We start from the raw sequence: 55,345 nt of genomic DNA, 5'->3' as shown, positions 1-55,345 counted from the left end.
CAGAGCAGCCACTGGGCCAGGGCCTGGGCGTTGTCCGAGGCGCGGCGCACGCGCAGGGCGAGGGTCTTGAGGCCCCGATGCAGCAGCCAGGCGGCCATGGGATCCAGGGTGGGACCCATGATCTTGGTCAGGTGCCAGCAGGCCACCACGTCTGCGTCCCGCCCGGCGATGACACCCGCCACCACGTCCGAGTGGCCCGCCAGGTACTTGGTGGCCGAGGCCACGCTGAGGTCGATGCCCAGGCGCAGGGGCTTGGTGTGGATGGGGCTGGGGAAGGTGTTGTCGGCCACGGTGCGGATGCCATGCTTGCGGCCCAGGGCCGCCACCCCGGCCAGGTCCGTGAGGGCCAGGGTGGGGTTGGAGGGCGTCTCCACCCAGATCATGCGGGTCTCCGGCCGGACCGCCGCCTCCCATTCATTCAGGTCCAGGGTGTTCTGCACCCAGGTGACCTGGAGGCCCCGCTCGGCCTCCCAGCGGCGGATGAGCTGCTCCGTGCCCAGGTAGATGGCGGCGGGGGCCACCAGGTGGTCGCCGTTCTTCAGGAAGGCTTCGAACACGAGGGCGAAGGCCGCCATACCCGAGGCGGTCACCAGGGCGCGCTCCGCGTCCTCCAGCTCGGCCAGCACGGCCTCGACCTCGCTGGTGTTGGGGTTGCCCCAGCGGGTGTAGAAGGCCGGCGGCTCGATGGCCGCAGCAAACTCGGCGCCCTCGCGGTTCTCCAGGAGCTGGAACACCGAGGTCTGGAAGATGGGCGTGGTCACGGCCCGGGTGGGGTTGAAGCGTCTCCCGGAATGGATGGCGGTGGTGGTGGGTCCCCAGGGCATGGGCATGTGGGCCTCAACAGGAGCGGTGGAGCACCGAGGCTCCCGCCTCCCAGCATAGGCGCGGAACCCGGGCCTGGCCTACCACTTCCAGAAGACGATGGCGAGCGCGACCACGGCGAAGGCGATGACGGCCACCAGCCGCCACACCGTGGGCCGGCCGTCCGGCTGGGCGACGGGCTCCCGGTCCTCCAGGGCCGCCCGGGTCAGCTCCTCCTCCGGGGCCGAGGCCGGGGGGCGGCAGTCGGAGCACCGGAAGGGCTCGCCTGGAACCTCCACGGCGTCCACGATCATCCGCCCGCAGCCCTGGCACACATGGCCCACGCCGGGGAGGTAGGCCGAGAGGGAGGGGGGGATCTCGTTGCTCATGGGCCCAGCATGCGTTGCGGATCAGCCCTTGGCCAGCCCCTCGGCCAACACTTCGTTCACCACCTTGGGGTCGAGCCGGCCGCCGCCGGCCTTCAGGACCTGGCCCACAAGGAAGCCCTGGAGGCCCGTTTTGCCGGACCGGAACTGGGCCACGGGGCCGGGGTTCGCCGCCAGCACCTGGGCCACCAGGGACTCGATGGCCGCCCGGTCGCTGACCTGCGCCAGGCCCCTGGCCGCGACGATGGCCCCGGCGCGGCCTTCGCCCGCCAGGAGGGCGGGGAAGACCTGGTCCTTGGCGGTGCCGAAGCTGATCTCCCGGGCCTCGACAAGCGCCACCAGCTCCCCGAGGACCGTGGGCGTCAAGGGCAGGGCCCCGATGGCCTCCCCCCGCTCGTTGAGGGTGCGGCTCACCTCGCCCAGCATCCAGATGGCGGCCGCTTTGCCGTTCCCGCAGGCCGCGGCCAGCGCCTCGAAGTACCCGGCAAAGGCGGGGTCCTGGAGCAGGGTGGCGGCCTCTTCTTCGCCGAGGCCGAAGGCCGTGCGCCAGCGGCGGCTCCGCGCCTCCGGCAGCTCCGGCAGGGCCGCGCGCACGGCGGCAATCTCGGTTTCGGTCACGGCCAGGGCCGGCAGGTCCGGCTCCGGGAAATAGCGGTAGTCCATGGCCGCTTCCTTGCTCCGCTGGGACCGGGTCTCGCCCTTCTCGGCATCCCAGCCCCGGGTCTCCTGGGCCACGGTGCCGCCCGCCTCCAGGAGGGCGGCCTGCCGCTCGATCTCGAAGGCCAGGGCCTGCTTCACGAAGCGGAAGGAGTTGAGGTTCTTCACCTCCACCCGGGTGCCGAAGGCCGTCTCCCCACTCCCCCTGAGGCTGACATTGGCGTCGCAGCGGAAGCCCCCCTCCTCCAGGTTGCCGTCCCCGATCCCCAGGAAGACCACCAGCCGATGCAGGGCCTTCAGGTAGTCCGAAGCTTCCTGTGGGCTTCTCAAGTCTGGCGTTCCCACCACTTCCAACAGCGGGACCCCGGCCCGGTTCAGGTCCACCAGGGTGGCGTCGGGCCGCTGGTCGTGGCTGCTCTTGCCGGCGTCCTCCTCCAGGTGGGCGCGCTCCAGGCCCACGCGCACGGGCCCGGCCATGCCGCGCACCACCGGATCGCCGGGGATCTCCAGGGTGCCGCCTTCCACCAGGGCCACAGGCCCCTGGGTGATCTGGTACCCCTTGGGCAGATCCGGGTAGAAGTACTGCTTCCGGTAGAAGGTGCTGTGCTCGCGGATCCGGGCCCCCACCGCCAGGCCCAGGGCGATGCCCAGGCGCACGGCCTCGCCGTTGAGGACGGGCAGGGCCCCGGGCAGGCCGAGGCAGACCGGACAGGTCTGGGTGTTCGGGGGGGCCCCGTAGGTGTTTCGGCAGGCGCAGAAGAGCTTGGACCGGGTCCGCAGCTGGACATGGACCTCGAGACCGATGATGGCTTCCAACCCAGGCTTCACGCACCCCCCTCCGGCCAGTCTACTTCGGCGGTCCTATTTCCCGAGACAGAAGCCGCTGAAGAGTTCGTCCAGGGTGCGCTCCGCCCGGTCCTCTCCGGTCAGCCGGGCCAGGAGGCCCCAGGCGCCCTGCAACAGGGAAGCCGGCAGCTCGGGCGGACCGCCCGGCGCCAGGTCGGCCAGGAGATCCAGCTGATGGGCCAGGTCCTCCAGGAGGGCCACCTGCCGGGCCGAGGCCAGGGCCCCCAGACAGGCATCCGGCGCCAGCCCCCCCAGGAGCCGCTCCCGGAGGGCGACCTCCAGGGCGTCCAGGTTCCCCCGGTGGGCGGCGATGGCCACGCCCGGGGCCTCGGCCAGATCCGCGAAGGTGCGGACGTCCAGCACCTTGCCGGGGAAGGGGGCCAGGGCCGCCCGGAGGACCGGGTCCGGGGCCGGATCCGGGGCCGGCCAGAGGTGGAGCACCAGGTCCGCGCCCTCCAGAACCGGGCGCACCCGGGCCACGCCGAGGCGTTCCACGGGATCTTCCGTGTCCCGCAGACCGGCGGTGTCGTACAGGCGGAGGGGCAGGCCCCGCCACTCGCAGCGGACCTCCAGCACGTCCCGGGTGGTGCCGGGGATGTCGGTGACGATGGCGCGGTCCTCCCCCGCGAGGACGTTGAAGAGGGTGCTCTTGCCCGAGTTGGGGCGGCCCACCAGGGCCAGCCGGAGGCCGTCCTGGAGGTGCCGGGCCGCCCGGGCTCGGGACTGTTCCACGTGGAACTGGCGTCGGACGGGGGCGAGATCACCATTCAAGGCCAAGAGATCCAGCAAGATGCCTTCTTCCTCCCCGTAGTCCACCGCCGCCTCGGCCCGGGCCACCCAGGGGGCCAGGGCCTGGCGGGCCTCCTGGAGCCAGGGTGGCAGGGCCCCGGCCCGGGCCTGGGCCAGCCGGAGCTGAGTGTCGGTTTCCGCGCCCACCAGGTCGCGCAGGGCCTCGGCCTCCAGCAGGCCCTGCTTGCCGTTCAGGAGGGCCCGGCGGGTGAACTCACCGGGCTCCGCCAGGCGGATGCCCAGGGAGCCCAGGCATTCCAGCAGGCGCCGCACCAGCAGCGGATTGCCGTGCACCTGGAGCTCGACCAGGTCCTCCCCGGTGTAACTGCTCGGGGCCGGGAAGAACAGCACCAGGGCCCGCTCCCGGAAGCCATCCCAGCGGAGCGTGCGGAGGGAGGCCGTCCGGGGCTCCGGCAGACTCAGCAGGGGCGCGAGGCGGGCCGCCAGGCCGGTTCCCGACACCCGCACCAGGGCCACCGCCGAGGGGACCGGCGGGGTGGCGGGCGCACAGATCGGTTCCGGGATCACCGGGCCAGTCTACTTCCGGAACACCCTGACCGGCTTGAAGGTGCCCACGCCTTCACTCTCGGTGCCCAGGCCCTCCTCGCGGCTCACCACCAGGTGCACCCAGCGGCGCTCGCGGGCGCTCAGGGCACCCAGGGTGTGGCTGCCCAGCTCCCGCGCCTTCTCGGCAGCGAAGCGGCCCATGGCCATGACCTCCTGCATGCGGAAGAGGCGGGCGCCCTTCACATCCAGGTAGGCCAGCTTGTGATCCTCGCGCTCGCCCTGGGCCTCGTGAACCAGGAACTGGAGGGCATCCAGGCCCGCGCCCCGGTCGGCGGCGAGCCAGCCCGCATCGGGGCCCGAGACCGACAGGCGGTTGGGGAAGGCCTCCTCGTCGCCCGAGGGCGCGGGCTTCGCCTCCACAGACAGGCCCAGGTGGGCCGTCCAGCGGGCGATGAGCTCGGGCACGGATTCCAGGCTGGCGCCGCTCTTCCGCATGGCGAAACTCCTACACCTTGATGGGCTGGGGCTGGTAGGACCGCATGATCCACCAGGTCTGGGCGAGGCCGATCATGTTGAACACGAAGTAGTAGATCGTAAGCCCGGCGGGGCTCTGCGCGAAGAAGAAGGTCATCATGGCGGGCATGAGGACCAGCATCATCTTGCGCTGGGCGGGATCCCCCACGGCGGGCGTCATGGCCTGCTGGGCGAACATGGACGCGCCCATGAGCACCGGGAAGATGTAATAGGGATCCTTGGCGGACAGGTCGACGATCCAGCCGAAGAAGGGCGCGTGGCGCAGCTCGAAGACGGCGTTCAGCATGGACCAGAGGGCCAGGAAGATGGGCATCTGGAGCAGCATGGGCAGGCAGCCGCCCATGGGGTTGTGGCCGTTCTTCTTGTAGAGCTCCATGAGCTCCTTCTGCATCTCGGCCTTCTTGGTCATGTCGCCGCCGAACTTCTCGTACTTGGCCTGGAGGGCCTTCTGGTGCGGCTCGAAGTCCTTCATGCGGAGCATGGAGATGGTCTGCTTGGTGTTCAGGTGCCAGGTGGCCAGGCGGATGATCACCGTGAAGAGCACGATGGCCCAGCCCCAGTTGCCCACCACGCGGTAGACCATGCGGAGCACCCAGAAGAGCAGCTGGGCCACGGCGCCGAAGAAGCCGTAGTCGATGACCCGCGTGAAGGGCTTCTCGAAGGCCAGCAGCGGCTCCGCCTGCTTGGGGCCCAGGTAGAGCGCGGCGTCCAGGCGGCCGCCCTCGGGCAGCAGCTGGTAGCCCGAGGTATCGCGACCCGCGGGGCGGGGGAGCTTCCAGAGGGCGGCGAAGTAGTGGTTGCGCTGGCTCTTGGCGTCCTTCTCCACGCCCGCGTCCAGGCCCAGGCGGGCGGCGGAGGGCGGAAGCTCCTTGCGCTTGGCGCCCAGGAAGCTGAAGAAGGGGTCATGCAGCATCTCGGCCCAGGTCACGGCCTCGACGGACTTCTCGGAGAGGGTGAAGACGCGGCCCAGGTGCTTCACGGGCTCGTCGCTGGTGGGGTTGGCGACCAGCTGGAGGGCGGCGTTCCGGGGGGAGAGCCCCTCCACGCGGAGCTCGAAGCCCTTCGGGGGCACGTGGTAGGTCAGGCGATCTCCGGCGGCGTTCTCGAAGATGACGCTGGTGCCCGCCGCCTCCTTCTCTTCGCGCACGGTCTCGAAGCCCGCGCCCTGGAAGGCGCCCAGGCCCGCGAAGGTGTCCGGGAAGAACGGGGTGCCGTCCTGGAGCCAGGTGGCCTGCTTCAGCGCGCCCGTGGCCACCTGCCAGGTCAGGCGGAAGTCCGCCGTGGCCAGGGTATGGGTGGCGGTCGGATCCGCAGCCTTGGTCCCGGGCTGGACCGCGCCCTGGGCGGCGGGGGTCGGGGTGGGAGCCTGAGGCTTGGCGGCCTCGGTGGGGGCCGGCTGCGGCTGCGTTTGCGCCTGGGCGGCCGGAACCGGCTTGGCATAGCGCGAGCTGAGCCAGAACTGGCCGGCGAGCAGGATCACGCTGCCGATGACGAAGTAGACGACATTGCGGTTTTTCATGGCGTGTCCGTGGGGGGGAGACGGCGCAGGGCCAGCCCGAGCTGATCCTCGATGTCCCGGAAGGTGAGCCGGTCAAGGGGGGGGGCGCTCCGGGCGGGGCGCACCCAGACGACCCAGGGCTGGCCGGCGAGGCGCCCGGAAAGCGATAGGAAGGCCATGCGGACCTGGCGGCGGAAGCGGTTGCGGCGCACGGCCGGGCCGGTCTTCCGGGGGGAGGTCACGAGCAGCAGGGGCCCGGAACCGGTGGCCTGCCGCCAGATGCGGATGTCCAGATACGCATCTCGCCCCAGCAGCGGCCGGGGCGGGGGCACGGGCACCGCGTGGTCCCTGTGGCGGACCGTGCGAAAGCGGCCCTTAAAGATCACGGGACGGGCGTCAGACCGCCAGGACGTGGCGGCCCTTCGCGCGGCGGCGCTTGAGCACCAGACGGCCGTTCTTGGTCTTCATCCGGCTCAGGAAGCCGTGGGTCTTCGCGCGGCGGCGATTGTTGGGCTGAAAGGTGCGCTTCATGGTTCCACCTCGGGGGTCCCCTCCCGGGGAGGAGGACGAACCTTCGAGGGTATCAGCGGAGGGCGCGCCGCTCAAGGGCATTTCCATCCTCCCATCCACCGCCCGGGGTGCTAGATTTGGGGTCCTCCCCGCGAGTCTTCCGTGGCCGAGGGCGTGCGAAGCCCGCCCCCGAAGCTGCGCGCCTGCGCGCCGTCCCGCCACGCCTGCCGCTCCACCACCGCACCCGGTGAACCCATGCGCTCCGCCGATCCCACCGCCCTCTGGGACACCATCCGACTTGGATTGTCCAAACAGCTCCCTGAAGCCAGCTTCAAGGAGTGGATCGCCCCCTGCGCGCCCGTGAAGGTCGAGGATGGAACCCTGTGGATCCAGGTTCCCAGCGCCGCCGCCAAGCTCTGGATCGAGCAGCAGCTCCCCGAGGAGTTCAACGATGCCCTGGCCCAGGGCGGGCTCGCGGATCTCCAGCTGGTGTTCCAGGTCTCGGGCGTGTCCCCCGCCGAGCCGAAGGCCGCGCCGCGGAAGGGCGAGTCCGGCAGCCACCCCGCGCTGGAGGCGCCCACCGCGTCGTCCTTCCCCTACCTCTTCAATCGCTACACCCTCGATCGCTTCGTCGTGGGCCCCGGCAGCCAGCTGGCCTTTGCCGCGGCCAAGGCCGTGGTGGACAGCTACGGCAAGGCCGCCACGCCGCTGAGCATGAATCCGCTGTTCATCTACGGCGGCGCGGGCCTGGGCAAGACCCACCTCATGGTGGGCATCGGCAAGGGCCTGCTGGCGCGCAACCCCAGGCTCCGCGTGGCGTACCTCAAGGTGGACAACTTCTTCAACGAGCTCACCGTGGCCATCAAGGCCAAGAACACCGAGCCCATGCGCAAGAAGTACCAGCAGAACGACGTGCTGCTGCTCGACGATGTGCAGACCCTCGGGAAGATGGAGCGGACCCAGGAGGAGATCTTCTACATCCTGGAATACCTGCTTCAGCACGGAAAGCAGATCGTCCTCACCTCAGACAAGCCCCCGCAGCGCCTGGAGGGCTGCCACGAGCGGCTCATCACCCGCTTCAAGTGGGGCCTCACGGCGGACATCCAGCCCCCGGACTTCGAGACCCGGATCGCCATCCTGAAGAAGAAGCTCGAGGACGCGGACTTCAAGAACGTGCCGCCCATCCCCGACGACGTGCTCACCTTCATCGCCCACAAGGCCAAGGGCAGCGTGCGCGACCTGGAGGGCTTCCTCACCCGCGTCATCTTCCAGGCCAGCCTCATCGGCATCCCGCCCACCCTGGAGGTGGCCCATGCGGCCTTCCAAGGCCAGAGCGGCGAAGAGCCCACGGCCGCCATCCCGCCGGAGCGGATCTACCGCATGACGGCGGAGACCTTCAACCTCCCCTTCGCCGACCTCATGAAGAAACGCTCGCGGCAGCAGGCCGTCCTCCTGCCCCGCCAGGTGGCCATGTACCTGGCCCGGGAGATCGCCTCGGCGCCCTTCACGGACATCGGCCGCTCGTTCTCGATGCACCACTCCACCGTCATGAACGCCATCGACTCCGTGCGGGAGCGCATGAAGCGCGATCCCGAATTCCACAGGATGGTCCAGGCTCTCCTCAACAGCATTCATTGATTAAGCTTGGGTTGTCTTGTTTTCCACATCGAGGGATCCGGCGCAATCCACAAGGCCCCCTCCGCAGCTTCCGGGAACCCGCCAGACCGCCCGATTCCGCACCTCCACAGGGCCTCTCCACAGCCTGTCCCATGCAGGGAAACTCCGGTAGAATAGGGCTTTGAGACGTCATTCCACAGGTTGTCCTGGGCTTCAGCATCATCAAGGGTGATTCATGAGTCTTCAGTTACAGGTTTCCAAGGATCGTCTGGATCGCACCCTGGGGATCCTGAAGCACGCCTTGGACCGCCGGGTCACGCTGCCCATCCTCCAGCACATCCTCGTGGACGTGCGGCCCAAGGAGGTTGTGCTGAAGGCCACGGACATGGAGCTGGCCTTCGAGGCCACCGTGCCTGGCGAGGGCCAGGGCGAGTGGACCATGGCCGTGCCCGGCAAGAAGTTCATCGAGACCGTCCGCGTGTTCCCCGAGGGGATCCTGAGCCTGGAGTGCCCCGATGCCGGCGGTCGCCTGTGGCTGCGGGCCAAGGGCATGAACTCCGAGCACAACATCCAGCCCGGCGAAGGCTTCCCGGAGCTGCCCGGGCCAGGCAAGCAGCTTCCCGTCGTGAAGATCCCCGTGCTGCGCTTCAAGCGCGCCATCCAGCTGGGCTCCATCGCCGTCAGCAAGGACGCCACCAAGCCCACGCTATCCGCCGTGCTGGTGCACCTCTCCAAGCACCACGTGCGCGTGGTCTCCACGGACGGCTTCCGGCTCGCCGTGGCCGAGGTCCCCTGCGACACGAAGCTGAAGGACGAGGTCCGGCTCATCGTCCCCAAGCGGGCCCTGGACCTCATTCCCACCCTGCTGGGTGACGAGGGCGAGGTGGAGCTCTGCTGGGACGGGACCACGCTATTCCTGGACCAGCCGGGGCTCAAGTTCAGCACCCGCCTCGTCACGGGCAACTATCCCGCCTATGAGAAGGTGCTGCCCGCCGAGCTGCCCAAGCGCGTGATCATGGACCGCGAGGTCTTCCTCCGCACCCTGCGCTTCGTGGGCCTGAAAAAGGACGACTACAACAAGAACGTGCGCCTGTTCTACGAATTCCCCAACCTCCGCACGGTCTTCCAGCACCCCGACGAGGGCGTGAACCAGGCCACGCTGCCCTTCACGGGCGAGGAACAGCCCTTCGAGCTGGCCTTCAACATCGACTACCTCACAGAGCTGCTGGAGCGGCTCCCGGGCGACGAGGTGGTCTACCAGTTCAAGGACGAGGTGGGCCAGGGGGTGTTCATGTCCCCCAGCCTCGAGGACTTCAGCTTCCGCTACGTCCTCATGCCTGTTCGCTTCGCCACCAGCGCCACCGCCTGAGCGGCGCCCGCAGCACCGTACCGCACACCACCGAACCCAACCAAGTGAGTCTTGATGTCTGAAGAAGTCTCCCGCGCCCGTGTCCACACTCCCCTGGAAACCGACAGCTACACCGCCGACAACATCACGGTCCTGAGAGACCTCGAGGCCGTCCGGAAGCGGCCCGGCATGTACATCGGCGATACCGATGACGGCAGCGGCCTGCACCACATGGTCTACGAGGTGGTGGACAACGCCATCGACGAAGCCCTCGCGGGCTTCTGCACCCGTGTGGACGTCATCCTCCACAACGACGGCAGCTGCAGCGTGGAGGACAATGGCCGCGGCATCCCCGTGGACATCCACAAGGAGGAGGGCCGCAGCGCCGCGGAAGTGATCATGACGGTGCTCCATGCCGGCGGGAAATTCGACAACACCAGCACCGAGGGCAAGAACGCCTACAAGGTGTCGGGCGGTCTCCACGGGGTGGGCGTGTCCTGCGTGAACGCCCTGTCCTCCAAGCTCTTCCTCACCATCTGGAAGGAGGGCCAGGAATACGCCATGACCTTCTCCCAGGGCAAGGCCGACGCCCCCCTGAAGCCCGTCGGGCCCACGGCGCGGCGCGGCACCCGCGTGCGATTCCAGCCCGATCCCGAGGTCTTCAACAACGTCCTGGACTTCAGCTTCGAGACCCTCAGCCAGCGCCTGCGGGAGCTCAGCTACCTGAACCAGGGCGTCCACATCCGCATCACGGACGAGCGCACCGGCGACACCCACGACTTCATGAACGCCGGCGGCATCAGCGCCTTCGTGGAGCACTTGAACCGCAACAAGCCGGTCCTCCACAAGCCCCCGATCTACATCAAGGACGAGAAGCAGGACACCACCGTCGAGGTGGCCCTCCAGTGGAACGACTCCTACCAGGAGACCCTCTACTGCTTCACGAACAACATCCGCAACCGGGATGGCGGCGCGCATCTGGAGGGCTTCCGGGCCGCCATGACCCGCGTCATCAACAGCTATGCCGAGAAGAACAACCTGCTGAAGAGCGCCAAGGTGAGCCTCTCGGGCGAGGACGTTCGGGAGGGCCTGACGGCGGTTCTTAGCGCCAAGGTCCCTGATCCCAAGTTTTCCAGTCAAACCAAGGACCGCCTCGTCTCCAGCGAGGTGAAGGGCATCGTCCAGACCATCGTCTACGAGAAGCTCTCCGCGTTCTTCGAGGAGAACCCCCGGGAGGCCAAGGCCATCCTGGAGAAGGCCATCGAGGCCGCCCGGGCCCGCGAGGCGGCCCGCAAGGCCCGCGAGCTGACCCGCCGCAAGGGGGCCCTGGACGGAGGCGGCCTGCCGGGCAAGCTGGCGGACTGCCAGGAGAAGGATCCGGCCCTCAGCGAGATCTTCCTGGTGGAGGGCGACTCCGCCGGCGGCAGCGCCAAGCAGGGTCGCCACCGGGCCACCCAGGCCATCCTGCCCCTCAAGGGCAAGGTGCTGAACGTGGAGAAGGCCCGCTTCGACAAGATCCTCGGCCACAACGAGCTGCGCGTGCTCATCCAGGCGCTGGGCACGGGCATCGGCAAGGAGGAGTTCAAGGTCGAGAACCTCCGCTACCACAAGATCGTGCTGATGACCGACGCCGACGTGGACGGCTCCCACATCCGCACCCTCCTCCTCACGTTCTTCTACCGGCAGATGCCCGAACTCGTGGCGCGGGGCCACCTCTACATCGCCCAGCCCCCGCTCTACAAGGTGAAGAAGGGCAAGACGGAAAAGTACCTCAAGGACGAAAGGGCCCTGGAGGAGTTCCTCTTCCAGAAGGCCCTGGACGGCTGGACCCTCAGCCTGCCCGATGGCACCGAGCACAAGGGCGCCACCCTGGTGCGCGAGATGAAGAAGTGGGGCGAGGTGCAGCAGCTCTTCGGCAAGCTGGATCGCCGGGGCTATGCCCGGCCCCTGGTGCGCGCCCTCCTGGCCGATGGCCTCCTGGACGCCGATCGGTTCCAGAGCCGCGAGGGCCTGGAGGAGCTGGCGGCCGCCATCACCCGCGAGAAGCTCGGTACCTGTGAGATCGAGACCGTCGAGGCCATGGAACTGCCCGGGGAAGGGGAGGGGGCCGCTCCCGTACTGGTGCCCGCCGCCCACCGCCTGAAGCTGGTGCGGATGCACCTGAGCCGCCCCATCACCCTCTGGATCGACAGCCAGGTGGCCCACTGGGGCGAGTTCCGCCGCCTGGCCACCCTCCAGGTCGAACTTGCAGGCTTCCGTGGGGGCGAGCTGCGACTCCGCCGCCTCAAGGACGTCAAGGACGCCCCCAAGGACAAGGAGGCCGAGGACGAGGCCGAAGAGGGCGCGCCCAAGCTCAACAAGGAGCACGTGTTCACCGACCCGGAAGAGATGCTGGCCATGGTCCTGGAGGAAGGCAAGCGGGGCCTGGGCATCCAGCGCTACAAGGGCCTGGGTGAGATGAACCCCGAGCAGCTCTGGGAGACCACCATGGACCCCGAGCGCCGCACCCTGCTGCAGGTCCGGGTGGACGACGCCGTGGAGGCCGACGAGATCTTCACCGTCCTCATGGGCGATGCCGTGGAACCCCGTCGCCGCTTCATCGAGACCAACGCCCTCCTCGCGGAGAACATCGACATCTAAGTTCTGTTTTTGCAGGATGTCGAGCAGAGTTCCACGTAGAACACCGGGAAACCCATGAGCCTGAACCGTATCGAACCCCTGGAAATCGAAAAGGAAATGCGGAAGTCCTACCTGGACTACGCCATGAGCGTCATCGTGGGCCGGGCCCTGCCCGACGTGCGCGACGGCCTCAAGCCGGTGCATCGCCGGGTGCTGTATGCCATGAAGGAGGCCGGGAACGAGTGGAACCGGGCCTACAAGAAGTCCGCCCGCACCGTGGGTGACGTGATGGGTAAGTACCATCCCCACGGCGACTCGGCCATCTACGACACCTTGGTTCGCATGGCCCAGCCCTTCTCCATGCGGCACGTGCTGGTGGATGGGCAGGGCAACTTCGGCTCCATCGACGGCGATTCCGCCGCGGCCATGCGCTACACCGAGGCCCGCCTGTCCCGGGTCGCCAACGAGATGATGGCCGATATCGACCAGGACACGGTGGATTTCGGACCCAACTACGACGGCAGCATGCAGGAGCCCCTCGTCCTGCCCGCCCGGTTCCCCAACCTTTTGGTGAATGGCTCCCAGGGCATCGCCGTGGGCATGGCCACCAGCATCCCGCCCCACAACCTGCGGGAGTGCTGCCGGGCCCTGATCGACCTCATCGACCACCCGACCATCGCCATGGAAGCCCTGATGGCCCACATCAAGGGCCCCGACTTCCCGGGCGGCGGCATCATGCTGGGCACCGAGGGGGTCGTGGACGCGTACCGGACGGGCCGTGGCCGCTGTGTGGTGCGGGCCAAGTCCCACGTGGAGCAGATCCGGCGGGCGGGCGACCGCGAGCAGCTGGTCTTCACGGAGCTGCCCTACCAGGTGAACAAGTCCACCCTCATCGAGAAGATCGCCGAGCTGGTCCGCGACAAGAAGATCGATGGCATCAGCGACCTGCGGGACGAGAGCGACCGCGAGGGCATCCGCCTGGTGGTGGAGCTGAAGAAGAACGAGCCCAGCGACATCGTGCTCAACCAGCTCTACCAGCAGACCCAGCTCCAGAACAGCTTCCCCATCACCATGCTGGCCATCGTGAACGGCCAGCCCCGCGTCTGCACCCTCCGCGAGATCCTGCAGGAGTTCATCGGCTTCCGCCGCGAGGTGGTGACCCGCCGCACCCTGTTCCAGTTGCGGAAGGCCGAGGAGAGGCACCACGTCCTCATGGGCCTCAAGATCGCCCTGGACCACCTGGACGCGGTCATCAAGCTCATCCGGGCCGCCAAGAGCCCCGAGGAGGCCAAGGCCGGCCTCATGGCCGGGGCCTTCGCCACCGCCGCAGCCATCAAGAAGGACCCCGGCCTCTGCCTGTCCGCCGTGCAGGCCCAGGCCATCCTGGACATGCGGCTTCAGCGCCTCACGGGGCTGGAGCGGGAGAAGATCCTCGACGAGCTGGCCGAGCTCGAGAAGGTCATCGCCAAGCTCAAGGCCATCCTGGCCGACGAGAAGCTGCTCCTGAAAGTCATCAAGGAGGAGCTGCAGCAGGTGGCCGAGCAGTTCGGCAACGACCGCCGCACGGAAATCGTGGGCTACTCCGGCGAGATCCGCATGGAGGATGTGGTGCCGGACGACCCCATGGTCGTCACCATGTCCAAGGCGGGCTACATCAAGCGCACCGACCTCAATGCCTACCGCCGCCAGCGCCGGGGCGGCAAGGGCAAGGTGGGCATGAAGACCAAGGACGAGGATTTCGTCGAGCAGCTCTTCATGACCAAGGCCCACGACACCCTCATGGCCTTCACGGACAAGGGCATCGTCTACGCACTCAAGGTCTACGACCTGCCCGAGGCGGCCGCCTCCACCCGGGGCAAGCACATCCGCAACCTGATCTCCCTGAAGGACGGGGAGAACGTGGTGACCCTGATGGCCCTCCGGGACTTCCCCGAAGGCGAGAACCTGGTCTTCGCCACCAGCGACGGCACCGTGAAGAAGTCCAGCCTGGCCGCCTACGCCAACATCCGGGCCAACGGCCTCATCGCCCTCAACATCGACGATGGCAACAGCCTGGTGGCTGTGCGGCGGTCCACGGGCACCCAGCAGATCGTCCTGGCCACGGCCCAGGGCAAGGCCATCCGCTTCCCCGAGGAGGATGTCCGGGCCACGGGCCGCGCCACCACGGGCGTCCGGGGCATGAAGCTGGCCAAGGGCGACCACATCGTGGACATGGAAGTGGCCGACCCCCTGCCGGACCTGCCGGAAGGCGTGGAGCCCGACGAGAGCACCGAGGACCACGGCATGCTGCTCACGGTCTGCGAGAAGGGCTATGGCAAGCGCAGCCTCCTCCAGGACTACCGGCTCCAGGGCCGGGGCGGCACGGGCGTCATCAACATCCGCGCCGGGGTCCGCAACGGCCAGGTGGTGGGCTTCAAGCTCGTCAAGCCCGGGGAAGGGTGCCTGCTCATCAGCCAGGAGGGCATGGTCATCCGCTTCCTCATCGACGAGGTCCGCAAGACCGGCCGCAACGCCCAGGGCGTCGGCCTCCTCAAGCTGGCCAGCGCCGAGGACCGTGTGGTGGGCCTCGCCAAGATCGACGCCAGCGCCATGGCCCTGGATGAGGAAGACGAACTCCTTGAGGGCGAGGTGGCCCACCCGGGTCCCGACGAGGGCGGCGAGCAGCCGAAGTTGGGGTTGTAGCTCCACCGAGGATCTCGGCATATGCAGAACAGCGCGGGCTTGCCCGCGCTGTTCTGTGTCAGAGGTAGGCCGCCCAGTCGCCGTCGGGCAGCTCCACGGCCTCCCGCTCCAGCCTGGGCAGGCGTTCCACATGGAACACATGGACCCAGGCGCGGTAGCGGTGGCCACTTTCAAGGAGCACGGGGAGGATCTCCCGGCTGAAGAGGCCCTCCTCCACGCCCAGCAGGGCGTCCAGGTCGGCCATGGCCGAGTCGAGGTCGGCCTCGTCGTCATAGCCCACGAAGTCGCCCCGGACCCAACCCCTTCCCGGGGGCGGATCCGGGGGCTCGGGTCCCGGCACCAGGGCGGGGTAGCCGGCCGGCAGGTGGAAGAGCCGCCCCGCCACCCAGGCCCGGGTCAGCCCCTCCGGATGGGTCCGCATCAGCCAGGCGTGGCTCGACCCGCCCTCCCGCAAGGACCCATACACGAACAGCCCGTCAGCGACCACATCCCCCCCTTGAAAAACATACCGCCAAAACGCAGGGCGTTTTGGCGGTAGCCGAGACAGGAGGGACTATTCGGGGATGGGGAACTGATCCGTGAGGTGGAAGACCTCCTGCCGGATGCGGGCGAAGGTGCTCTCATCGCCCCGGTGCCGCAAGGTGACATCGAAGAAGCGGGCGATCTGATCCATCTCCTCCTCCTTCATGCCGCGGGTCGTGAGGGCAGGGCTGCCCAGGCGGACGCCCGAGGGCTTGAGGGGCGGGTTGGGGTCGAAGGGGATGCCGTTCTTGTTGGTGGTCATGCCGGCCCGGTGCAGGCAGGCCTCTGCCTCGTGGCCCAGGAGGTCGTGGTCGCGCAGGTCCACCAGGAACAGGTGGTTGTCCGTGCCGCCACTGACGATGCGCCAGCCACGCTCCTGGAGTCCCTTGGCCAGGGCATGGGCGTTGCGGATCACCTGCCCGCTGTAGGCCTTGAACTCGGGCTGCATGATCTCGTGGTACGCCACGGCCTTGGCGGCGATGACATGCATGAGGGGCCCGCCCTGGACACCCGGGAAGACGGCGCGATCGATGTCCTTGGCATACTGGGACTTGCAGAGAATCATGCCGCCCCGGGGTCCGCGCATCGTCTTGTGCGTGGTCGTGGTGACATAATCCGCGTGGGGCACGGGGCTGGGGTGGTGGCCCGTGGCGACCAGGCCGGCGATGTGGGCCATGTCCACCATGAGCAGGGCGCCCACCTCGTCGCAGATCTCACGGAAGAGGGGGAAGTTCCAGGTGCGGCTGTAGGCCGAGGCTCCCACCACGATCATCTTCGGCTGGTGCTGCCGGGCCAGGTCCCGGACCTCGTCCATGTCCACCCGCTCGTCCTCCTTGCGGACGTGGTAGGGCACGAACTTGTAGAGGATGCCGGAGCTGTTCAGGGGATGGCCGTGGGTGAGGTGGCCGCCGTGGGCCAGGTCCAGGCCCATGACCGTGTCACCGGGCTTGAGGGCCGCAAGGTAGACCGCCATGTTGGCCTGGGCGCCGCTGTGGGGCTGCACGTTGGCATGCTCGGCGCCGAAGATCTGCTTGGCGCGGTCCCGGGCGAGGTTCTCGACGATGTCCACCTGGCTGCAGCCGCCGTAGTAGCGCTTGCCCGGGTAGCCTTCCGCGTACTTGTTGGTGAAGTGGGAGCCCATGCTCTGCATGACGGCCCGGGAGGCGTAGTTCTCCGACGCGATGAGTTCCAGGTGGTGCCGCTGGCGCTGCACCTCCAGCTCCAGGGCCTGGAACACAGCGGGATCGGAAGAGCGGATCACTTCGTACATGGCGGAGGCTCCAGGGTGATGCCCCTATCCTAGCCGCGGTCCGCGGGCGGCATGGAGCCCTCTTCGTGAGCCGGATCACAGGTCGGAGCCTGTGAGACACTGGTGGGCCGGAGTTCCCATGCCCTTCCTTCCGCCCCACGACGGTCCCGAGCTGGAGCGTTTCGAGCATCCCCTGGCCAGCCGCTACGCGAGCCGGTCCATGGTGCGCCTGCTGTCGCCGCTCTACCGCCAGCGGGTCTGGCGCCGGCTCTGGGTCGCCCTGGCGGAGGCCGAATCCGAGCTAGGCCTGCCGGTGACGAAGGCCCAGCTCGCGGAGCTGAAGGCCACCCAGGACCAGGTGGACCTGGACGCCATCGCGAAGCATGAGTCCGCCCTGCGCCATGACGTCATGGCCGCCATCCACGCCTGGGGCGAGCAGGCGCCGGTTGCCCGGCCCATCATCCACCTGGGCGCCACCAGCTGCTTCGTCACGGACAACGGGGACCTGCTCATCGCCCAGGAGGCCCTCCTCCTGCTCCGCCGCCGCCTCCAGGATGTGATCGCAGCGCTGGCCGCCTTTGCCGCGCAGTGGCAGGATCAGGCGACCCTGGGCTTCACCCACTTCCAGCCCGCCCAGCCCACCACCGTGGGCAAGCGCGCCACCCTGTGGATCCAGGATCTGCTGCTGGACCTGGAGGACCTGGACCATCTCATCCGTACCACCCCGGTGCGCGGCGTGAAGGGCACCACAGGCACCCAGGCCAGTTTCCTGGAGTTGTTCGAGGGGGATGGGGACAAGGTGGAGGAGCTGGAGCAGCGCTTCTGCGCCAAGGTGGGCTTCCCGGCCATCCCCGTCAGCGGCCAGACGGCCACCCGCAAGCTTGAGGACCGCATCGGCCAGGTGCTCTGCGGCATCGCAGCCTCGGCGTCCAAGTTCGCCTGCGACCTGCGCCTCCTCCAGCACCTGAAGGAAGTCGAAGAGCCCTTCGAGTCGAAGCAGATCGGCTCCAGCGCCATGCCCTACAAGCGCAACCCCATGCGCTCGGAGCGCATCAACAGCCTCGCCCGCTTCGTGCTGGGGCTCATGCCCTCCAGCTACCAGACCAGCGCCAGCCAGTGGATGGAGCGCACCCTGGACGACAGCGCCCACCGGCGCCTCACCATCAGCCAGGGCCTGCTGGCCGCGGACGCCATCCTGGTGCTCTTCCGCAACGTGGCCTCCGGGCTCGTGGTCTACCCGAAGATGATCGAGGCGCGCCTCGCTCAGGAGCTGCCCTTCATGGCCGCCGAGGTCCTGCTCATGGAGGCTGTGAAGCGGGGGGGCGATCGCCAGGATCTTCACGAGCGCTTCCGGGTCGCGGCCCTGGAGGCGGGTCGCCGCATCAAGGCCGAGGGCCGGCCCAACGAGCTGCTGCAACTCCTGGCCGCTGATCCCGCCTGGGCCATGACGGAACAGGAGCTGACGGCCCTGCTGGATGCGAGCCGCTTCACCGGCCGTGCCGGGGACCAGGTGCGTCGCTTCCTGGCGGGCCCCGTGGCCGCCGCCCTGAACGACCATGCCCCGGCCGACGAGGCCGCCGTCCGCGTTTGACATCGAAAGGTTCGACATGCTGAAGCTCGCCGTCATCGGCGCCCAGACCCTGCTGGGTCGCGAACTCGTGGGGGCCCTGGAGGCCCGGGACGCCTCCGTGCTGCCCCTGTCCATCGGCGCCCTCACCGTGGAGGAGGAGGTGGGGGACCTGGTGGTCTTCGCGCCGAGCCGCCTCCTGCTGGAGGGGCTGGACGCGGTGATCCTGGCGGACACACCCGACCCGGACCTGCTGGAGGGGTTCCCCGGCCGCATCCTGGACCTCCGCTCCGAGCCCGAGGCCAGGATCGATCCCATGCCCCTGGTCGGCCCCTGGCCCCAGGGCGCCAAGTCGCTGCGGGGTCGCCCGGCCCTGGAGCAGGTGCTGGCCCTCCTGCCCTCCCTGGTCGAGGGACTGGGCGAGGTGGGCGGGACCCACCTGCGCTCCGTGGCCTGGATGGGCGACCGGGGGCTGGACGGCCTCGTGGAGCAGACCCTGGCGGTCCTCAACGGCGAAGATCCCGACCTGGCCAAGCTGGGCTATCGCCAGGCCTTCGAAGTGGTGCCCGTGGCGCCCGTCGCGGGCAAGGGCCGCCTCATGGAGATCCGGGTGCCCTCCTTTCACGGTGATCTGCTGATCCTCCAGGTTCGCGCCGCGGAGGGGAAGGCCCTGGCCAAAAAGGCCGCCCCGGCCGGCGTGGCCTGGGTGGCCGCCCCGCCCAGCTCCCGCGACGTGGCGGTGAGCGCGGACCTGCTGGCCCACCTGGACCTCGCCAGCGACGGGAAGGCCGCGGTCCTCACCCTGGGCTTCGACCCCGTGTTGTGGGGCACCCTGCGGCCCACCATGCGGGTGCTGGGATTGATGGATTGAAGCAGCCGTGGCCAAGAAGCTCGAGGAACCCCAGGAACGCGGCGACTTCTTCAAGTCCCTGGGGACCCTCTTCGCCGGCTTCGTGGCGAACCGCGTGGAGGAGGCGGTGACGAGCCTGGGGCCGAAGCTGTTGCGGCCCCCCGGGGCCCTGGACGAGCTGGAGTTCCTCACCAAGTGCACCCGCTGCGACAAGTGCATGCGGGCCTGCCCGGAAAACGCCATCCTCAAGGCCGGGCCCAGCGCCGGCCTGGGCCTGAAGACCCCCTACCTGGACCCGAGGAGCATCCCCTGCTTCCTCTGCACCACGCTGCCCTGCATTGCCGAGTGCGACGACGAGGCCCTCGTGTGGCCCCGACTCGTCCGGGCCGATGGCACCGTGCTCGAAGGGCCGAAGGCCGTGCGCATGGGCACCGCCCGCGTGAAGCCCAGCCTATGCGCCACCTGGGGCGACCTGGACCGGGAACCCCGGGCCTGCCGCGTCTGCGTGGACCGCTGTCCCTATCCCGAAGAAGCCATCCGGATCGCCGAGCCCCGGGAGGGCGAGGCCGTGGGCCATCCCGTGGTGGAGGCGGACGTCTGCACGGGCTGTGGGCTGTGCGTCTTCGCCTGTCCCGCCGAGCCGGCGGCCATCGTCGTGGAGCCGCGGCGGGGCTGAGGGCCGCCGGGATCTGCGAGGGTGGGCCCCACCAGAAGGTGGACTCCCTTCGCGGTTGCGGCCTGGTCCGCCGGGCACCACACTGCCCCATGCCGGCAAGACGGGCGGCATGGCACCTTGAACCGCACTGGTCCACCCCGGGGAGCCCCGATGACCAAGCACCGCGCGTCCGCCATCGGTGTCTTTCTTATGGCCCAGGTGTTTGCGGCCCTTGCCCCGAGTCTCGCCGCTCGTGCGGCCGGGGTCCCACCGGCGCAGACCGGCCCTCCGGCACCCCCAGTGGCGCCCCAGCCCGAAAGCCTCAAGGTCGTCCTGCTCGGCACGGGCGTGGGACCGGTGGTCAACCTGGAGCAGTACGGCGCCAGCATCCTCGTCGAGGCGGGCGGACAGCGCCTCCTCTTCGACTGCGGTCGGGGGGCGACCCTCCGGCTGGCGCAGGCCGGCATTCCGATCGGCTCGATCTCACGGGTATTCCTCACGCACCTGCATTCGGACCACGTGATCCAGCTCCCCGACCTCTTGCTGGTCGGCTGGGCAGCCGGGCGGCGCGCCGTGCCGCTCACGGTGTGGGGGCCGACGGGTACCCGCGACATGATGAACCACCTGCAGCAGGCCTTCGCCTTCGACATCCACGTGCGGCGTGATGTCGATGAGCATTTCCCTGCGGCCGGCATCACGGTGGTGAGCCACGACATCACGGAGGAAGGCGTCGTTTTCAAGGAGAACGGGCTGACGGTGGCGGCTTTTCTCGTCGACCACGGTGTGGTGGGGCCGGCGTTCGGCTACCGCGTCGATTACGGCGGCCATTCGGTCGTGCTCTCTGGCGATACGCGTGTCTCGGAGAACCTCATTCGCCACGCGCGGGGTGTCGACGTACTGATCCACGAGGCCATCGATCCCGAGATGCTCCGCACCCGGCCGGACCGTCCAAGCCCGGCCATCGTCGACGCGATCATCGCGCACCACACGACGCCCGAGCAGGCGGGCACGGTATTCCGCCGTGTGGCGCCCCGCCTGGCGGTCTATTCCCACGCGCCCAATACGGCGCGGGTCCTGGCACAAACCCGGACGACCTACACGGGACCCCTGCAGGGCGCGGAAGACCTGCTGACCATCCACATTGGGAACGAGGTTCGAGTGGAGCACCACCCGCTCCAGGCATCCATGGCCTTGAAGGCTCGCTAACGACCCCCACCGCCTCAGGCAATGCTGATGCCCTCCGTGCCCGAAACCTCGTGGGCATTGAAGCTGGAGCGCACAAGGGGACCAGCGAACAGGGTTTTGACGTCGAAGCCTTGGTCTTGCGATTCGGCTCCGAGAAGGGCTCGAGGGACATGTGGCAGGTCGCGGGCGACGGGTTGCGTGTCTAGTGCGCGGAGACCAACATCCGCCGCGGACCTGATGAATCCGCGATCTAGGGCCCGGCATCAGATAACCTTTAGATCAGAAACCCTGGGGTGCACGCAGCCTCGTATTCCGGGTCTGTCTTCGCGAGGAGTTTTCGTGCACACGTCGCTGTCTTGTCTTCTTGGGTTGGGAATGGCCGTGGCGCTCTGGGCCGATTCGCCCAGCGCCTCCAGCCCGGCTGCCACGTCGCCCGCACAAGCCTCCGCGCTCGCACCGAGCCCCAAGCCCACTCCCCACACAATGGTTTTCAAGCGGTTCGTCGCGAGCCTGAAGACCGGGGATGTGATCGGACAGCAGACCCGCAGCCTGTGGTGCAGTAATCCGACCGACATCGTCTGGAACGAGAACCTCCAGAAGGTGGTGGGGGGCAAGCTCTATGCTCGGATCAAGAAGGAGCTCGCGACCCAACACATCCCCGAACCGAAGGCCAGTGACTCCGTGTTCGAGTCCACCAGCAAGCCCGAGGAAGCCGAGCTCGAACTGGGGGTCCTGCTCAAGAAAATGACCCTGAACCTGTGCACGACCGTGGAATCAAAAGGGGACGTATCCCTGGAGGCCAAGTGGGCCCTGCTCAATCCGAAGACCCAGAAGGTCGTGGGCGAGTTCACCTCCACGGGCTCGTTCGTGATGCCCACCCGGGACATGCATTGGGCGAAGATCGTGGATGCCGGGATTGATTCGCTGGTGTCCAACCTCTTCCTCCAGCCCTCCTTCAAGGAGGCCCTTGTCGCCCCCCTGCCTTCCGGCCCGGCGCAGGCTGAAGCCGCCTTCACCTTCCCCGCGGTCCAGGCCCTCGCCGGCGGTACCGTGAAGAACAGCGCGCTGATCCAGGCGGCCGTGGTGACCGTGGAGACCGGCTCCAGAACCGGGACGGGGTTTTATATCAGCAGGGATGGTCACCTCCTCACGGCGAATCACGTGTTGGGCAACTCCAAGCTGGTGAAGATCAAGACGGCGACCGGCCGGGTGCTGCCGGGTGAAGTGCTGAGCTGCGATCCCAAGCGGGACGTCGCCCTTGTCAAGACCGCAGCCATCCCGTTTGATCCCCTGCCCATCCGCGCCGGCGACCCCGGGACCGGCGAGGAAGTGTTTGCCATCGGTTCCCCCCTGGGTGACACATTCAATGGGTCCGTCACCCGCGGCGTGGTGAGCGGCTTCCGGGACGCTCCGGGCGGTCGTTTCCTTCAGAGCGATGTGTCCATCCTCCCCGGCAACAGCGGCGGCCCCCTGGTGGACGCGGCCGGATACGTGGTGGGCATCGCGGATCTGGCCACAGGCCTCAAGGGGGGCAACATGAACTTCTTCATCCCCGCGGCCGAGGCCCTCACCAAGCTGTCCATCCACCTGGCTCCGAGCGGGTCGGCTCAAACCAGATAATTTTTATTACTCAAACAACCAGTCCCGTGGTTTCGGCGTGGGTGTCCCTCAGGCGATGCTGATGCCTTCCAGGCCCGAAACCTCGTGGGCGTTGAAGCTGGAGCGCACCAGCGGGCCCGCGTAGACGGTCTGGAAGCCGAAGGCCTTGGCCTTGGCGCCCAGCTCCGCGAACGCCTCGGGGGGCACGTAGCGCTTCACGGGCAGCTGGTGGCGGGTGGGGCGCAGGTACTGGCCCAGGGTGAGGATGTCCACGCCATGCGCGGCCAGGGCCTCGAAGGTGGTCATGAGCTCGGCCTCGGTTTCGCCGAGCCCGAGCATGAGGCCGCTCTTGGTGCGGAACCCGGACCCATACAGGGCCGTCCCCAGCGCCTTCGCATGCGCCAGCACCCGAAGGCTCCGCTCAAACCTGCCCGCGGGCCGCACCTCGGGGTAGAGGCTGGGCACGGTCTCCGTGTTGTGGTTGAAGACGGTGGGGCCCGCGGCCACCACCCGGGCCACGGCGTCCAGGTCGCCCAGGAAGTCCGGCACCAGCACCTCCACGCCCACGCCGGGGTTGCGGCGGCGGATGGCCAGGACGGTCTCGGCGAAGTGGGCGGCGCCGCCGTCCGGCAGGTCGTCGCGGTTCACCGAGGTGAGCACGGCGAAGCGGAGGTTCAGGGCCGCCACGCGCTCGGCGGTCTCCTGGGGCTCGTGGGGGTCCAGGAGGCGGGGCTTGCCGCTCTGGATGCTGCAGAAGCCGCAGGCCCGGGTGCAGACCTCGCCCATGAGCAGGAAGGTGGCCGTGCCGTGGGTGAAGCAGTGGGTCCGATTGGGGCAGCGGGCCTCCTCACAGACCGTGTGGAGGTGCGAGTCCCGCAGGTCCTTCTTCATGCCGTGCAGGTCGCCGAGTTTCACCCGCTCCTTGGTGATCCACTCGGGCAGGCGGGGGTGGCCGTCGAGGACTTCGCGGCCCACACGCTTGGAGAAACGGGCCATCGGGCCTCCTGATCTTCCAGTTTCCCGTAACCCCGGGGAATGGCCAAGCCATCCTCCCGGGCGGTGGGAGAGTCGCCTCCACCCAATGGAGGGCGAAAATGCGTGTGGCCTCCGTCAACCCTTGTCCCCACAGCCTGCGGCAACCGCCATAATGGGTTCCCTTGGAGTGTGATGGGTATGGCGTGGTTTGGCTGGGCACTGGCATCGATGGTCCTCATGGGCCTGGGCAACCTGGGCATGAAGGCCGCGGGGCAGCGGGGGCTCAGCCCGGCGGCCGTCCTCCTCTGGGTGGTGATCGGGGAGCTGCCCCTGGCCGTGGCCTATTGGCTGTGGCGGGGCCGCCCCGGCGGGTCCGCCGGGGCCGTGGCCTGGGGTCTGGTGGCCGGCGCCTGCACCGCCACGGCCCTGATCCTGGTGAACGAGAGCTTCACCCGGGGAGCCAAGACCGCCGTGGCCATCGGGGTCATGAACGCCAACTTCGTCCTGGTCGCCCTGCTGGCCTTTCTTCTTTTCCGCGAGCAGCTCCAGCCCTCCAAGCTGGTGGGGCTTGCCGCGACCCTATCCGGCCTCTGGCTGATGGCCCGCTGAACCTGGAGCCCCGAAGATGGCCAATGTCCGACGCTTCCTGCTGGGCCGCCGCCTCGCCAGCGAAGAAAGCCACGAAGCCCGCATCAGCAACCCGGTGGCCCTGGCGGTGTTCAGCTCGGACGCGCTCTCCTCCGTGGCCTATGCCACCGGCGAGATCATGGCCGTGCTCGGCCCCTACATGGCCATGGCGGCCTTCGGACCGGCGGTGCTGTCCTGGTCCTGGCCCGTGGCCGTGGGCATCGTCCTGCTGCTGACGATCCTCACCATCAGCTACCGGCAGACCATCTTCGCCTACCCCAGCGGGGGCGGTGCCTACATCGTGGCCAAGGAGAACCTGGGCGAGGTGCCGGCCCAGGTGGCGGGCGCCTCGCTGCTGGTGGATTACGTGCTGACGGTGGCGGTGAGCGTCTCCGCCGGCGTCACGGCCATCACCAGCGCCTTTCCTGCGGCCGATGCCCATCGGGTGGCCCTGGCGCTGGCCGTGGTGGCCGTCATCGGATTGATCAACCTGCGGGGCGTCAAGGAGAGCGGCGCGGTGTTCTCGGTGCCGACCTACGGGTTCGTGATCTCGATGTTCGCGATCATCGGGCTGGGATTCTGGCGCTACTTCGCGGGCGGCGTGTCCGTCGGCGAGCACCACGCGGTGGCGGCCCCGCCCCTTCCGGGCTGGCTGGCCATCTGGGTGTTCATGAAGGCCTACAGCGCGGGCTGCACGGCCCTGACCGGGGTGGAGGCCATCTCCAATGGCGTGTCTGCCTTCCGGGAGCCCACGGCGCGGAACGCAGGCAAGACCATGGTGGCCATGGTGCTGATGCTCGGCGCCATGTTCCTGGGCATCACCTGGCTGTCCAACCACTTCGGCATCATGTACACCGGCGAAGGCGAGTCCCTGCTGTCCATGCTGGAGCACCGGATTCTCGGGAACGGCCCCGGCCTTCCCCACGTCACCTACCTGGTCATGCAGGCCTTCACGATGCTGATCCTGTGTCTGGCGGCCAACACGGCCTACGCGGACTTCCCCCGCCTGGCGGCCATGATGGCCCGGGACGGCTTCCTCCCCCGGCAGTTCGCGAGCCAGGGCGACCGCCTGGTGTTCTCGAACGGCATCTTCATCCTGTCGTTCCTGTCGGGGGTCCTGCTGTGGATCTTCAACGCCCGTGAGCACCACCTGCTGCCGCTGTACGCCGTGGGCGTGTTCCTGGGGTTCACCCTGTCGCAGACCGGCATGGTCAGGCACTGGCTCAAGCTGCGCGGACAGCGCTGGGCCCTCAAGTCGGTCATCAACGGGGCCGGGGCCCTCACGACGCTGGTTGTGATGGCGGTCATCATCGTGACGAAGTTCACCCACGGCGCCTGGGTGGTGGTGCTGGTGCTGCCGGTCATGGTGATGGGCTTCTTCAACATCCACCGCCACTACATCCGGGTGAAGTCGATCCTGGCGGGCAGCCGCGCCGACTTCATCAGCCCCCGCAAGAACCGGGTGGTGGTGCTGGTCTCGGGCATCCACTCCGGGGTGGTGCAGTCGCTGAACTACGCCAAGGTCATCGCGGACCACGGCGAGGTCGAGGCCCTCACCGTGGACTTCCCCGACGAGAACGGGCGCGACAGCGCCGCCCTGGAGCGCCTGCGCTCGGACTGGCCCCGCTACTGCGAGGGCATCCCCCTCCGCTCCATCCGCAGCCCCTACCGCAAGATCGTGGAGCCCATCGTGGAGGAGCTGGACCGCATGCGCCGCGTGGAGCCGGAGTACACCATCACCGTGATCCTGCCGGAGTTCGTCACGGGCCACTGGTGGGCCAACCTCCTCCACAACCAAACCGCCTGGCGCATCAAGACCACCCTGCTCATGAAGCCCAAGACCGTGGTCATCTCGATCCCCTACCACCTCGAGCCCATACTGGAGTAGCTTTCTGTCCGGGAGACACGGATGCAGAGCTTGAGGCGGATCCTGCTGGGGCGGCGGCTGTCCAGCGAAGAGACCCAGCACACCAAGATCAGCAATCCCATCGCCCTGGCGGTGTTCAGCTCCGACGCGCTGTCCTCGGTGGCCTACGCCACCCAGGAGATCATGGCCTCCCTGTCGGGATCCCTCATCCAGGCGGCGGGCGCCGGGATCCTTGCCGGCGCCGTGGGCCACGCGATCTTCGGCTGGTCCATCCCGGTGGCCCTGGGCATCGTGGGCCTGTTGGCCATCCTGGCGGTCAGCTACCGGCAGACCATCCTCGCCTATCCCGGGGGGGGCGGGGCCTACATCGTCGCCATGGAGAACCTGGGCGACCTGGCGGCCCTGACGGCGGGCGCCTCCCTGCTGCTCGACTACATCCTGACGGTGGCCGTGTCCGTCTCCTCGGGCGTGGCGGCCATCACGGCGGCCCTGCCCGCCCTGGAGGGCCACAACGTCTCCCTGACGCTGGTGGCCATCGGCTTCATCGCCCTGATGAACCTGCGGGGCGTCAAGGAGAGCGGGGCCCTGTTCGCCATCCCCACCTACGGGTTCGTCGTCAGCATCTTCCTGCTGCTGGGCTACGGGACCCTGAAGCTGGTCTTCGCCGGCGGGCCCAGCCCGGTCCAGGTCCAGCAGGCGGCCCAGCACGGCTCCCACCTGGCGGGCCTGACCATGGTGTGGGTGTTCATGCGGGCCTACAGCGCCGGCTGCACGGCCCTGACGGGGGTGGAGGCCATCAGCAACGGCACCACGGCCTTCCGCGACCCCGCCGGTCCCAACGCCGCCAAGACCATGCTCTGGATGGTGGGCCTCCTGGCGGTCATGTTCCTGGGGATCACCCTCCTGGCCCACCGGTTCGGAGTGACCTACCAGCACAGCGCGGATCCCGCGGTGGTCGCGGAGACGCTGCTGTCGAAGCTGAACAAGGCCATCCTCGGGGATGTCAGCCACGGCCTCCCCAAGCTGGTCTACTACGTGGTCCAGGGGTTCACCTTCGCCATCCTGGTGGTGGCCGCGAACACGGCCTTCGCCGACTTCCCCCGCCTGGCGGCCCTCCAGGCCCGGGACGGGTTCCTGCCCCGGCAGTTCGCCAGCCAGGGCGACCGGCTGGTGTTCTCCAACGGCATCCTGATCCTCTTCTTCTTCTCGGGACTCCTGGTCTGGACGTTCCACGCCAACACGGACATCCTGCTGCCCCTCTATGCGGCAGGTGTGTTCATGGGCTTCACCATCAGCCAGACGGGCATGGTGATGCACTGGCGGAAGGTCCGGGGGACGCACTGGCACCTGAAGGCCGCCATCAACGGCCTGGGCGCCATCACCGCCTGCGTGGTGCTGCTGGACATCGCCATCACCAAGTTCATCCACGGCGCCTGGATCGTGATCCTGCTGGTGCCCGTGCTGGTGGTGGTCCACTTCAACATCCGCCGCCACTACGTCGGCGTGAAGTCCAAGCTGGCGGCGAGCCGCACGGACGCCTTCCTCCCCACCAAGCACCACGCCCTGGTGCTGGTGAACGGCATCCACCGGGGGGTGGTGCAGGCCCTGCTCTATGGGCGCCTCATCGCCGGCGACCGGGTGGAGGCCCTGACGGTGGACCTGGGCGCCGACGGCACCCGGGAGAGCCGCGCCATCGAGAAGCTGCGGGCCGACTGGACCATCTACGGCATGGGGGTCCCCCTGCGCTGCGTCCCCAGCCCCTATCGCAAGATCGTGGAGCCGATCCTGGAGGAGGTGGACCGCCTCCGCCTCGCCGAGCCGGAGCTGGCCATCACGGTCATCCTGCCGGAGTTCATCACCCACAAGTGGTGGCAGCAGTTCCTGCACAACCAGAGCGCTCTGCGGATCAAGGCGGCCCTGCTGCTGAAGGAGGACGTGATCGTCACGTCCGTGCCCATGCACCTGCCCGAGTAGGGCTCAGCGCATCCGGCCCGTGGGGCGGGCCAGCAGCTCCTGGCCGCTGAGCAGCTCCCCCAGGGTGCGGTGGCGGGGGCCCAGCACCATGCAGAGGAAGCTGAGGGGGAAGCAGAGCACCGACAGCAGGTGGACCAGCGAGAAGGCCATCCGCCGCTCGGGGGAGTTCTCGGGGAGGGTCACCCCGAAGGCGGCCATGAGGGGCGACTGCCCCGTGAGCGCCAGGGGGGCCATGAAGAGGATCCAGGACACGGCCAGGAGGTAGGGCACCACCAGGGGCCAGGCTCCGGCCAGGAGCCGGGTGGGGGAGACTCCCAGGGCCCAGGCCGGAAGGGTCAGCGCCAGGCCCTGGACCAGGAGGAGCAGGAGGGCTTCGGTGGCCTCCACCTTCACCAGGGGCCAGAAGCTCGAGACCGGTTCCTGGAAGCCCAGGGCCGCCTGGCCGTGGGGTGCGGTTCCAGGCGAGGGGACCGCGGCATCGGGCCGCGCCAGTTCCTCCGGGGCCACCTCCACCGCCACGGCTGCCACGCGACCCAGGGCGGGGGCTGTCAGGGCCCGCGGAGGGGCCTCAAGGGATACCTGGGCCAGGGCGGAGGCCTGGAAGAGCATGGGCCGCCCCTGTTTCGGCGGCGCCAGGGTCAGGCCGCACTCCGGGCATTCCGCCGCGAGGGCAGAAAGGCGGGTCTGGCAGCTGGGGCAGGTGCGCCGGGTGGAGGCGGTCATCATGCACCACTATCGGCCAGGGGCCGCATCGATGGAAGCCCGCCGGAACGCAACGCGCCCCGGCAGGGCCGGGGCGCGTGGGTGGAGGAGGAAGGCTACTTCACGTTCACCGCGAGCCAGGCGGTGTTCACCGTGTTGTATTCCACCGAGCCGGCCCCGTAGAGGTCCGTGGCGGCGTTCAGGGTGGCCACCCGGGCGCCAGCATAGTTGGTGCTGCTGGTCATGTAGACCGTCAGGGCGCGATACCAGATGCGCGTGGCCTTGTCGTTGCCGAGGCCGGCGATGCCGGTGACGCCGTTGGCCATGGGGGACTGGATGCCATCGGAGAAGCTGTCGACCTGGCTGCCGTGGGAGAGCAGGAAGAAGAAGTGGTTGGCCACGCCGGAGCTGTAGTGGACGTCGAGGCGGCCGAGGGTCTTGGTCCAGGCGTCAGGGCTGGAGCCGTCCAGGCTGGGCTTGTGCATGAAGCGCAGGGGCCGGACGTACTTGGCCGTGGCGAGCTGCTCGCCGATGTAGTAGTTGGCGGCGGGCACGGCCTTGGAGGTGGAGGGCGTGGGGGTGGTGGCGCCGGTCCAGTAGACGTTGATGGTGGAGGTGATGTTGGTGTAGTTGGGCACGGTGGTGGTGCCTCCGCCATGGGCCATGAACTCCACCATGGTCCCGAAGATGTCGGAGTTGGCTTCGTTCAGGCCGCCCGACTCACCGCGGTAGGTGAGGTTGGCGGTGCGGGCGCAGACGCCGTGGCTCATCTCGTGGCCGGCCACGTCGATGGACTCGAGGGACTTGAAGGAGGAGCCATCGCCGTAGGTCATGCAGAAGCAGCTGTCGGACCAGAAGGCGTTGTCATAGGCGCTGCTGTAGTGCACGCGGCTGTAGGTGGCGGTGCCGTTGCCGTCGATGCCGTTGCGGCCCAGGATGTTCTTGTAGAAGTCGTAGGTGAGGCCCACGCCGTAGTGGGCGTCCACGGCCGCGGTCTGGCCGTTGGCGTTGCTGGTGCTGCCACCGGCGACGTAGTTGGCGCCATCGCCCCAGGTGTTGTCGGCATCGTTGTAGAGGGTGCCGGTGCCGGTGGTGGCGTGGTTGAGGTTGTAGGTCGCGAAGTTCATGCCGCGGACGGTGTCGCGCAGGTCATAGGTGGCGCCGTTGGCCGTAGTGTTGATGGCGACCGTGCCGGAATACTGGGAGTTGCCGGTGCCGGTGGCGGTGTGGAGGGTGCTCCACTGCTCCAGGATGGCGCCGCTGTGGGCGTCCACGAGGAAGTCGGTGTGGCTGGTCTCCTCGGCGCCGTTCTCCAGCTCGGTGTGGACGTGGTAGGCCAGGGTGGGCCGGCCGACGGTGGCGACCACCAGCTCGGAGGTGGGGGTGCTGGCGTAGGCGCCCTTAGGGGCCAGGAACTGGTGGGCCGCGGCCATGGCTTCCGAGGCACCGAGGGTGGGGGTGACGTTCAGGTTGAGGCCCCGGACCAGCGCATCCGTGCGGCCGAGGACGGCGCCGCCCTTCATGTGCACGATGGCCTCGCCCTCGAAGACGCGGACGCCCTTGTAGAACTGGTTCATGCGGACATGGGCTTCGCCGGTGGCCTCTTCGAACACGTTCTTGGTGGCGAAGCCGGCGTTCCGGTCCAGGCCCAGCTGGAAGACGCGGGCGTCCAGGTGGCGGCGGGCCTCGTCGGCGACTGCGCTGTCCACGGGACGGGCGGCGAAGGCGGGTACCACCAGCAGGGCGGCGGCCGCGAGGCGAAGGGCGAGACGGGACGGCATGATGACCTCCAGGGAGCTTGAGCTCCGGATGGGTGGATGGGGATGACAAGGACTGAGGTGCGTGGATGAATCCTAGGTGCCAGAAGGCAAAACAGCCTTGTTAAGTGTTATGAATTTTTATGAGAATCAATTCTATTTAGAGGTTCAAAGCCGGCCCTGTCACCATCGGGGTTTTGGGGCCGTGGAGGTCCCGCCCCAGATTCCTGGTGACCCCCGGCCGATAAAGGACCCCACGATGACGACCGCGATCCCCGGCGCCTTTCACCCGAGCACCCGGCTCTACCGGTTCACCATCCTGATCTTCATCAGCCTGCTGGTGGTGGGCAGCTACTTCGCGTACGACAGCATCGGCGCCCTGGCCACGACGCTGATCAAGGAGCTGCACATCGACCGCGCCACCATCGGAAAGCTCTATGCGGCTTATTCGGTGGCCGCCATCGCCATTGTGTTCTTCGGGGGCATGCTCTACGACAAGCTGGGGCCCCGCAAGGCCAGCCTCCTGTTCAGCTGTCTTGTCTTCCTTGGCGCGGTCGTCGTGGCTGCGGCCAAGACCAAGTGGATGCTGTTCACGGGTCGGCTCATCTTCGGGGCCGGTTCGGAATCCCTCATCGTGGTCCAGAGCGCCATCATCGCCCGCTGGTTCAAGGGCAAGGAGATGGCCATGGCCTTCGGCATCGCCCTCGCCATCAGCCGCCTGGGAACCCTGTTTGCCTTCAACACCGAGGAACTCATCGCGGACCACTTCCACAGCTTCCGGACGGCGCTCTGGGCCGCGGCCCTGCTCTGTCTGTTCTCGGTGCTCTGCAATCTGGTCTTTGTTGTCATGGATCGGCATGGCGAGAAGGTGCTCTCCCTGCCTACTGCCGGGGCCGGGGACAAGATCGTCTTCTCGGACATCAAGAAGTTCACTTCGTCCTACTGGTTCGTGGTGCTGCTCTGCGTGACCTTCTACAGCGCCATCTTCCCGTTTACGGATCTGGCCGCGGACATGTTCCACGATAAGTGGGGCCTGCCCTCCGTGAACGCCGTGGCAGGTGGTTTCCTGACCAAGGTGTTCTACAACTTCACCCACATGTTCACCACGGCGCCCGGGGTCACCAGCATCGTGATCGCCGCCTCGATGATCTTCGCGCCCTTCGCCGGGGGCCTTGTGGACCGAGTCGGAAGGCGCGCCTCCCTCATGGTGCTGGGCTCCCTCCTGCTCATACCTGCCCACTTGCTGCTGGGAATCACGCACTGGAACCCCATTCCCATGATGGTGGTCCTGGGAGCGGCCTTTGTGCTGGTGCCCGCGGCCATGTGGCCCTCGGTTCCCCTCGTGGTGGAGGAATCCCGGGTGGGCACGGCCTTCGGTCTCATGACGGCCATTCAGAATCTCGGCCTGGGCCTGTTCCCCCTGCTCAACGGCTGGTTGCGAGATAAGACGGGCACCTACACCTCCACGCAGATCATGTTCGCGGGGCTGGGACTGCTTGGGCTGATCTTCGCCTTCTTGCTGCTGCGGGCGGATAAGCGGCACGGTGGCGTGCTTGAGGCGGGATCCTCCTTACGAGGGTGATTCCGGCGAGAGTAGACTTGGGACCGGTTTTTGGAGGCCAAATGACGCTTTGGCGGAGGACCCTCGCGCACCTGGCTGGTGGCCTGGTCGCCCTGGCCGCCCTGCTGGCGCCGGTGGCCTGCGGACCGGAGGCGGCCCCCCCGGTCCAGCCCCAAACCCAGGCCCAGGTCCAGGCGGTCCCGAAGGATGCAATCCCGGTCCATGCCCGCGAGACCCTGGCCTACATCCGCCAGCACGGCTACGCCCCACCAGGCTACGTGGGCGGGCGCATCTTCGGAAACTATGAAGGCGTGCTGCCCCGCTACGACACCCGCCGCAAGCGCATCGAGTACCGGGAGTGGGATGTGCATCCCAAAGCCGAGGGGCGCAACCGCGGTGTCGAGCGCCTGGTCACGGGCAGTGATGGGCGGGTGTGGTACACCGCGGACCACTACCGCACCTTCATCGAGGTGAAGTGATGGCCCGAGACGTGGACTGGTCTTTCCTCGCCTCGACCCAGCGCCCTCGCGTGCACGTGTGGTCCGGTACCCCCTCCGCCCTGGTGGACGCCGCGCCGGCCGGGCCGGGCCGCCCGCTCCGCTGGCTGCGGGGAAGCCGCATGCGGACCCGCGCGGGGCTCATGGATGAATGGGCCGCCGCAGCCCAATTCCCGCCGCACTTCGGCGGCACCTGGGACAGCCTGCGGGACAGCCTCTCGGACCTGCCCGAGGGCGGCGCCTTCCTGATCCTGGAAGCGGATCAACTGCTCCAAGACGCGCCTCCGGATGATGGCGTGACCCTGATGGCCGTCCTGGCGGACGCCGCCGAGGACCTGGCGCCCCAGCCCTTCCACCTGGTGCTCCAGGTGGAGCCCACCCGCCGCAGCGACCTGGTGGAGGGTCTCCGCGCCCTCAGGGTGGCGTTCCGCGATCTCTAGAACTGGGCCTTGAAGGCCTCGAAGGCCGCTCTCAGCTCCGCGAGCTCCCCGCGGAGGGTTGATACCTCGGCTTCGAGTTGGTCCAACCGGCCGGAAGCGGGGCGCGCGGCGGGTCCAGGGGCTGCCACCCCCGTCGGCACGGGGCCCGATAGCAGGTGCGCCACCCTCGCTTCCCGGGCGCCCGGGGCCCGGGCCAGGCGCAGGGCCAGGGGCGGCTCAGCCTCCATCAGGGCGGCGAGGCAGCTCTCCAGTTCGGCAAGGTCGGGGAAGACGTACATGCGGCGGGTGTTCGTGCGCAGCTCACCGGGCGTTTGCGGGCCTCGGAGCAGCAGCTCCGCCAGCAGGGCCGCTTCCTGGATTGAAAGGTTCCACGTGGGCTTGGCGGTGTGGGCCACCTTCAGCACGCGGCCCGGCCAGTGCTCCGCGAGGCCGCGCGCGATAAGGGCATCCACCGCCGCCTGCACCTCGGCTTCTGTCATCGCCAGGACGGGTTCGCGGTTGCTGGATTGGTTACAGGCGTTCACCAGGGCGTTCAAGGACAGAGGATAGATATCCGGCGTGCTGAGCTGCTTCTCCAGCAGGCAGCCGAGGACGCGGCATTCGAAGGGGGCGAGATCGAGATCGGGCACGGGTGCGCCTATCGCCCCACCACGCCCGCCACGGGGCTGCTGGCGCTGGCGTAGAGGCGCTTGGGCATGCGTCCGCTCTCGAAGGCGAGGCGGCCCGCGATCACGGCGTGGTCCATGGCCTGGGCCATCTTGGTGGGTTCGCCGGCCTCGGCCACCGCGGTGTTGAGCAGCACGCCGTCGGCCCCCAGCTCCATGGCGAGCGCGGCATCGGAGGCCGTGCCCACGCCGGCGTCCACGATCATGGGCAGCTGGTAGGTCTCCACGACCTCTTTGATCAGGAGCAGCGTCATGGGGTTCTGCACACCCAGGCCCGAGCCGATGGCGCTGCCCAGCGGCATGACGGCGGCGCAGCCGGCGTCGCAGAGCTTCTTGGCGAGGATGGGATCGGCGTTCACGTAGGGCAGCACCGTGAAGCCCTCCTTCACGAGGATCTTCGCGGCCTCCAGGGTCTCCTCGTTGTCGGGATAGAGCGACTTCTGGTCGCCGATGACCTCCAGCTTCACCCAGTTCGTGTCGAGCGCCTCACGGGCCAGGCGGGCCACGCGCAGGGCCTCCTCGCGGGTGTAGCAGCCGGCGGTGTTGGGCAGCAGGGCGATGTCCTTGGGGATCCAGTTGAGGATGTTGTCCTCGCCCTGGGCGGCCAGGTCGAAGCGGCGCACGGCCAGGGTCACCATCTCCACCCGCGCGGCCCGGTAGCAGGCCTGCATGGTGGCGAAATCCTTGTACTTGCCCGTGCCGAGGACGAGGCGGTTGCTGAAGGTCTTGCCGGCGATGACGAGGGACATGGGGCGCTCCGGAGCTCCAGTCTAGCCCCGGCCGGGGCCCTCAGAGCGGCCGCGCGCCCGGACCGATCAGGGGCAGCCTCCGCTCGCCGCCAGGCCCCCGGTAGACCAGCTGCAGAGGGAGGGGGGCGTAGGGATCCGGAGAGCGGAGGAACACGAGTCCCCGCCGGGTCTGGTTCGCACCCAGGGTCCCCGGGGACCAGGCCTGCTCGCGGAAGAAGGCCTCCAGGTGCCGGTTGCTCCGCGTGGCGATGATGGCGTTCGGAACCCCGATGCATGCCCCGAGGATGGCGAACCCCTGCAACAGGGCCCGGTCCGAGGGCCCGAAGCCACCGCGGTCACTGGCCCCCAGGGCGGCCAGGCCCGGGAGCACGGGGTAGAGGAGGTAGGCCAGGCTCGGCTGCTTCACGAGCTTCACCGCAGCCTCAGGCCGCAGGGCGGCCGTCGCCTCCGGGAGCTCCAGCCGCAGGATCTCCAGGTCGGTGGCGGTGCTGTTCTCCACGGTCAGGACCAGCACCCGGAGGTTCGCCTGGAGGGCCTTCCGCTCGTACCTCGAGTTGTCCCCCCAGGGCTGGAGGACCAGCTGCCCTGAGAGGTCCGCTCCCTGGAGGGTGGCGGGTGGCGGGGCGAGGGTCACGGGCCGGTAGATCCGGGCGCAGCCCAGGCCTCCGAGGATCACGAGAAGGGTGCAGAGCAGGGGTCTCACCGGGCCTCAGCCAGGCGTCAGCGCCGGGTGGGATCGTAGGCGGAGCTGCCCAGGGGGTTCCCCTCCTTGTCCACCAGCTGCACATCCCTGCGGGCGCCCTTGATCAGGTCCTGCTTGAAGGCGGCCACGCCCTGGTCGAGGGAGGTGGAGAGCTGGGTCATGGCGAGGGCGAGGCTCTCCCGGCTCTGCTGGCGGAACGCCTCCTCCCGCCGGGACCAGGTGGAGCTGCCCTTGGCGGTGCCCACGCCTCCGGCCCGGAAGAGGAAGGTGCGCGAAGGCACGTGATAGACGGCCGCGTCCACCATGGAGGTGGTGTCGTTCTTGTCGCCCTTCACCATGTAGGCGCCCACCAGCGTCCAGTAGGTCCAGGCGTACCAGCGGGGGCTGCTGAACTGGACCTGGTCCACGGAGACGAGGGCCACCACGTCCACGCCGAAGCTGCGGGCCACGCGCTCCAGGTCGTCGAAGCCGCCGCCCTTGGTGAGGTAGAGGGAGGGGATCACCTTGAAGCTCTGGGCCCAGGGCTTCTGCTCGAAGACCCGGACCACCTGCTGGTGCAGCTCCTGCTCCTGGCCCGGGGCCAGGGCCCCCACCGGACTGGCCAGGGCGGCCTCGCCCTTGACCTGGGTGGGGTCCGCTGGCACGAAGGCGATGCCCAGCCGCAGGGGGAGCTGGAGGCGGGCCGGGGGGGCGCCCGGGTCCGCCGGCGGCTGGGCCTTGGTCCCCATGTAGGCGGAGAGGCTGCTGCGGCGCTGGACGGTCTCGGGGACGCCGCAGCCCACGGCCAGCAGCGCGAGCGCCGCGAGAAGGGAGAGGATGGACGGTCGCATGGGGCCTCCCGGATCATGGGACTCAATACGCATGCGTATGGATGCCATACGGTATGGTATGGTAAGCTGGTCCGGTTACCTGTCAAGGCCGCCATGCCCGCCCCCAGCAAAAAGCCCCGTCGCCCCACCACGCCCCTGTCTCCCGAGGTCTGGGTCAAGGCGGCCCAGGCCCTCATCATCCGGGAGGGCGTCTCGGCGGTGGCGGTGGAGCCCCTGGCCCAGGTCCTGGGTGTCACGAAGGGGAGCTTCTACTGGCACTTCGACAGCCGGGATGCCCTCATCCGGGCCGCCCTGGTGGACTGGGAGCAGGACCAGAGCGCGGACGTAGTGACCCGCTACGGGGGCATCACCGATCCCCGGCGGCGCCTGCGGGTGCTGCTCTTCGCGGCCTTCGAGGACGTGGAGAACGGCCTCTTCTTCGCCGCTCTGGCGGTCTCCGGCGAGGATCCCCGCGTGGCGCCCTTCCTCCGGCGGGCCACGGAGCGCCGGCTGGCCTTCGGCGCCGAGGCCTTCCTGGCCCTGGGGCTGACCGAAACCGAGGCCCGTCAGCGGGCCCTGCTGGCCTACGCCGCCTACGCCGGGTATTTCCAGCTCCTGCGGACCACCCCCAAGGCCGTGAAGGCCGTGACCGATCTCAGCGGCTACGTGCGCCAGCTGGCGGATGCCCTGGTGCCGCCGGGGCCCTCAGGGAAGGCTTGAACTCCGGCCCTTGGGGGCGTTCCATGGAGCCATCCCCCGGTGCTCCATGGCCTCCATCCTGATCGTCCCCGGCTACCAGAACTCGGGCCCCGGCCACTGGCAGAGCCTGTGGGAGGCCAGCCTGGGGGATGCCGCCCGAGTGGAGATGCCCAACTGGGACTTCCCCCGCAAGGTGGACTGGGTGGAGGCTCTGGATGAAGCCATCGCCGCTTGCACGGAGCCACCCATCCTCGTGGGCCACTCGCTGGGGTGCCTGGCCATCGTCCACTGGGCCGGGAGCCACGACCGGGAGATCCGGGGGGCGCTCCTGGCGGCGCCCGCGGACGTGGAGCGGCCCGACGGCCTGGAGCTCCTGCGGCCGTTCGGACCGATTCCGCGGTACCGGCTGCCCTTCGAGACCATCCTGGCCGCCTCCTCCGACGACCCGTTCCTGGCCCCCGCCAGGGCCCGGGCCCTGGCCGCGGACTGGGGGGCCCGCTTCGTGGACCTGGGGCCCTGCGGGCACCTGAACCAGGCCTCCGGCCACGGGCCCTGGCCCCGGGGCGAGGCCCTCCTCGCCGAATTCAGGTAGCCGGTTGCGGAGGAAGCCCCCGGCATGGGAAGGTGGAGATTCCGATGGAGGAGCGGTCCCCATCAGTACCGGCGGCGAGGGCGATGAACCCGATGACCCGACGGGAAAGGGGAGGATCGCCGAAGGGTTCGCGAATCATCGGCGCGGCCCCTGGACGTTGAGGCGAAAGCCCGGCGGCTGTCGCGCTGGTCACCCGGCGTGGAGGGCCTGAGGCGCGGCGGCGGGAGCCTTCCCACCGCGTTCCAGATGGCACCGTCGGCACGCCGAGGTTTCCATGAACGCCACCCCCGCTGATCTCCGAAGCTGGCTTGCGAACAGTCTCCAGCCTCTGTGCGCCTGCGAGACGACCTCGGGCCGGGAGGACGGGGGGCTGGCCCCGCTGAGGGCACTGCTCTCGGGCCTGGGGGCCGTGATCCACGAACAGCGGGTGGCCGAGGGCCGCACCAACGTGCTGGCCACCTGGGGCCGACCGCGGGTGCTCTTCTCCACCCACCTCGACACGGTGCCGCCCTACCTGCCGCCGCGCCTGGAGGGCGATGTGTTCCATGGCCGCGGGGCCTGCGACGCCAAGGGCCAGATCGTGGCCCAGCTGGGGGCCGTGAAGGCCCTGCTGGCCGAAGGCCGCGAGGGTCTCGCCTGGCTGGGGGTGGTGGGGGAGGAGACGGACAGCGCCGGAGCCACCGCGGCCCTGGGTCTGGCCGATCGTCTCGGGGATCTCAAGGTCCTGATCAACGGCGAGCCCACGGATCTGAAGCTGGCCACGGGGCAGCGCGGCGCCCAGCACCTCTGCCTCCACTGCACCGGCCGGGCCGTCCACAGCGGCAGTCCCGAGCTGGGCCTCAACGCCACCTGGCCCCTGCTGGACTGGCTGCAGCGGCTGCGGGAGCAGCCCCGGCCCGTGGACCCGGCCCTGGGGCCGGAGGTCTGGAACCTGGGCATCCTCCGCGCGGGTGAGGCCCTCAACTCCATCCCCGCCTCGGCGGAGGCGAAGCTCATGGCCCGCACGCTGCCCGGCAGCACCTTCGTGGACGAGGCCCGCCGCCTGGCCCCACCTGAGGGCTCGGTGGCCCTCACCCTGGACGAGCCGCCGGATCGCTACCCCGAGGTTCCCGGTTTCGACCACGCGGCCATGCCCTTCGGCTCCGACGCGCCCACCCTGCGGGCCCTGGTGCCGGACCGCACCGTGGTGCTGGCGGGGCCGGGCAGCATCCGCGTGGCGCACACGCTGGAGGAGCACCTCACCCTCGCCGAGCTGGAGGCGGGCGTGGAGCTCAACCACCGATTGGCCTTGCACTTCCTGGGAGACTGAACCATGTCCACGAAAATCCCCGTCACCGTCCTGGGCGCCACCGGCGTCGTGGGCCAGCGCTTCGTGCGCCGGCTGGCCAACCACCCCCTCTTCCGCGTCGAGCACCTGGCGGCCAGCGAGCGTAGCGCCGGCAAGCGCTACCGCGATGCCTGCGCCTGGCGCCTCGATGGCGAGCCCTATGGTGGCCTGGGCGACCAGGTCATGGCCGAGGGCACGCCGGAGTTCGCCTTGTCACCCGTGATCTTCAGCGCCCTGGACACGGGCCCGGCCAAGGAGCTGGAGCCGGCCTTCGCGCGGGCCGGGGCCATGGTGTTCTCCAACGCGGCGGCCTTCCGCATGTCGCCGGAGGTGCCGCTCCTGGTGCCCGAGGTGAACGCGGACCACCTGGGCCTGCTGGAGGTCCAGCGCCACCACCACGGCTGGACCGGCGGCATCGTCACCAACGCCAACTGCACGGCCACGGTGCTGGTGATGGCGCTGGCGCCCCTGCACCAGGCCTTCGGCATCGAGGCCGTGATGATGACTTCCATGCAGGCCATCAGCGGCGCAGGCTACCCGGGCGTGGCGAGCCTCGACATCCTCGGCAACGTGATCCCCTTCATCCGCAACGAGGAGCCCAAGGTGGAGGAGGAGACCCCCAAGATGCTGGGTCGCTTCACGGGCAAGGACGTGGAGTTGGCGCCCATGCTCGTGAGCGCCCTCTGCCACCGCGTCCCCGTCATCGAGGGCCACACGGAGGCCGTGAGCGTGAAGCTGAAGGGCAACCCCTCGCTCGATGCCGTGCGCGACGCCTGGCTGGCCTGGAGGCCCGAGCCCCAGCGGCTCAAGCTCTTCTCCGCGCCGCCCGTGCCCATCCATGTCCACACCCTGGAGGACCGGCCCCAGGTGAGGCGCGATGTGGAGACGGACGAAGGCATGAGCGTCCATGTGGGCCGTTTGCGGCCCTGCCCCATCCTCGGGGTGAAGTTCGCGCTGTTGGGCCACAACACGGAACGGGGCGCGGCCGGAGGCAGCATCCTGAATGCCGAGCTGGCCCATGCGAAGGGGTACCTCCGATGATCGTCCTCAAGTTCGGCGGCAGCAGCGTGGCCGATGCGGCCTGCATGCGGCAGGTGGCGGGCCTGGTGAAGGCGGCCCTGCCCCAGTCGCCCCTGGTGGTGCTGTCCGCCATGGGCAAGACCACCAACGGCCTCTTCGGTGCCGCCAAGGCGGCGGAGGCCGGGGACCTGGGCGGGGCCATGGAGCGGCAGCGGCTGATCATGGCCGCCCACCGCAAGGCGGCGGAGGAGCTCTTCGCCGGCGCCGTGCCCGAGGACCTGGACGCGGCCCTGACAGACCTCTTCGGGGAGCTGGAGCTCCTGCTCCGGGGCGTGGCCATGCTGCGGGAGCTGAGCCCCCGCAGCATGGATGCCATCGCCTCCCTTGGCGAGCGCCTGTCCACGCGGATCTTCGCCGCCTTCGCGGGGGGCGCCTGGGTCGATGCCCGCACCGTGCTTCGCACGGACGCCGTGTTCGGCGAGGCCACCCCCCAACCCGAGGCGATCAAGGCCCTCGCGCGGGAACACCTGAAACCCCTGCTGGGGCCGGGCCAGGCTGTGGTCACCCAGGGCTACATCGGCGCCACAGAGGATGGTCTCACCACCACCCTGGGCCGGGGCGGCAGCGACTTCTCGGCGGCCCTCTTCGGCGCGGCGATGGGTGCGGCGGAAGTGCAGATCTGGACGGATGTGGAGGGGGTGCTCACCTGCGATCCCCGGATCGTGCCGGAAGCGCTGCCCATCCCGGAGCTGAGTTTCGCGGAGGCCGCTGAGCTGGCGGCCTTCGGCGCCAAGGTGCTGCACCCGGCCACCATCCAGCCCGCCGTGGAAGCCCGCATCCCCGTCACCGTGCGACATACGCAGAAGCCGGAGGGCCGCTTCACCACCATCTCCGCCGAAGTCCGGACCGGTCGTCCCATCACGGCCCTGGCCAGCCGTGGCCCAGTGACGGTGCTCACGGTGAGCAGCTCGCGCATGCTGGCCCAGAGCGGCTTCCTGGCACGCCTCTTCGAGGTGTTCGGCCGGCGCGGGGTGAGCGTGGACCTGGTGGCCACCGCCGAGGTGAGCGTCTCGCTCACTGTGGAGGCCAACCTGCCCCTGCGGGCCCTGATCGAGGACCTCTCGGCCTTCGCCACAGTGGAGGTGCATGAGGGCCGCGCCATCATCGCCGCCGTGGGTGAGCGCCTGAAGTCCACCTCGGGCCTGGGCGCCCGGCTGCTCTCCTCGCTGGGGGACATCAACGTGGAGATGATCAGCATGGGCGCCAATGAGATCAACCTGAGCCTCGTGGTGCGGCAGGAGCAGGGCGACGAGGCCCTGCGGCGCCTCCACAAGGTGCTGGTGGGAGGAACTCCGTGACGCTCCGCATCGGGCTGTTCGGAAGGGGCCGCCTGGGTTCCGCCATCGCCGCCGAGGCGGCGGAGTCCCTGGCCTGGCAGGTGGGTCGCGGCGACACGCCGGAAGCCGGGGCCGACGTAGCCGATGTAGCCATCGATGCCAGCGTGGCCGAGGCCGTGGAGGCGCACCTCGACTGGGCGCTGAGCACCGGCACGGACCTGGTGATCGGCACCACGGGCTGGTCCCTGCCAGGTCTCGAGGCTCGTGTGGCCGGGCGCATCGGTGTGCTCTCCGCCTCGAACTTCTCCCTGTCCGTGGCCCTCATGGCCCGGTTCGCCACGGTGCTGGGGCGCTTCGCCGCCCTGGAGCCCGCCCGGGATCCCTACCTGGTGGAGCACCACCATCGGCTCAAGGTGGACGCCCCCTCGGGCACGGCCAAGACCCTGGCGGCGGCCCTGATGGCGGGCTGCCCCCGCAAGACGGAATGGACCCTCGGCACGCCGGCGCCCCACCAGCTGAGCCTGGGCGTGATCCGGGCCGGCGCCGAGTTCGGAACCCACACCGTGGGCCTGGACGCACCCGCCGAGGTGCTGGAGCTCACCCACCGGGCCCGCTCCCGCGCCCCCTTCGCCCAGGGCGCCCTGGCGGCGGCCCGCTGGCTCCACGGCCGCAAGGGGGTCTTCACCATGGACGACCTGGCCGCCGATCTGCTCGACCCGCTCTTTGTGTTTGGAGGAAGACCATGACCCTCGATCTGTCCGGCCTGGCCGTCGCCCTGGCCACGCCCTTCACGCCTTCGGGCGAGGTGGACCTCCCCGCCTTCCGGAAGCTGGCGCGGCACGTGGTGGCCGGCGGCGCGGACTTCCTGGTACCCCTGGGCTCCACCGGCGAGGCCGCCACCATCGTCGACGCCGAGCGCGACGCGATCATCTCGGCCTGCCTTGAGGAGGCGGGCGGTCGTCCCGTCGTGGTGGGCACGGGCCACAACGCCACGCGCCAGGCCGCCGCGATGACGAAGCGGGCCCAGGCCCTCGGGGCCCAGGGTGCCCTGGTGGTGACGCCCTACTACAACAAGCCCACGCCGGACGGCCTGGTGGCCCACTACGCCGCCGTGGCCGAGGCCGCGCCGGGGCTTCCGATCGTCGCCTACAACGTGCCGGGCCGCACGGGGCTGAACGTGACTCCGCCGGTCCTGGCGCGGCTCTGGGAGAACCCCCAGGTGGTGGCCGTGAAGGAGAGCAGCGGCAACCTCGCGCAGATCGCGGAGATCGTCCGCCTGCTGCCGAGGGGGAAGGTCCTCCTGTCCGGTGACGACAACCTGGCCGTGGCCTCCATCGCCGTGGGGGCCTCGGGCCTGATCTCGGTGCTGGGCAACGCCCTGCCCCGGGAGACTGCCGCCATGGTCGCCGCCGCCCGCCGGGGCGACCGGGCCGGGGCCCTGCGCCTCCATCAGCAGCTGCTGCCCCTCATGGACGCCCTGTTCCTCGAGAGCAATCCCATCCCGCTGAAGGCCGCCCTCCGCATGCTGGGCCTCTGCGGAGAAGGCCTGCGCCTGCCCCTGGTCCCCGCCGTCGCCGCCACGCGCACCCGCCTGGCCGAAGCCCTCTGCCTCTCCACCGAGGGCACCTTCCCGGGAGTGATCTGATGGTCGTCGACCCGGATACCATCCACCGCTTCTTCAGCCGCTCCCCCGAGGATCTGGCGAATGATCCCCAAGCGCCGGCCATGCACCAGGTGCTCCTGTCCGCCCTGGAGAGCGGGATCGTGCGGGCCGCCGAACAACGGCCGGACGGCAGCTGGCAGGCCAATCCCTGGGTGAAGCAGGCGATCCTCTGCGGCTTCCGGCGCACGAACATCGTGGAGATGCCGGGCGCGGGCTTTCCCATGTTCGACAAGACCGCCTACCCGGCCCGCCACTTCGGGTTGGAGGACGGCGTGCGCCTCGTGCCCGGCGGCTCCTCCGTGCGCCGCGGCGCCCACATCGCCCGGGGCGTGGTGATCATGCCGCCGGCCTACGTGAACGTGGGCGCCTTCGTGGACGAGGGCACCATGGTGGACAGCCACGCCCTGGTGGGCAGCTGCGCCCAGATCGGCAAGCGGGTGCACCTCTCCGCCGCCGCCCAGATCGGCGGCGTGCTGGAGCCCGCGGGCGCCCGGCCGGTGGTGGTGGAGGATGACGCCTTCGTGGGCGGCCTCGTGGGCCTCTTCGAGGGCATCGTCGTCCGGAAGCGGGCTGTGCTGGCCTCGGGCGTGGTCATCACCGGCAGCACCGTGATCTACGATCTGGTGCACGGTCGGGAGCTGCGCCAGGAGGTGCCCGAGGGCGCCGTGGTGGTGCCGGGGTCGCGCCCGGCCTCGGGCGACTATGCCAAGGCTCACGGACTCCAGGTGTCGGCCCCCTGTATCGTGAAGTACCGCGACGACAGGACCGACGCGGCCACCGCCCTGGAGCAAGCCCTGAGATGAACGTCGCATCCCGCCTGTCCCTGCTGAAGCCCTCGCCCATCCGCGCCATCACAGATGGCACGCCGCCTGGGGCCATCCCCCTGGGCCTGGGCGAGCCCACCTGGGACCTGCCGGAAGTGGGCCGGAAGGCCCTGCTGCGGAACCCGGGCCCCTGCGCCTACGTGCCCCACGTCGGGCTGCTGGAGCTGCGGAGGGCCGTGGCCGCCTTCCACGGCGCCCACGTGGACGAAGTGCTCATCACCACCGGCTCCCAGGGCGCGCTCTTCTCGCTGTTCCAGGCCTGGGTGGAGCCTGGCACCAAGGTCCTCATGCCCGACCCCGGCTTCGTGGCCTATCCGGCCCTGGCGCGCATGGCGGGTGCGGAGCCCGTGGCCTATCCCCTGTCGAAGGACCGCTTCCGCCTGGATGCGGACGCGCTGGTCCGCACCCTGGACGCCGCGCCGGACGTGTCCGCGGTGGTTCTCAACCTGCCCTCGAACCCCACGGGCGGCGGCGGGAGCCTGGAGGCGCTCAAGCGCGTGGCCGACGCCTGCACGGCCCGGGGCGTGCTGCTCATCTCCGACGAGGTCTACCGGGACCTGCACTTCGGCACCCGCTGCCCCAGCCTGCGGGACGTGACGGACCGCGGCGTGGTGACCAGCTCCGTGAGCAAGGGCTGGGGTGCGCCGGGCCTGCGCGTGGGCTGGGCCGTGGGGGATCCCGCCTGGCTGGTGCCCGCCCGCACGGTGCACGGCTACGCGGTGACGGGCACGGCCACGCCCGCGCAATGGGCCGCCCTGGCGTTGATCGAACACTCGGAGGCGATCCTGGCCGAGGCCCGCGCCGCCGTGGGGGAGCGCTGGCAGGCCCTGGCCGGGGCCCTGCGCGAGGAGCTGGGCCATGCGGTGACGGCCCCCGACGGCACCTTCTACCACTTCATGCCCCTGCCTGAAGCCGCCCACGCGGACCCCGTGGCCTTCGCCTTGAAGCTGCGCGACGAGGCCAAGGTGGTGCTCATCCCCGGCCTCGCCTTCGGCGAAGGTGGCCGCGGCCACGCGCGCCTCAGCTTCGCCGCCACCCCTGAGCAGCTGCGGGAGGGCGTGCGGCGGCTGGCGCCCTACTGGAAGGGTTGATTCCCTTCTTCTCTATGTCCTCAGCCTCATCCGTCAAGGTCACCATGCCCCGTTCCCTGCATCACCTGATCGAATCTCTGGACAGCCAGAGGGGGGCGCTGCTGGACGGGCTGGAGGCGCTCGACCTCACGGCACTCCAGGCCAAGCCGCGGCCCGGGGCCTGGTCGATCCTGGAGATTCTGGAGCATGTGGTGGTGGCCGAGTCGGTCATCCTGCTGGGGCTCCCCTCAAGGGCGGAACTGGTGGTGCAGCCGCGCGGCCTGGAGCACCGCCTCAAATACTTCCTGGTCCTGCTGGTCCTGAAGTTGCGGATCCCCGTGCGGGTGCCCTCCCGGCGGATGCTGCCGACGGGCCAGCGGTCCCTGGCCGAGCTGCGGGCTACCTGGGACGGGCATGTGCGCTGGCTGCGCGCGTTTGCGGAAGAGGCCAAGGAGGACTCCCACGGCCAGGCCTTCTTCACCCATCCCGTGGCGGGGCCCATCACCTTGGCGCAGGCGCTGCGGATGGACCTGCTCCACCTCGGGATCCACCGCAGGCAGATTGCAAACCTCCGTCCGCAGCTCCTGCGTCCGAAGGCCTGACCCACCCTCGACCTCTCTTCCCATGGGCGCCCCATGACCGCTCTCTTCGCCTTCGACGACGCCACCTGCCAGCGACTGGCGGAGGCCCACGGCACGCCCTGCTTCGCCTATTCAGGGGCGGTGGCGACGGCGGGGTTCAGGGCGCTCCGGGCGGTGCTGCCTTCGCGGGTGCGGATCGCCTACGCCGTGAAGGCCAACCCGCACGCAGACCTGTTGCGGTGCTTCGCCGGTCTGGGCGCCAGCTTCGACTGCGCCTCCATCGGGGAGCTGGAGCGGGTGGAGGCCCTGGGCCTGCCGGCGGGCCGCACCTTCTTTGCCGGGCCCGGCAAGCGGGCCTCCGAGCTGCAGAAGGCCCTGTCCATGGGCGTCCGCGTGCAGGCGGAGGGCTTCGAGGACCTGGCCCGCCTCGACGCTCTGGCCACCCGGGAAACTGCCGTGAACCTGCGGGTGCACCCCGCCTTCGACATCGACGAGGGCAACCGCATCATCGGCGGCAGCGGGCCCTCGGCCTTCGGCGTGGACGAGGAGGCGGTGCCGGCCCTGCTGGAGAAGGCCGCGAGGCTGGCGCACGTGCGCATCAAGGGCCTGCACGTCTTCGCTGCCAGCAACCAGCGCGATGCCGCCAAGCTGCGGGCCATCCACGGCGCTGTGCTGGATCTGGCGAAGCGCCTGCACGAGGCCCATGGCCTCGCCTTCGAGCAGATCGACCTGGGCGGTGGCCTGGGCGTGCCTTACGCCCCGGATGAAGCGCCTCTGGACCTGGCGGCCTTTGGACAGAACTTGTCGGACCTGCTGGCGCGGCACGCCTGGTTCGAGGGCGAGCTGATCCTGGAGCCGGGCCGCTTCCTCGCGGGCCCGTGCGGGGTCTACCTGGCCCGGGTGGTGCGCCTCAAGGAGAGCCGCGGCACCCGCTTCGCCATCCTGGAAGGCGGCATCAACCACCTCATCCGCCCCCTCCTCACGGGCGAGCCCTTCCCGGCGAAGGCCGTGGGCAGGGCCGGTGAGGCGGTCCCCCACACGCTCGCCGGGCCCCTCTGCACGAGCCTGGATCGCCTGGGCGAGGTGCGCCTGCCGGCGCTGACCGCGGGCGACCTGCTCGCCTTCGGCACCACGGGCGCCTACGGCCTGAACGAGGGGATGACCCACTTCCTGAGCCACCCCGTGCCGCCCGAGGTGTGGGTGGACTGAGGTCTCTATCCGAGGAGGGGAAGCCAGGCCGCCTGCTGGGACTTGGGCAGGGTCTTCAGGCGCTCGAGGAGGTGGAGGCGGGCCTGCCAGGACTTGTCGCTGGGGAAGAGGGCCCGGCCCCGGCGCAGATCCTCGGCGGCCTCATCCCACTTGGCCAGGGCCGCGTGGGCCCCGCAGGTGGCGAGGTACAGGCGGGCGGCCCGGGCCCGGAGGTCGGCGTCCTCGGGCTGGGCCCGCAGGAGCGCATCCATGACCTTGGCAGCCGCGTCCAGATCGCCATTCTGGAGGTGCTTCTGGAACTCCGCGAGGCTCGCTCCGGTGGCTCCCCCGGGCAGGGCGGCGCGGGCCTTCTCCAGGAGCTGGGCGGCGGCGGCATCGCCGGGGTTCTGGGCCAGGACCGCCTGGGCCCGGTAGTAGGCGCGCAGCGGCTCCGTCTCCAGGGCGGCCTCGCCTTCGCGGAGGATGGCGGCCGGGGTCTCGGCGAGATCCGGCGCCTGGGCCTGCTGGAGGACCGGGGTCACGGCCGCCAGGCGGGCGGCCTTGACGGCCTCCTTCAGCTCCTGGTCCTGCCGGTAGGTGTGCAGGGCGTAGAGACCCGCGGCCAGGACCAGGACGCCACCGCCGGCCATGGCCCAGACCTTGGGCTCCTGCAGCCAGGGCAGGCCGGACGAGGCCTCCCGGAGCCGGCCCGGGAGGCTGAGACCCTCCCGCGGGGTGCCGGCGGTCCGCGTCACGGAGGCGGGGGGCTCCACCTGGCCGGGATCCGGGATGATGAGGGTGGGCTCCTCCTCGACCATGGCGATGCGGCTCTGGGCGTCTAGGGCGGGGCTCTGGGGGTGCAGGCAGCGCTCAAGGCCCGCCAGGGCTTCGGGATGGCCCGGGGCCAGCTGGAGGGCCTGCCGGTAAGTGAAGGCGGCCTCGTCATGGCGCTGGAGGGTCAGCAGGTGATCCGCCTGCCGCAGCTTCAGGGCCAGGGCCTGCGCGTCGGGATGCACGGCCTGGATGGGCGCGGGGGTGGGGGCCGGTGCAGGCGCCGGTGCGGGCGCTGGTGGGGGAGCCGGGGCCGCCGGCTGGGTCCCCGGGAGGGTCAACTCATGGCGGGCCTGGCGCAGGTAGCCCCGGATCTCCTCCCGCTGGGGTTCCAGGGTCAGGACGTGCTCCCACTTGGAGATGGCCTCCTCCGTGAGGCCCATGTCGTAGAGCTGGACGGCCTCCCGCAGGAGCTTGTCCACATCCTCGTCGACCACGCGGGCGGGTTCCTCCACGGGCGCGGCGGGGGCGGAACCCTGGAGGGGGGGGAGCCCCAGCTCGCGGCGGGCCGCGTTGGCATAGCCCAGGGCCAGGCTGTGCGTGGGATCGATGGCCAGCACCTGCTCCCATTTCTGGAGGGCGTCGGGCACCTGGCCCATGTCGTAGAGCGTGCAACCCTGGATCACCAGGCGGTCGGGCTCCTCGGAGGAGACCACGGGGGTGGCCGGGGGAAGGGGCTCGGGCACCGGGGCGGGAGCTGGTTCGGGTTCCGGGGCAGGTTGCGGGGCAGGTTCCGGGGCGGGAGGCGGAAGCGCCGCCTCAGCCTGGGCCTCCCGCTCGGCCAGGAGGCGCTCGCGCAGGGCCACCAGGCGCTCCCGGGCTTCGGTGTGGGTGGGCTGCTGCTTGAGGATCGCCTGCCAGATCTGGCCCGCCTTGACAATCTCGCCCCGGGCGAAAAGCTCGTCCGCCTGGCGGAGGTAGGGCGCGTAGGGGTCTGGCGTCATGGTGTCGCTCGGCTCGGATCTGTGGGAGCAGGGGTTCAGTGCAGCGGGTACTCGTTGGTGTTGCGGATCAGCAGCATGAAGGTGCTGTTCCCGCAGGTGAATTCCTGCTGGCTGAGAAGCTGGACCGTGCCGGTGATGCGCTCGCCGTTGACCTGGGTGCCGTTGGTGGAGTCCTGATCGGTGATCCATACGGTTCCATCCCCCCGGATTTCCAGCACCGCGTGGCGGCGGGAAGTCTCGGGATCCTGGGTGATGACGTCACCCTCCTCCCGACCGAGGACGATGACGGGCCGGTCCAGCACCTGCACCGTGGAGGCCTGGGGGCCGGTGAGGAAGGCCAGGCTGAACTTGAACCCCGCCGGCAGGCCCGCCTGCTGGATGCCGGCGGCCACCAGGATGGAGTCGCGGTCTCGGCGGGCGGTGGTGAAGGCCGAGGCCAGCGTGGCCTCGTTGGGGGGTTCCTGCTCGGGGATGGGCATCGTGAGGGGCGGGGGCGGGAGGGGCTCCTCCTGGACCGGCGGCAGACTCATCGTCGTCGCCGGATTGGCCACCTCGAAGAGGTGGGCGCACTTCGGGCACTTGAACCGCTTGGCTCGGGCTTGGCCGAACCGGCTGTCGTCGTACTGGAAGCGGGCCTGGCAGGCCGGGCACACCACAATCATCGGGCCCCCGTGTGATCTCCAGTGCAGTCTACCGCTACTTCTTCCGGGTGGCGAAGAAGCTGAACTCGTTCCGGAGGGGAATGCCCTCCGGGAGCTTGAACCCGGTCACCGCGGCGGGCAGGGCCTGGTTGGTCTTCAGCGGGCCCAGCTCCACCAGCCAGGAGTCCCCGCTGCGCTCGACCCACTGGACCTGCCGGGGCAGCCACGTCTCCTTGTCCACCCAGAGGTTCAGGGCCTGCATCCGCTTGCGCATGGAGAGGGTGCGGGGGGCCATGGCCAGGAGCCAGGTGCCGGGCAGATCCTTGGCCTCGCCCAGCTGGATCTGGAAGTACTCGGACAGGTAGCTGAGCTTCTGGCCGAGGCCCAGGAACTTCCGGTTGGCGTTCTTGATGAGGCCGATCTTCATGAGCTCGCCGGCCTTGGCCTCGGGGCTGTAGGAGATGAGGGCCTTGGGGGTGAGGTGGAGGATCAGGTCCTCGGGCGGCTGGAAGGCGAAGTGGGCGAACTCGGAGCCCTGGAGGTAGAGGGTTCCCTTCGTCACCGAGGGCGTCTTCAGCAGGGCCCGGCGCAGGGTCAGCGTGAAGGGGCACTGCAGCGTCTGCACCTGGGCCTGGGCGGCGTCGAAACGCTCCACGGCCTCCCGCAGCGAGGGCGGCGCGGTCTGGGCCCCCAGGGGGAGCGCCAGCAGAAGGCGGAAGAGGGCGCGGCGGATCATCGGGCTCCTTCAGGCGACCGGGGGGAGGGCGAGGGGCTCCCGCTGATGGGCCACGTGCAGCGCCGCCGGGGTGCCCCGGAGGATCTCCTCGGCGGCGAACCGGGCCAGGCCGGGATCGTTGTTGGACTCGCTCAGGTGCGCCAGCACCACCTGCTTCAGCCGCGGGGAGGTCACCCGGCCCAGCAGCTCGGCCATGGCGGCATTGCTCAGGTGGCCCACGCGGCTGAGGATGCGGGCCTTGAGTTGGGGGGGGTAGCTCCCCTCGCGAAGCATGTCCACGTCGTGATTGGCCTCCAGCACCAGCAGATCCAGGTCCTGGAGGTGGTCCGCCACCAGGGCCGTGGGGTGGCCCAGGTCGGTCACGACGGCCGCGGCGATGCCCCCGGCCTCGACCCGGTAGGCCACCGGATCCTCCGCGTCGTGGGGGAGGGCGAAGGGCAGCAGGCGCCAGCCTTCCCAGTCGGTGGGCCGGCCGGCCTCCACCTCGATCCAGCGCGCGGCGGGGATCTCGATGCCCTGGATCCGCTGTACGGCCGAGCGGGTGGCGGCGGTGGCGAGGATGGCCCAGTCCGTGCGCCGGACGATGACCCCCACCGCCCCGATGTGGTCCGAGTGCTCGTGGGTGAGGGCCAGGGCCCGCACGGACCCGGGCTCCAGGCCCAGGACCTCCAGGCGGCGGCGGATCTGGAGCAGGGAGATGCCCGCATCGATGAGCAGGGTCCGGCCGCCCCCGGAAAGGGCGTGGCAGTTCCCCTTGGAACCGGAGGCCAGGGCCGCGTAGTGCATGGCCCAGGATAGCGCCTACACTGACCGCATGAAGCTCTCTCTCCGCCCCTCCTCGACCCTGGATCTGGAGATCCACGTGGCCCATCGCGTGGCCCTGTTCCGCGACATGGAGATGGGCTCCGAGGACGGGCTCCGCCGCATGGCCGACACCTTCCGCGTCCAGCTGCGGAACTGGCTGGTGACGGGCCAGTGCCGGGGTTTCCTCCTGGAGGATGAGGGCCGCCCCGTGGCCGGCGTGCTGATGCTGATGCGGGAGACGCTCCCCACGCCGGTGACGCCGCTCTCGGTGCGGGGCTACCTCTTCAACATCTACACGGAGCCCACGCACCGCCGCCAGGGCCTGGCCGCCCGCCTCACGGATGCGGCCCTGGATCTGGCCCGCGACCTGGGCCTGGAGATCATGGAGCTGCACGCGAGCCTCGAGGCCGAGGGCCTCTACCAGCGCATGGGTTTCGTGCCCACCAGCGAGATGCGCCTGGTCATGGGGGCGGGGATCAAGACTCCGAAACTGTGGAAGAACCGCCACTGACTCCGCACCACAGGCCCTACATCACGCTCTGGGTCTCGGCGAAGGCGCGGCTGATCTCCAGGAAGACCTTCTCCTCGTCGGGCTTCAGGGCCACGGCGCGGGCGAACCAGGCCGCGGCCCTCTTCCGCTGCCCGGCCACCAGGAAGGCCCGGCCGAACCTCAGGAAGCGCTCCCAGTCATCCTTCTCCAGGGCCGCCAGGGCGAGCATGTAGCGCTCGGCCTCGGCCACGAGGCCCACCTCCGCCAGGTCCACGCCGGTCTGGGCGAGGGCCTCCTTGTTTTTGGGATCGCGGGTGAGGATCTTCTCGTAGCCCTCCAGGGCCTCCGTCTTGTAGCCGTGCTTCAGCCAGGCCTGGGCTATGAGGTGGAGCACCTGGCCGTCCTTGGGCTCGCGCTGCTCGGCCTCCCTGAAGGCGGCCTCCGCCCGGGGTTTGTCGAGGGCCGCCAGGTAGGCCCGGCCGAACTCGGCCAGGTATTTGGCGTCCCGGGGCTTGATGGCCCGCGCCCGATCGGCGCAACCCCCGAGGATGATCCGGCGGTCACCGTTGAAGAAGGTCTCGTCGAAGACCGGGGTGGCTTTCGGGGCCTGGGCCGCGAGGCTCAGGGCGCTGAGGGCGAGGAGGGGAAGGGGGCGCATGGTGGGCCACTCCGGAAAGCGGGGCTCAGGGGGTCTCGGGGTAGGTCTCCGTGGCGCGCATGTCCCACTCCACTTCGAACTGCACCTGGAGCGCGGGCCCGGCCTTCGGATTTCCGCCCGCCCGCCAGACCGTGAGCGTGTTGGTCCCGCGCCACCGGCCGGGCGTCCCGGGGTCCGGGTGCAGGTCCCACACTTGGTCCTGGCGGCCCGAATCGCCGCCCTCGCCCTGGACTTCGCGGTATCCCACGAGGTAGAGCCGGGTGGCGTCGAGGAAGCCGGACACCGGCGGCTGGGCGCTGCCCTCGACCCAGTGGGCCGCGGCACCCACCTGCAGGAGGCCCGTGGTCGCGTCGGGCTTGGCCACCCAATCCCGGGGCCAGGACTCGGACTCCTTCAGGAGGGCCTTGTCGCCCCCGGAGATGCGCTGGATCTTCACCCGCTGCCTGAAGACGCGGTGGCTCCGGACCGCCAGGGGACCTGCGGCCGGGCCCGGTCGGCCGGCATCGACGGCCTTGAGCAGCGACTCGTAGTCGAACATCGTCAGGGTGGCCTCGGCCGCCCCGTGGAGGCCCTCCAGCTTCCCGCCCTGGGCCGTGAGGGCCTGGGCGTGCTTCTTCATGGCGGCCAAGTCGCCGAGGTGGGCGGAGACGAAGAAGCAGTGGACGAGCTCGCGGACATTCAGGTCGGAGCGGCCGGAGACGGCGGCATAGGCCGTCCTCATCCGGCCCAGGTCCAGGAGCCGCCAGGCCAGTTCCAGCCGCAGGCCATCCCGGGAGCGGGCGAGCTCCCCCCCCACGCCCTCCAGCAGCGACCAGGCCTTCAGGAGATCGGCCTGCCCGCGGGCCGCCTGCAGGTAGGTCTGGTCCTTGCCGTGGTGGAACCCCCGGATCAGGTTGGTGGCCCAGAGCCACGTGGCGGCGGCGTAGCGGTCCTTCTCATTCGCCTTGGCGGGATCCATGGCCAGGGCGCCGGCGCGGAGGGGGCTGCCGTCCTCAAGATCCTTCTTCCCGGCGGGATCCTGCCGTTCGAGGCGGGCCATGGATTCCAGGAAGGCGCGCTCGTCCTGCGCGGCAAGGGTGAGCGTGGCGAGGACGAGGAGGACGGCACGCATGGATGCTCCTAGAGAGGGATGTTCCCGTGCTTCTTGGGGGGCATGGTGTCGCGCTTGGTCTCCAGGAAGGCCAGGGCCTTGACCAGCTTCTGGCGGGTCTCGCGGGGGAGGATGACCTCGTCCACGAAGCCGTGCTCGGCGGCGATGTAGGGGTTGGCGAACTTCTCGTTGTACTCGGCCACCAGCTCGGCCTTCTTGGCGGCGGGATCGGGCGCGATGGCGATGGACTTGCCGTGCAGCACGTTCATGGCGCCCTCGGCCCCCATGACGGCGATCTCGGCCGTGGGGTAGGCGAAGTTGAAGTCCGTACGGATGTGCTTGCTGGCCATCACACAGTAGGCGCCGCCGTAGGCCTTGCGGGTGATGACGGTGATCTTGGGCACCGTGGCCTCGCAGAAGGCGAAGAGCAGCTTGGCGCCGTGGCGGATGATGCCGCCGTGCTCCTGGGTGACGCCCGGCAGGAAGCCCGGCACGTCCTCGAAGGTGATGAGCGGGATGTTGAAGGCGTCGCAGAACCGCACGAAGCGCGCGCCCTTCTCGCTGGAGGCGATGTCGAGGACGCCGGCGTAGAAGGCCGGCTGGTTGGCCACGATACCTACGCTGCGGCCGTCGATGCGGGCGAAGCCCACGACGAGGTTGGGCGCGAAGGCCTCGTGCACCTCGAAGAAGTGGGCGTCGTCCACCACGCCGCGGATGATGTCGCGGATGTCGTAGGGCTTCGAGGGATCGTCCGGCACCACCTTGTCCAGGTCCGGGTTCTCCAGGGGCATCTGGGTCTTCGGGGCCTTGCGGGGGGCCTCGCCCAGGTTGTTGCTGGGCAGGAAGGAGAGCAGCTCCCGGGTGTGGGCCAGAGCCGCCAGGTCGCTCGGGGTGACGAAGTGGGCCACGCCGGACTTGGCCGCGTGGGTGCTGGCGCCGCCCAGCTCCTCCTTGGTGACCTCCTCGTGGGTGACAGCCTTGATGACGTCGGGGCCCGTCACGAACATGTAGCTCGAGCCCTTCACCATGGTGATGAAGTCCGTGATGGCGGGGCTGTACACGGCGCCACCGGCGCAGGGGCCCATGATGAGGCTGATCTGGGGGATGACGCCGGAGGCCAGGGTGTTGCGCAGGAAGATGTCGGCGTAGCCGCCCAGGCTCACCACGCCCTCCTGGATGCGGGCGCCGCCGCTGTCGTTGAGGCCCACGACGGGGCAGCCCACCTTCATGGCCAGGTCCATGATCTTGCAGATCTTCTTGGCATAGGCCTCGCTGAGCGAGCCGCCGAACACCGTGAAGTCCTGGGCGAAGATGGCCACAGGGCGCCCGTCCACGCGACCGAAGCCCGTCACCACACCGTCGCCGGGGATCTTTTCCACCCCCCAGGCCCGGTGGACCATGAGGGCATCCATCTCCTCGAAGGAGCCCTCGTCCAGGAAGGCGGCGACGCGCTCCCGGGCCGTGAGCTTGCCGCCCTCGTGCTGCTTCTGGACCCGCGCCTCGCCGCCGCCGGCCAGGGCCTGGGCATGCTTGGCTTTCAGCGTCTCGATCTTCTTCTCGAGGGACATGGGGACTCCCGGGCACGGAAAACGGGCAGCGGATCGTTGGGGGATCAGCTGTCAGTTTAACCGCGCCGGGCTCCGGAAGCCCTAGCGGATGGGCCGGGGCTGGGTCATGGCCTCGAGGCTGAAGGCCTCGTCCAGCTCCGCGGGGGTGAGGTAGCCCTTGCGGAGGATGAGCTCCCGGACCGGCACGCCGGTCTCCAGGGCCTCCTTGGCCACCTCGGTGGCACGTTTGTAGCCGATGGCGGGCATGACGGCGGTGACGATGCCGATGCTGTGCTCCACCAGGTCGCGGCAGCGGTCGCGGTTGGCGGTGATGCCCACGATGCACTTGGTGGTGAGCACGTTCACGGCCGCTGTCAGGGTGCGCAGGCTGGTGGCGAGGCTGTAGGCCAGGATGGGTTCCATCACGTTCAGTTGGAGCTGGCCGGCCTCGGCGGCCAGGGTGATGGTGAGGTCGTTGCCGATGACCGAGAAGGCCACCTGGTTCACCACCTCGGGGATCACGGGGTTCACCTTGCCGGGCATGATGCTGCTGCCGGGCTGCATGGGGGGCAGGTTGAGCTCGCCGAAGCCGCAGCGGGGGCCGCTGCTGAGCAGGCGCAGGTCGTTGCAGAGCTTGCTGAGCTTCACCGCGGCCCGCTTCACCACGCCCGAGAACATGACGAAGGCGCCGGTGTCCGGCGTGGCCTCCACGAGGTTCTCCGCCAGCAGGATTTCCAGCCCCGTCACCTTCCGGAGCTCCTCCACCACCACCTGGGGGTAGTTGGGATCGGCGCAGATGCCCGTGCCGATGGCCGTGCCGCCCATGTTCACCTCCAGGAAGAGGCGGGCGGTCTCCTGCAGGCGCTGGATGTCCTCGCCGGTGGTGACCGCGTAGGCCTCGAACTCCTGGCCGAGCGTCATGGGCACGGCGTCCTGCAGCTGGGTGCGGCCCATCTTGATGACATCGGAGAACTCGCGGCCCTTGGCGTGGAGGGCGGCCTTCAGGCGTTCCATGGCGTCCAGCAGGTTCTTCAGCATGAAGATGGTGCTGAGGCGCAGAGCGGTGGGGTAGACGTCGTTGGTGCTCTGGCCCAGGTTCACGTGATCGTTGGGGTGGCAATGTCCGTAGTCGCCCCGCTTGTGGCCCAGCAGCTCCAGGGCGCGGTTGGCGATGACCTCGTTGGCGTTCATGTTCGTGGAGGTGCCCGCGCCGCCCTGCACCATGTCCGTGGGGAAGTGGCCGTGCCAGTGCCCGTCGATGATCTCCTGCGAGGCGCGGTCGATGGCATCGGCGATGGCCGGGTCCAGCAGGCCCAGGCGGGCGTTGGCTCGGGCCGCGGCCTGCTTCACCATGGCCAGGGCGCGGATCATGGCCGGAAAGTGGCTGGTGGGCGTGCCCGTGATGGGGAAGTTGTGCACGGCGCGCAGGGTCTGCACGCCGAAGAGGGCGTCCTCGGGCACGTCCAGGGGGCCGATGAGGTCGGATTCGCGGCGGGTGCGGCCGCTGGCGTAGGCCTGCTCCCGGCCGGTGCGGGGCGTGGCCGAGTAGAGGATGC

At 69.5% G+C, this 55,345-nt stretch carries 52 protein-coding genes and 1 riboswitch (2 of these 53 cut by a window edge); of the genes, 27 read left to right on the top strand and 25 right to left on the bottom strand.

Annotation, left to right across the window (positions count from 1 at the left end; all coding sequences use genetic code 11):
- The 8 genes from QSJ30_RS10355 to rpmH form a co-directional block, all read right to left on the bottom strand.
- Positions 1–830: the 5' portion of a trans-sulfuration enzyme family protein gene (locus QSJ30_RS10355; RefSeq protein WP_285608926.1), read on the bottom strand. The gene continues 367 nt to the left of window position 1, outside the view; 830 of the gene's 1,197 nt are visible here — the first part of the coding sequence; its start codon is at positions 828–830; its stop codon lies off the left edge, out of view.
- A gap of 72 nt (positions 831–902) precedes the next feature.
- The gene (locus QSJ30_RS10350) at positions 903–1,190 is read right to left on the bottom strand and encodes a hypothetical protein (protein ID WP_285608925.1); all 288 of its coding nucleotides are present in this window, start codon (positions 1,188–1,190) and stop codon (positions 903–905) included.
- A gap of 21 nt (positions 1,191–1,211) precedes the next feature.
- Complete coding sequence (gene gatB, locus QSJ30_RS10345) at positions 1,212–2,672, bottom strand: Asp-tRNA(Asn)/Glu-tRNA(Gln) amidotransferase subunit GatB (RefSeq protein WP_285608924.1); 1,461 nt, start codon at positions 2,670–2,672, stop codon at positions 1,212–1,214.
- 33 nt (positions 2,673–2,705) lie between these two features.
- The gene (locus QSJ30_RS10340) at positions 2,706–4,007 is read right to left on the bottom strand and encodes a tRNA modification GTPase (RefSeq protein ID WP_285608923.1); all 1,302 of its coding nucleotides are present in this window, start codon (positions 4,005–4,007) and stop codon (positions 2,706–2,708) included.
- Between the two features lie 9 nt (positions 4,008–4,016).
- A complete protein-coding gene (locus tag QSJ30_RS10335; protein ID WP_285608922.1) occupies positions 4,017–4,481 on the bottom strand; it encodes a hypothetical protein in 465 nt (154 codons plus the stop codon).
- A gap of 10 nt (positions 4,482–4,491) precedes the next feature.
- Complete coding sequence (gene yidC, locus QSJ30_RS10330; RefSeq protein WP_285608921.1) at positions 4,492–6,039, bottom strand: membrane protein insertase YidC; 1,548 nt, start codon at positions 6,037–6,039, stop codon at positions 4,492–4,494.
- Complete coding sequence (locus QSJ30_RS10325; RefSeq protein WP_285608920.1) at positions 6,036–6,356, bottom strand: ribonuclease P protein component; 321 nt, start codon at positions 6,354–6,356, stop codon at positions 6,036–6,038. Before QSJ30_RS10325 ends, yidC begins: the two co-directional genes overlap by 4 nt.
- A gap of 58 nt (positions 6,357–6,414) precedes the next feature.
- Positions 6,415–6,549: a 50S ribosomal protein L34 gene (gene rpmH / locus QSJ30_RS10320; protein ID WP_026852422.1), complete on the bottom strand. Its 135-nt coding sequence runs from the start codon at positions 6,547–6,549 to the stop codon at positions 6,415–6,417.
- 141 nt (positions 6,550–6,690) lie between these two features.
- On the opposite strand from rpmH, the gene dnaA reads away from it, so the two are divergent.
- The 4 genes from dnaA to gyrA all read left to right on the top strand — a co-directional run bounded on the left by dnaA (position 6,691) and on the right by gyrA (position 14,794).
- Positions 6,691–8,166 (top strand): chromosomal replication initiator protein DnaA, encoded by a 1,476-nt coding sequence (gene dnaA / locus QSJ30_RS10315; RefSeq protein WP_285608916.1) that lies wholly within the window; start codon positions 6,691–6,693, stop codon positions 8,164–8,166.
- A gap of 214 nt (positions 8,167–8,380) precedes the next feature.
- Complete coding sequence (gene dnaN / locus QSJ30_RS10310; RefSeq protein WP_285608914.1) at positions 8,381–9,514, top strand: DNA polymerase III subunit beta; 1,134 nt, start codon at positions 8,381–8,383, stop codon at positions 9,512–9,514.
- A 54-nt stretch (positions 9,515–9,568) separates the two neighbouring features.
- Complete coding sequence (gene gyrB / locus QSJ30_RS10305) at positions 9,569–12,133, top strand: DNA topoisomerase (ATP-hydrolyzing) subunit B (protein ID WP_285608913.1); 2,565 nt, start codon at positions 9,569–9,571, stop codon at positions 12,131–12,133.
- Positions 12,134–12,187: 54 nt separating this feature from the next.
- Positions 12,188–14,794 (top strand): DNA gyrase subunit A, encoded by a 2,607-nt coding sequence (gene gyrA, locus QSJ30_RS10300; protein ID WP_285608911.1) that lies wholly within the window; start codon positions 12,188–12,190, stop codon positions 14,792–14,794.
- Positions 14,795–14,852: 58 nt separating this feature from the next.
- Here gyrA and QSJ30_RS10295 read toward each other — a convergent pair whose 3' ends face one another.
- Both QSJ30_RS10295 and QSJ30_RS10290 read right to left on the bottom strand, forming a co-directional pair.
- Positions 14,853–15,281 (bottom strand): gamma-glutamylcyclotransferase family protein, encoded by a 429-nt coding sequence (locus tag QSJ30_RS10295; RefSeq protein ID WP_285608910.1) that lies wholly within the window; start codon positions 15,279–15,281, stop codon positions 14,853–14,855.
- A gap of 66 nt (positions 15,282–15,347) precedes the next feature.
- Positions 15,348–16,586 (bottom strand): serine hydroxymethyltransferase, encoded by a 1,239-nt coding sequence (locus QSJ30_RS10290; RefSeq protein WP_285608909.1) that lies wholly within the window; start codon positions 16,584–16,586, stop codon positions 15,348–15,350.
- 118 nt (positions 16,587–16,704) lie between these two features.
- Between QSJ30_RS10290 and purB the strand changes: the two genes are divergently transcribed.
- From purB to QSJ30_RS10265, 5 genes are all read left to right on the top strand, one after another.
- The gene (gene purB / locus QSJ30_RS10285; RefSeq protein ID WP_285608908.1) at positions 16,705–18,156 is read left to right on the top strand and encodes an adenylosuccinate lyase; all 1,452 of its coding nucleotides are present in this window, start codon (positions 16,705–16,707) and stop codon (positions 18,154–18,156) included.
- A 16-nt stretch (positions 18,157–18,172) separates the two neighbouring features.
- Complete coding sequence (locus QSJ30_RS10280; RefSeq protein WP_285608907.1) at positions 18,173–19,003, top strand: hypothetical protein; 831 nt, start codon at positions 18,173–18,175, stop codon at positions 19,001–19,003.
- A 7-nt stretch (positions 19,004–19,010) separates the two neighbouring features.
- Positions 19,011–19,658 (top strand): 4Fe-4S dicluster domain-containing protein, encoded by a 648-nt coding sequence (locus tag QSJ30_RS10275; RefSeq protein ID WP_285608906.1) that lies wholly within the window; start codon positions 19,011–19,013, stop codon positions 19,656–19,658.
- A 150-nt stretch (positions 19,659–19,808) separates the two neighbouring features.
- A complete protein-coding gene (locus QSJ30_RS10270) occupies positions 19,809–20,843 on the top strand; it encodes an MBL fold metallo-hydrolase (protein WP_285608905.1) in 1,035 nt (344 codons plus the stop codon).
- 504 nt (positions 20,844–21,347) lie between these two features.
- Positions 21,348–22,442: a S1C family serine protease gene (locus QSJ30_RS10265; RefSeq protein ID WP_285608903.1), complete on the top strand. Its 1,095-nt coding sequence runs from the start codon at positions 21,348–21,350 to the stop codon at positions 22,440–22,442.
- A gap of 48 nt (positions 22,443–22,490) precedes the next feature.
- On the opposite strand, the gene lipA is transcribed toward QSJ30_RS10265, so the two are convergent.
- Positions 22,491–23,417, bottom strand: coding sequence for a lipoyl synthase (gene lipA / locus QSJ30_RS10260; RefSeq protein ID WP_285608901.1), 927 nt, complete (start codon positions 23,415–23,417; stop codon positions 22,491–22,493).
- A gap of 177 nt (positions 23,418–23,594) precedes the next feature.
- Between lipA and QSJ30_RS10255 the strand changes: the two genes are divergently transcribed.
- From QSJ30_RS10255 to QSJ30_RS10245, 3 genes are read left to right on the top strand one after another with little or no spacing between them, the layout of a single operon-like run.
- Positions 23,595–24,005: an EamA family transporter gene (locus QSJ30_RS10255; protein WP_285608899.1), complete on the top strand. Its 411-nt coding sequence runs from the start codon at positions 23,595–23,597 to the stop codon at positions 24,003–24,005.
- 16 nt (positions 24,006–24,021) lie between these two features.
- Positions 24,022–25,911, top strand: a complete 1,890-nt coding sequence (locus QSJ30_RS10250; protein WP_285608897.1) for an APC family permease — start codon at positions 24,022–24,024, stop codon at positions 25,909–25,911.
- Between the two features lie 21 nt (positions 25,912–25,932).
- Positions 25,933–27,864, top strand: coding sequence for an APC family permease (locus QSJ30_RS10245; RefSeq protein ID WP_285608895.1), 1,932 nt, complete (start codon positions 25,933–25,935; stop codon positions 27,862–27,864).
- Positions 27,865–27,867: 3 nt separating this feature from the next.
- Here QSJ30_RS10245 and QSJ30_RS10240 read toward each other — a convergent pair whose 3' ends face one another.
- Together QSJ30_RS10240 and QSJ30_RS10235 are read right to left on the bottom strand one after the other, a co-directional pair.
- Complete coding sequence (locus tag QSJ30_RS10240; protein WP_285608893.1) at positions 27,868–28,590, bottom strand: hypothetical protein; 723 nt, start codon at positions 28,588–28,590, stop codon at positions 27,868–27,870.
- A gap of 92 nt (positions 28,591–28,682) precedes the next feature.
- Positions 28,683–30,347, bottom strand: a complete 1,665-nt coding sequence (locus QSJ30_RS10235; RefSeq protein WP_285608891.1) for a M4 family metallopeptidase — start codon at positions 30,345–30,347, stop codon at positions 28,683–28,685.
- A gap of 235 nt (positions 30,348–30,582) precedes the next feature.
- Between QSJ30_RS10235 and QSJ30_RS10230 the strand changes: the two genes are divergently transcribed.
- The 3 genes from QSJ30_RS10230 to QSJ30_RS10220 are packed head-to-tail and all read left to right on the top strand — an operon-like array spanning position 30,583 to position 32,821.
- A complete protein-coding gene (locus QSJ30_RS10230; protein ID WP_285608889.1) occupies positions 30,583–31,905 on the top strand; it encodes an MFS transporter in 1,323 nt (440 codons plus the stop codon).
- A 41-nt stretch (positions 31,906–31,946) separates the two neighbouring features.
- Positions 31,947–32,363 (top strand): guanyl-specific ribonuclease, encoded by a 417-nt coding sequence (locus QSJ30_RS10225; RefSeq protein WP_285608887.1) that lies wholly within the window; start codon positions 31,947–31,949, stop codon positions 32,361–32,363.
- Entirely contained in the window at positions 32,363–32,821 is a 459-nt protein-coding gene (locus tag QSJ30_RS10220; RefSeq protein ID WP_285608886.1) for a barstar family protein, read from the top strand. Before QSJ30_RS10225 ends, QSJ30_RS10220 begins: the two co-directional genes overlap by 1 nt.
- On the opposite strand, the gene QSJ30_RS10215 is transcribed toward QSJ30_RS10220, so the two are convergent.
- The 4 genes from QSJ30_RS10215 to rhlP are packed head-to-tail and all read right to left on the bottom strand — an operon-like array spanning position 32,818 to position 35,768.
- Positions 32,818–33,450 carry a YceH family protein gene (locus tag QSJ30_RS10215; RefSeq protein WP_285608883.1) on the bottom strand — a complete coding sequence of 211 codons (633 nt, stop codon included), beginning with the start codon at positions 33,448–33,450 and terminating at the stop codon, positions 32,818–32,820. The two genes, QSJ30_RS10220 and QSJ30_RS10215, sit on opposite strands and share 4 nt — an antisense overlap.
- Before the next feature lie 8 nt (positions 33,451–33,458).
- Entirely contained in the window at positions 33,459–34,235 is a 777-nt protein-coding gene (locus tag QSJ30_RS10210; protein WP_285608880.1) for a thiazole synthase, read from the bottom strand.
- A gap of 40 nt (positions 34,236–34,275) precedes the next feature.
- Positions 34,276–34,938, bottom strand: a complete 663-nt coding sequence (locus tag QSJ30_RS10205; protein ID WP_285608878.1) for a hypothetical protein — start codon at positions 34,936–34,938, stop codon at positions 34,276–34,278.
- Positions 34,939–34,955: 17 nt separating this feature from the next.
- Positions 34,956–35,768, bottom strand: a complete 813-nt coding sequence (gene rhlP / locus QSJ30_RS10200; protein ID WP_285608876.1) for a rhombotarget lipoprotein — start codon at positions 35,766–35,768, stop codon at positions 34,956–34,958.
- A gap of 93 nt (positions 35,769–35,861) precedes the next feature.
- Here rhlP and QSJ30_RS10195 point away from each other — a divergent pair, with 93 nt between their 5' ends.
- The 11 genes from QSJ30_RS10195 (at position 35,862) to QSJ30_RS10145 (ending at position 46,069) form a co-directional block, all read left to right on the top strand.
- Positions 35,862–36,467 (top strand): TetR/AcrR family transcriptional regulator, encoded by a 606-nt coding sequence (locus tag QSJ30_RS10195; protein ID WP_285608874.1) that lies wholly within the window; start codon positions 35,862–35,864, stop codon positions 36,465–36,467.
- A 46-nt stretch (positions 36,468–36,513) separates the two neighbouring features.
- The gene (locus tag QSJ30_RS10190) at positions 36,514–37,038 is read left to right on the top strand and encodes an RBBP9/YdeN family alpha/beta hydrolase (RefSeq protein WP_285608873.1); all 525 of its coding nucleotides are present in this window, start codon (positions 36,514–36,516) and stop codon (positions 37,036–37,038) included.
- Positions 37,039–37,075: 37 nt separating this feature from the next.
- Positions 37,076–37,255, top strand: a riboswitch (Lysine riboswitch).
- A gap of 57 nt (positions 37,256–37,312) precedes the next feature.
- Positions 37,313–38,347 carry a M20 family metallopeptidase gene (locus QSJ30_RS10185; protein ID WP_285608870.1) on the top strand — a complete coding sequence of 345 codons (1,035 nt, stop codon included), beginning with the start codon at positions 37,313–37,315 and terminating at the stop codon, positions 38,345–38,347.
- 3 nt (positions 38,348–38,350) lie between these two features.
- The gene (gene asd, locus QSJ30_RS10180) at positions 38,351–39,406 is read left to right on the top strand and encodes an aspartate-semialdehyde dehydrogenase (RefSeq protein WP_285608868.1); all 1,056 of its coding nucleotides are present in this window, start codon (positions 38,351–38,353) and stop codon (positions 39,404–39,406) included.
- Positions 39,403–40,743: a lysine-sensitive aspartokinase 3 gene (lysC, locus tag QSJ30_RS10175; RefSeq protein WP_285608866.1), complete on the top strand. Its 1,341-nt coding sequence runs from the start codon at positions 39,403–39,405 to the stop codon at positions 40,741–40,743. Before asd ends, lysC begins: the two co-directional genes overlap by 4 nt.
- Positions 40,740–41,468 carry a 4-hydroxy-tetrahydrodipicolinate reductase gene (locus tag QSJ30_RS10170; protein WP_285608864.1) on the top strand — a complete coding sequence of 243 codons (729 nt, stop codon included), beginning with the start codon at positions 40,740–40,742 and terminating at the stop codon, positions 41,466–41,468. The genes lysC and QSJ30_RS10170 overlap by 4 nt, the downstream gene beginning before the upstream one ends.
- On the top strand, positions 41,465–42,367 hold the full coding sequence (gene dapA / locus QSJ30_RS10165; RefSeq protein ID WP_285608862.1) for a 4-hydroxy-tetrahydrodipicolinate synthase: 903 nt from the start codon (positions 41,465–41,467) through the stop codon (positions 42,365–42,367). Before QSJ30_RS10170 ends, dapA begins: the two co-directional genes overlap by 4 nt.
- A complete protein-coding gene (locus tag QSJ30_RS10160; RefSeq protein ID WP_285608861.1) occupies positions 42,367–43,188 on the top strand; it encodes a 2,3,4,5-tetrahydropyridine-2,6-dicarboxylate N-succinyltransferase in 822 nt (273 codons plus the stop codon). Before dapA ends, QSJ30_RS10160 begins: the two co-directional genes overlap by 1 nt.
- Positions 43,185–44,300, top strand: coding sequence for a pyridoxal phosphate-dependent aminotransferase (locus QSJ30_RS10155; protein ID WP_285608860.1), 1,116 nt, complete (start codon positions 43,185–43,187; stop codon positions 44,298–44,300). Before QSJ30_RS10160 ends, QSJ30_RS10155 begins: the two co-directional genes overlap by 4 nt.
- A 44-nt stretch (positions 44,301–44,344) precedes the next feature.
- The gene (locus QSJ30_RS10150) at positions 44,345–44,881 is read left to right on the top strand and encodes a DinB family protein (protein WP_285608859.1); all 537 of its coding nucleotides are present in this window, start codon (positions 44,345–44,347) and stop codon (positions 44,879–44,881) included.
- A 33-nt stretch (positions 44,882–44,914) separates the two neighbouring features.
- Complete coding sequence (locus QSJ30_RS10145; protein WP_285608858.1) at positions 44,915–46,069, top strand: diaminopimelate decarboxylase family protein; 1,155 nt, start codon at positions 44,915–44,917, stop codon at positions 46,067–46,069.
- A 5-nt stretch (positions 46,070–46,074) separates the two neighbouring features.
- Here QSJ30_RS10145 and QSJ30_RS10140 read toward each other — a convergent pair whose 3' ends face one another.
- The 4 genes from QSJ30_RS10140 to QSJ30_RS10125 are packed head-to-tail and all read right to left on the bottom strand — an operon-like array spanning position 46,075 to position 49,986.
- The gene (locus QSJ30_RS10140; protein ID WP_285608857.1) at positions 46,075–47,823 is read right to left on the bottom strand and encodes a hypothetical protein; all 1,749 of its coding nucleotides are present in this window, start codon (positions 47,821–47,823) and stop codon (positions 46,075–46,077) included.
- A gap of 35 nt (positions 47,824–47,858) precedes the next feature.
- On the bottom strand, positions 47,859–48,485 hold the full coding sequence (locus tag QSJ30_RS10135) for an FHA domain-containing protein (protein ID WP_285608856.1): 627 nt from the start codon (positions 48,483–48,485) through the stop codon (positions 47,859–47,861).
- 34 nt (positions 48,486–48,519) lie between these two features.
- Positions 48,520–49,200, bottom strand: a complete 681-nt coding sequence (locus QSJ30_RS10130) for a LolA family protein (protein WP_285608855.1) — start codon at positions 49,198–49,200, stop codon at positions 48,520–48,522.
- Between the two features lie 9 nt (positions 49,201–49,209).
- The gene (locus QSJ30_RS10125; RefSeq protein ID WP_285608854.1) at positions 49,210–49,986 is read right to left on the bottom strand and encodes an MBL fold metallo-hydrolase; all 777 of its coding nucleotides are present in this window, start codon (positions 49,984–49,986) and stop codon (positions 49,210–49,212) included.
- Between QSJ30_RS10125 and QSJ30_RS10120 the strand changes: the two genes are divergently transcribed.
- Positions 49,985–50,515: a GNAT family N-acetyltransferase gene (locus tag QSJ30_RS10120; protein WP_285608853.1), complete on the top strand. Its 531-nt coding sequence runs from the start codon at positions 49,985–49,987 to the stop codon at positions 50,513–50,515. The two genes, QSJ30_RS10125 and QSJ30_RS10120, sit on opposite strands and share 2 nt — an antisense overlap.
- A 16-nt stretch (positions 50,516–50,531) precedes the next feature.
- Here QSJ30_RS10120 and QSJ30_RS10115 read toward each other — a convergent pair whose 3' ends face one another.
- From QSJ30_RS10115 to QSJ30_RS10100, 4 genes are all read right to left on the bottom strand, one after another.
- Complete coding sequence (locus tag QSJ30_RS10115; protein ID WP_285608852.1) at positions 50,532–51,152, bottom strand: tetratricopeptide repeat protein; 621 nt, start codon at positions 51,150–51,152, stop codon at positions 50,532–50,534.
- 25 nt (positions 51,153–51,177) lie between these two features.
- Positions 51,178–52,263 (bottom strand): hypothetical protein, encoded by a 1,086-nt coding sequence (locus QSJ30_RS10110; protein ID WP_285608851.1) that lies wholly within the window; start codon positions 52,261–52,263, stop codon positions 51,178–51,180.
- Positions 52,264–52,271: 8 nt separating this feature from the next.
- On the bottom strand, positions 52,272–53,810 hold the full coding sequence (locus QSJ30_RS10105) for an acyl-CoA carboxylase subunit beta (protein ID WP_285608850.1): 1,539 nt from the start codon (positions 53,808–53,810) through the stop codon (positions 52,272–52,274).
- 81 nt (positions 53,811–53,891) lie between these two features.
- Positions 53,892–55,345: the 3' portion of an aspartate ammonia-lyase gene (locus tag QSJ30_RS10100; RefSeq protein ID WP_285608848.1), read on the bottom strand. 406 nt of this gene lie beyond the right edge of the window; 1,454 of the gene's 1,860 nt are visible here — the last part of the coding sequence; its start codon lies beyond the right edge, outside the window; it ends in the stop codon at positions 53,892–53,894.

It is taken from the genome of Geothrix edaphica (assembly GCF_030268045.1).
Classification (GTDB): domain Bacteria; phylum Acidobacteriota; class Holophagae; order Holophagales; family Holophagaceae; genus Geothrix; species Geothrix edaphica.
This window is presented reverse-complemented; position numbering and strand designations above follow the sequence as displayed.

Excerpts from the sequence above, each read along its gene's own strand:
- dnaN (WP_285608914.1), top strand. The coding sequence starts at position 8,381 with ATGAGTCTTCAGTTACAGGTTTCCAAGGATCGTCTGGATCGCACCCTG.
- QSJ30_RS10145 (WP_285608858.1), top strand. The coding sequence starts at position 44,915 with ATGACCGCTCTCTTCGCCTTCGACGACGCCACCTGCCAGCGACTGGCG.
- dapA (WP_285608862.1), top strand. The coding sequence starts at position 41,465 with ATGACCCTCGATCTGTCCGGCCTGGCCGTCGCCCTGGCCACGCCCTTC.
- QSJ30_RS10110 (WP_285608851.1), bottom strand. The coding sequence starts at position 52,263 with ATGCGTGCCGTCCTCCTCGTCCTCGCCACGCTCACCCTTGCCGCGCAG.
- QSJ30_RS10225 (WP_285608887.1), top strand. The coding sequence starts at position 31,947 with ATGACGCTTTGGCGGAGGACCCTCGCGCACCTGGCTGGTGGCCTGGTC.
- QSJ30_RS10120 (WP_285608853.1), top strand. The coding sequence starts at position 49,985 with ATGGCCCAGGATAGCGCCTACACTGACCGCATGAAGCTCTCTCTCCGC.
- QSJ30_RS10255 (WP_285608899.1), top strand. The coding sequence starts at position 23,595 with ATGGCGTGGTTTGGCTGGGCACTGGCATCGATGGTCCTCATGGGCCTG.
- gyrB (WP_285608913.1), top strand. The coding sequence starts at position 9,569 with ATGTCTGAAGAAGTCTCCCGCGCCCGTGTCCACACTCCCCTGGAAACC.
- QSJ30_RS10350 (WP_285608925.1), bottom strand. The coding sequence starts at position 1,190 with ATGAGCAACGAGATCCCCCCCTCCCTCTCGGCCTACCTCCCCGGCGTG.
- QSJ30_RS10240 (WP_285608893.1), bottom strand. The coding sequence starts at position 28,590 with ATGATGACCGCCTCCACCCGGCGCACCTGCCCCAGCTGCCAGACCCGC.
- rpmH (WP_026852422.1), bottom strand. The coding sequence starts at position 6,549 with ATGAAGCGCACCTTTCAGCCCAACAATCGCCGCCGCGCGAAGACCCAC.
- QSJ30_RS10270 (WP_285608905.1), top strand. The coding sequence starts at position 19,809 with ATGACCAAGCACCGCGCGTCCGCCATCGGTGTCTTTCTTATGGCCCAG.
- QSJ30_RS10290 (WP_285608909.1), bottom strand. The coding sequence starts at position 16,586 with ATGTACGAAGTGATCCGCTCTTCCGATCCCGCTGTGTTCCAGGCCCTG.
- QSJ30_RS10250 (WP_285608897.1), top strand. The coding sequence starts at position 24,022 with ATGGCCAATGTCCGACGCTTCCTGCTGGGCCGCCGCCTCGCCAGCGAA.
- QSJ30_RS10150 (WP_285608859.1), top strand. The coding sequence starts at position 44,345 with ATGCCCCGTTCCCTGCATCACCTGATCGAATCTCTGGACAGCCAGAGG.
- QSJ30_RS10135 (WP_285608856.1), bottom strand. The coding sequence starts at position 48,485 with ATGATTGTGGTGTGCCCGGCCTGCCAGGCCCGCTTCCAGTACGACGAC.
- QSJ30_RS10105 (WP_285608850.1), bottom strand. The coding sequence starts at position 53,810 with ATGTCCCTCGAGAAGAAGATCGAGACGCTGAAAGCCAAGCATGCCCAG.
- QSJ30_RS10190 (WP_285608873.1), top strand. The coding sequence starts at position 36,514 with ATGGCCTCCATCCTGATCGTCCCCGGCTACCAGAACTCGGGCCCCGGC.
- QSJ30_RS10185 (WP_285608870.1), top strand. The coding sequence starts at position 37,313 with ATGAACGCCACCCCCGCTGATCTCCGAAGCTGGCTTGCGAACAGTCTC.
- QSJ30_RS10195 (WP_285608874.1), top strand. The coding sequence starts at position 35,862 with ATGCCCGCCCCCAGCAAAAAGCCCCGTCGCCCCACCACGCCCCTGTCT.
- QSJ30_RS10155 (WP_285608860.1), top strand. The coding sequence starts at position 43,185 with ATGAACGTCGCATCCCGCCTGTCCCTGCTGAAGCCCTCGCCCATCCGC.
- QSJ30_RS10235 (WP_285608891.1), bottom strand. The coding sequence starts at position 30,347 with ATGCCGTCCCGTCTCGCCCTTCGCCTCGCGGCCGCCGCCCTGCTGGTG.
- QSJ30_RS10280 (WP_285608907.1), top strand. The coding sequence starts at position 18,173 with ATGCTGAAGCTCGCCGTCATCGGCGCCCAGACCCTGCTGGGTCGCGAA.
- asd (WP_285608868.1), top strand. The coding sequence starts at position 38,351 with ATGTCCACGAAAATCCCCGTCACCGTCCTGGGCGCCACCGGCGTCGTG.
- purB (WP_285608908.1), top strand. The coding sequence starts at position 16,705 with ATGCCCTTCCTTCCGCCCCACGACGGTCCCGAGCTGGAGCGTTTCGAG.
- QSJ30_RS10335 (WP_285608922.1), bottom strand. The coding sequence starts at position 4,481 with ATGCGGAAGAGCGGCGCCAGCCTGGAATCCGTGCCCGAGCTCATCGCC.
- QSJ30_RS10245 (WP_285608895.1), top strand. The coding sequence starts at position 25,933 with ATGCAGAGCTTGAGGCGGATCCTGCTGGGGCGGCGGCTGTCCAGCGAA.
- QSJ30_RS10115 (WP_285608852.1), bottom strand. The coding sequence starts at position 51,152 with ATGCGCCCCCTTCCCCTCCTCGCCCTCAGCGCCCTGAGCCTCGCGGCC.
- QSJ30_RS10230 (WP_285608889.1), top strand. The coding sequence starts at position 30,583 with ATGACGACCGCGATCCCCGGCGCCTTTCACCCGAGCACCCGGCTCTAC.
- QSJ30_RS10210 (WP_285608880.1), bottom strand. The coding sequence starts at position 34,235 with ATGTCCCTCGTCATCGCCGGCAAGACCTTCAGCAACCGCCTCGTCCTC.
- QSJ30_RS10140 (WP_285608857.1), bottom strand. The coding sequence starts at position 47,823 with ATGACGCCAGACCCCTACGCGCCCTACCTCCGCCAGGCGGACGAGCTT.
- gyrA (WP_285608911.1), top strand. The coding sequence starts at position 12,188 with ATGAGCCTGAACCGTATCGAACCCCTGGAAATCGAAAAGGAAATGCGG.
- yidC (WP_285608921.1), bottom strand. The coding sequence starts at position 6,039 with ATGAAAAACCGCAATGTCGTCTACTTCGTCATCGGCAGCGTGATCCTG.
- QSJ30_RS10125 (WP_285608854.1), bottom strand. The coding sequence starts at position 49,986 with ATGCACTACGCGGCCCTGGCCTCCGGTTCCAAGGGGAACTGCCACGCC.
- QSJ30_RS10220 (WP_285608886.1), top strand. The coding sequence starts at position 32,363 with ATGGCCCGAGACGTGGACTGGTCTTTCCTCGCCTCGACCCAGCGCCCT.
- lipA (WP_285608901.1), bottom strand. The coding sequence starts at position 23,417 with ATGGCCCGTTTCTCCAAGCGTGTGGGCCGCGAAGTCCTCGACGGCCAC.
- rhlP (WP_285608876.1), bottom strand. The coding sequence starts at position 35,768 with ATGCGACCGTCCATCCTCTCCCTTCTCGCGGCGCTCGCGCTGCTGGCC.
- lysC (WP_285608866.1), top strand. The coding sequence starts at position 39,403 with ATGATCGTCCTCAAGTTCGGCGGCAGCAGCGTGGCCGATGCGGCCTGC.
- QSJ30_RS10160 (WP_285608861.1), top strand. The coding sequence starts at position 42,367 with ATGGTCGTCGACCCGGATACCATCCACCGCTTCTTCAGCCGCTCCCCC.
- QSJ30_RS10130 (WP_285608855.1), bottom strand. The coding sequence starts at position 49,200 with ATGATCCGCCGCGCCCTCTTCCGCCTTCTGCTGGCGCTCCCCCTGGGG.